This is a genomic window from Streptomyces sp. NPDC093795, assembly GCF_044764665.1.
Classification (GTDB): Bacteria; Actinomycetota; Actinomycetes; order Streptomycetales; family Streptomycetaceae; genus Streptomyces.
The window spans coordinates 1-56,834 of record NZ_JBIWIO010000015.1 but is presented as its reverse complement, the minus strand read 5'-3'; the positions used below and the strand labels follow the sequence as shown (position 1 = coordinate 56,834).

The 56,834-nt window shown below is 71.4% G+C and carries 50 protein-coding genes (1 of these 50 running past the window's edge); 19 read left to right on the top strand and 31 right to left on the bottom strand.

Features of this window, described 5'->3' with window-relative positions; translation table 11 throughout:
• From ACIRB7_RS31685 to ACIRB7_RS31670, 4 genes are all read right to left on the bottom strand, one after another.
• Nucleotides 1-112, bottom strand: the start of a protein-coding gene (locus ACIRB7_RS31685) for a bifunctional 3-phenylpropionate/cinnamic acid dioxygenase ferredoxin subunit (protein WP_030692512.1). The gene continues 206 nt to the left of window position 1, outside the view; 112 of the gene's 318 nt are visible here — the first part of the coding sequence; its start codon is at nt 110-112; the stop codon falls past the left edge of the window.
• Nucleotides 112-1,296 carry a Fe-S cluster assembly protein SufD gene (gene sufD, locus ACIRB7_RS31680; protein ID WP_403605616.1) on the bottom strand — a complete coding sequence of 395 codons (1,185 nt, stop codon included), beginning with the start codon at nt 1,294-1,296 and terminating at the stop codon, nt 112-114. The genes ACIRB7_RS31685 and sufD overlap by 1 nt, the downstream gene beginning before the upstream one ends.
• 61 nt (nt 1,297-1,357) lie before the next feature.
• Nucleotides 1,358-2,773: a Fe-S cluster assembly protein SufB gene (gene sufB, locus ACIRB7_RS31675; protein WP_403605613.1), complete on the bottom strand. Its 1,416-nt coding sequence runs from the start codon at nt 2,771-2,773 to the stop codon at nt 1,358-1,360.
• Nucleotides 2,770-3,495 (bottom strand): helix-turn-helix transcriptional regulator, encoded by a 726-nt coding sequence (locus tag ACIRB7_RS31670; protein WP_403605610.1) that lies wholly within the window; start codon nt 3,493-3,495, stop codon nt 2,770-2,772. The genes sufB and ACIRB7_RS31670 overlap by 4 nt, the downstream gene beginning before the upstream one ends.
• 180 nt (nt 3,496-3,675) lie before the next feature.
• Between ACIRB7_RS31670 and ACIRB7_RS31665 the strand changes: the two genes are divergently transcribed.
• From ACIRB7_RS31665 to ACIRB7_RS31655, 3 genes are all read left to right on the top strand, one after another.
• On the top strand, nt 3,676-4,620 hold the full coding sequence (locus ACIRB7_RS31665; RefSeq protein WP_403605607.1) for an ABC transporter ATP-binding protein: 945 nt from the start codon (nt 3,676-3,678) through the stop codon (nt 4,618-4,620).
• An 88-nt stretch (nt 4,621-4,708) separates the two neighbouring features.
• Nucleotides 4,709-5,473, top strand: a complete 765-nt coding sequence (locus ACIRB7_RS31660; RefSeq protein WP_403605604.1) for an ABC transporter permease — start codon at nt 4,709-4,711, stop codon at nt 5,471-5,473.
• Nucleotides 5,474-5,538: 65 nt separating this feature from the next.
• On the top strand, nt 5,539-6,507 hold the full coding sequence (locus ACIRB7_RS31655; RefSeq protein WP_403605946.1) for a heme A synthase: 969 nt from the start codon (nt 5,539-5,541) through the stop codon (nt 6,505-6,507).
• 52 nt (nt 6,508-6,559) lie between these two features.
• Here the strand turns inward: ACIRB7_RS31655 and ACIRB7_RS31650 are convergent, their stop codons facing one another.
• The 3 genes from ACIRB7_RS31650 to ACIRB7_RS31640 form a co-directional block, all read right to left on the bottom strand.
• Nucleotides 6,560-7,660, bottom strand: a complete 1,101-nt coding sequence (locus ACIRB7_RS31650) for an amidohydrolase family protein (RefSeq protein WP_403605601.1) — start codon at nt 7,658-7,660, stop codon at nt 6,560-6,562.
• A 75-nt stretch (nt 7,661-7,735) separates the two neighbouring features.
• Entirely contained in the window at nt 7,736-8,056 is a 321-nt protein-coding gene (locus tag ACIRB7_RS31645) for a hypothetical protein (RefSeq protein WP_351212907.1), read from the bottom strand.
• A 117-nt stretch (nt 8,057-8,173) separates the two neighbouring features.
• The gene (locus tag ACIRB7_RS31640) at nt 8,174-9,127 is read right to left on the bottom strand and encodes a heme o synthase (RefSeq protein WP_403605598.1); all 954 of its coding nucleotides are present in this window, start codon (nt 9,125-9,127) and stop codon (nt 8,174-8,176) included.
• A 307-nt stretch (nt 9,128-9,434) separates the two neighbouring features.
• Between ACIRB7_RS31640 and tkt the strand changes: the two genes are divergently transcribed.
• From tkt to pgl, 5 genes are read left to right on the top strand one after another with little or no spacing between them, the layout of a single operon-like run.
• Nucleotides 9,435-11,531, top strand: a complete 2,097-nt coding sequence (gene tkt / locus ACIRB7_RS31635; RefSeq protein WP_403605595.1) for a transketolase — start codon at nt 9,435-9,437, stop codon at nt 11,529-11,531.
• Nucleotides 11,532-11,567: 36 nt separating this feature from the next.
• The gene (gene tal / locus ACIRB7_RS31630) at nt 11,568-12,686 is read left to right on the top strand and encodes a transaldolase (RefSeq protein ID WP_403605592.1); all 1,119 of its coding nucleotides are present in this window, start codon (nt 11,568-11,570) and stop codon (nt 12,684-12,686) included.
• 6 nt (nt 12,687-12,692) lie between these two features.
• Complete coding sequence (gene zwf, locus ACIRB7_RS31625) at nt 12,693-14,225, top strand: glucose-6-phosphate dehydrogenase (protein WP_403605589.1); 1,533 nt, start codon at nt 12,693-12,695, stop codon at nt 14,223-14,225.
• Nucleotides 14,222-15,289: a glucose-6-phosphate dehydrogenase assembly protein OpcA gene (gene opcA, locus ACIRB7_RS31620; RefSeq protein ID WP_403605586.1), complete on the top strand. Its 1,068-nt coding sequence runs from the start codon at nt 14,222-14,224 to the stop codon at nt 15,287-15,289. The genes zwf and opcA overlap by 4 nt, the downstream gene beginning before the upstream one ends.
• Entirely contained in the window at nt 15,286-16,068 is a 783-nt protein-coding gene (gene pgl, locus ACIRB7_RS31615) for a 6-phosphogluconolactonase (protein ID WP_403605583.1), read from the top strand. Before opcA ends, pgl begins: the two co-directional genes overlap by 4 nt.
• Before the next feature lie 31 nt (nt 16,069-16,099).
• Here pgl and ACIRB7_RS31610 read toward each other — a convergent pair whose 3' ends face one another.
• The 15 genes from ACIRB7_RS31610 to ACIRB7_RS31540 form a co-directional block, all read right to left on the bottom strand.
• Nucleotides 16,100-17,722 carry a PH domain-containing protein gene (locus tag ACIRB7_RS31610; RefSeq protein ID WP_403605580.1) on the bottom strand — a complete coding sequence of 541 codons (1,623 nt, stop codon included), beginning with the start codon at nt 17,720-17,722 and terminating at the stop codon, nt 16,100-16,102.
• Entirely contained in the window at nt 17,719-18,219 is a 501-nt protein-coding gene (locus ACIRB7_RS31605; RefSeq protein ID WP_403605577.1) for a PH domain-containing protein, read from the bottom strand. The genes ACIRB7_RS31610 and ACIRB7_RS31605 overlap by 4 nt, the downstream gene beginning before the upstream one ends.
• 4 nt (nt 18,220-18,223) lie before the next feature.
• Nucleotides 18,224-19,876, bottom strand: coding sequence for a glucose-6-phosphate isomerase (gene pgi, locus ACIRB7_RS31600; protein WP_403605943.1), 1,653 nt, complete (start codon nt 19,874-19,876; stop codon nt 18,224-18,226).
• Between the two features lie 188 nt (nt 19,877-20,064).
• Complete coding sequence (locus ACIRB7_RS31595) at nt 20,065-20,400, bottom strand: RNA polymerase-binding protein RbpA (RefSeq protein ID WP_071891222.1); 336 nt, start codon at nt 20,398-20,400, stop codon at nt 20,065-20,067.
• Between the two features lie 77 nt (nt 20,401-20,477).
• On the bottom strand, nt 20,478-20,708 hold the full coding sequence (gene secG, locus ACIRB7_RS31590; RefSeq protein WP_024758014.1) for a preprotein translocase subunit SecG: 231 nt from the start codon (nt 20,706-20,708) through the stop codon (nt 20,478-20,480).
• A 97-nt stretch (nt 20,709-20,805) separates the two neighbouring features.
• Nucleotides 20,806-21,582 (bottom strand): triose-phosphate isomerase, encoded by a 777-nt coding sequence (gene tpiA, locus ACIRB7_RS31585; RefSeq protein ID WP_403605574.1) that lies wholly within the window; start codon nt 21,580-21,582, stop codon nt 20,806-20,808.
• Between the two features lie 8 nt (nt 21,583-21,590).
• On the bottom strand, nt 21,591-22,802 hold the full coding sequence (locus ACIRB7_RS31580) for a phosphoglycerate kinase (protein WP_403605571.1): 1,212 nt from the start codon (nt 22,800-22,802) through the stop codon (nt 21,591-21,593).
• Between the two features lie 105 nt (nt 22,803-22,907).
• Entirely contained in the window at nt 22,908-23,918 is a 1,011-nt protein-coding gene (gene gap / locus ACIRB7_RS31575; RefSeq protein ID WP_403605568.1) for a type I glyceraldehyde-3-phosphate dehydrogenase, read from the bottom strand.
• Between the two features lie 218 nt (nt 23,919-24,136).
• Nucleotides 24,137-27,091, bottom strand: coding sequence for a M14 family zinc carboxypeptidase (locus ACIRB7_RS31570; RefSeq protein WP_403605565.1), 2,955 nt, complete (start codon nt 27,089-27,091; stop codon nt 24,137-24,139).
• A 152-nt stretch (nt 27,092-27,243) separates the two neighbouring features.
• Complete coding sequence (gene whiA / locus ACIRB7_RS31565; protein ID WP_351212932.1) at nt 27,244-28,233, bottom strand: DNA-binding protein WhiA; 990 nt, start codon at nt 28,231-28,233, stop codon at nt 27,244-27,246.
• Nucleotides 28,224-29,249 carry a uridine diphosphate-N-acetylglucosamine-binding protein YvcK gene (gene yvcK, locus ACIRB7_RS31560; RefSeq protein WP_403605562.1) on the bottom strand — a complete coding sequence of 342 codons (1,026 nt, stop codon included), beginning with the start codon at nt 29,247-29,249 and terminating at the stop codon, nt 28,224-28,226. The genes whiA and yvcK overlap by 10 nt, the downstream gene beginning before the upstream one ends.
• Nucleotides 29,246-30,277, bottom strand: a complete 1,032-nt coding sequence (gene rapZ, locus ACIRB7_RS31555) for an RNase adapter RapZ (RefSeq protein WP_403605559.1) — start codon at nt 30,275-30,277, stop codon at nt 29,246-29,248. Before rapZ ends, yvcK begins: the two co-directional genes overlap by 4 nt.
• Nucleotides 30,274-32,250: an excinuclease ABC subunit UvrC gene (gene uvrC / locus ACIRB7_RS31550; RefSeq protein ID WP_403605556.1), complete on the bottom strand. Its 1,977-nt coding sequence runs from the start codon at nt 32,248-32,250 to the stop codon at nt 30,274-30,276. Before uvrC ends, rapZ begins: the two co-directional genes overlap by 4 nt.
• Nucleotides 32,251-32,323: 73 nt before the next feature.
• Nucleotides 32,324-33,085, bottom strand: a complete 762-nt coding sequence (locus ACIRB7_RS31545) for a hypothetical protein (protein ID WP_403605940.1) — start codon at nt 33,083-33,085, stop codon at nt 32,324-32,326.
• 5 nt (nt 33,086-33,090) lie between these two features.
• On the bottom strand, nt 33,091-33,678 hold the full coding sequence (locus ACIRB7_RS31540) for a papain-like cysteine protease family protein (protein ID WP_403605553.1): 588 nt from the start codon (nt 33,676-33,678) through the stop codon (nt 33,091-33,093).
• Nucleotides 33,679-33,915: 237 nt separating this feature from the next.
• Between ACIRB7_RS31540 and ACIRB7_RS31535 the strand changes: the two genes are divergently transcribed.
• Complete coding sequence (locus ACIRB7_RS31535; RefSeq protein WP_403605550.1) at nt 33,916-34,845, top strand: hypothetical protein; 930 nt, start codon at nt 33,916-33,918, stop codon at nt 34,843-34,845.
• A gap of 73 nt (nt 34,846-34,918) precedes the next feature.
• On the opposite strand, the gene ACIRB7_RS31530 is transcribed toward ACIRB7_RS31535, so the two are convergent.
• Both ACIRB7_RS31530 and uvrA read right to left on the bottom strand, forming a co-directional pair.
• Nucleotides 34,919-35,356, bottom strand: a complete 438-nt coding sequence (locus ACIRB7_RS31530) for a Rieske (2Fe-2S) protein (RefSeq protein ID WP_403605547.1) — start codon at nt 35,354-35,356, stop codon at nt 34,919-34,921.
• Between the two features lie 93 nt (nt 35,357-35,449).
• Entirely contained in the window at nt 35,450-38,494 is a 3,045-nt protein-coding gene (gene uvrA / locus ACIRB7_RS31525; RefSeq protein WP_403605544.1) for an excinuclease ABC subunit UvrA, read from the bottom strand.
• Nucleotides 38,495-38,662: 168 nt separating this feature from the next.
• Between uvrA and ACIRB7_RS31520 the strand changes: the two genes are divergently transcribed.
• From ACIRB7_RS31520 to ACIRB7_RS31510, 3 genes are all read left to right on the top strand, one after another.
• Complete coding sequence (locus tag ACIRB7_RS31520; protein WP_403605542.1) at nt 38,663-39,346, top strand: maleylpyruvate isomerase family mycothiol-dependent enzyme; 684 nt, start codon at nt 38,663-38,665, stop codon at nt 39,344-39,346.
• Between the two features lie 47 nt (nt 39,347-39,393).
• On the top strand, nt 39,394-40,050 hold the full coding sequence (locus tag ACIRB7_RS31515) for an MBL fold metallo-hydrolase (protein ID WP_403605540.1): 657 nt from the start codon (nt 39,394-39,396) through the stop codon (nt 40,048-40,050).
• A gap of 149 nt (nt 40,051-40,199) precedes the next feature.
• Complete coding sequence (locus tag ACIRB7_RS31510; RefSeq protein WP_403605937.1) at nt 40,200-41,507, top strand: MFS transporter; 1,308 nt, start codon at nt 40,200-40,202, stop codon at nt 41,505-41,507.
• A gap of 115 nt (nt 41,508-41,622) precedes the next feature.
• Here the strand turns inward: ACIRB7_RS31510 and ACIRB7_RS31505 are convergent, their stop codons facing one another.
• The 5 genes from ACIRB7_RS31505 to ACIRB7_RS31485 form a co-directional block, all read right to left on the bottom strand.
• Complete coding sequence (locus ACIRB7_RS31505; protein ID WP_403605537.1) at nt 41,623-42,630, bottom strand: TerC family protein; 1,008 nt, start codon at nt 42,628-42,630, stop codon at nt 41,623-41,625.
• A gap of 232 nt (nt 42,631-42,862) precedes the next feature.
• Nucleotides 42,863-44,782, bottom strand: a complete 1,920-nt coding sequence (locus ACIRB7_RS31500; RefSeq protein WP_403605534.1) for a TerD family protein — start codon at nt 44,780-44,782, stop codon at nt 42,863-42,865.
• 116 nt (nt 44,783-44,898) lie between these two features.
• Nucleotides 44,899-45,477, bottom strand: coding sequence for a TerD family protein (locus ACIRB7_RS31495; protein ID WP_403605531.1), 579 nt, complete (start codon nt 45,475-45,477; stop codon nt 44,899-44,901).
• A 142-nt stretch (nt 45,478-45,619) separates the two neighbouring features.
• On the bottom strand, nt 45,620-47,749 hold the full coding sequence (uvrB, locus tag ACIRB7_RS31490; protein ID WP_403605528.1) for an excinuclease ABC subunit UvrB: 2,130 nt from the start codon (nt 47,747-47,749) through the stop codon (nt 45,620-45,622).
• A 40-nt stretch (nt 47,750-47,789) separates the two neighbouring features.
• The gene (locus tag ACIRB7_RS31485) at nt 47,790-48,689 is read right to left on the bottom strand and encodes an MHYT domain-containing protein (RefSeq protein WP_403605525.1); all 900 of its coding nucleotides are present in this window, start codon (nt 48,687-48,689) and stop codon (nt 47,790-47,792) included.
• Between the two features lie 172 nt (nt 48,690-48,861).
• On the opposite strand from ACIRB7_RS31485, the gene ACIRB7_RS31480 reads away from it, so the two are divergent.
• From ACIRB7_RS31480 to ACIRB7_RS31450, 7 genes are all read left to right on the top strand, one after another.
• The gene (locus ACIRB7_RS31480) at nt 48,862-49,425 is read left to right on the top strand and encodes a methylated-DNA--[protein]-cysteine S-methyltransferase (RefSeq protein ID WP_403605521.1); all 564 of its coding nucleotides are present in this window, start codon (nt 48,862-48,864) and stop codon (nt 49,423-49,425) included.
• 64 nt (nt 49,426-49,489) lie between these two features.
• Nucleotides 49,490-50,788 carry an MFS transporter gene (locus tag ACIRB7_RS31475; protein ID WP_403605518.1) on the top strand — a complete coding sequence of 433 codons (1,299 nt, stop codon included), beginning with the start codon at nt 49,490-49,492 and terminating at the stop codon, nt 50,786-50,788.
• 141 nt (nt 50,789-50,929) lie between these two features.
• Nucleotides 50,930-51,466: an ArsR/SmtB family transcription factor gene (locus ACIRB7_RS31470; protein ID WP_403605515.1), complete on the top strand. Its 537-nt coding sequence runs from the start codon at nt 50,930-50,932 to the stop codon at nt 51,464-51,466.
• A gap of 17 nt (nt 51,467-51,483) precedes the next feature.
• Nucleotides 51,484-52,761, top strand: coding sequence for an MFS transporter (locus ACIRB7_RS31465; RefSeq protein WP_403605934.1), 1,278 nt, complete (start codon nt 51,484-51,486; stop codon nt 52,759-52,761).
• A gap of 165 nt (nt 52,762-52,926) precedes the next feature.
• Entirely contained in the window at nt 52,927-53,379 is a 453-nt protein-coding gene (locus ACIRB7_RS31460; RefSeq protein WP_403605512.1) for a DUF3995 domain-containing protein, read from the top strand.
• Nucleotides 53,369-53,881 carry an RNA polymerase sigma factor gene (locus ACIRB7_RS31455; protein WP_403605509.1) on the top strand — a complete coding sequence of 171 codons (513 nt, stop codon included), beginning with the start codon at nt 53,369-53,371 and terminating at the stop codon, nt 53,879-53,881. The genes ACIRB7_RS31460 and ACIRB7_RS31455 overlap by 11 nt, the downstream gene beginning before the upstream one ends.
• Nucleotides 53,878-54,348 (top strand): hypothetical protein, encoded by a 471-nt coding sequence (locus ACIRB7_RS31450; protein ID WP_403605506.1) that lies wholly within the window; start codon nt 53,878-53,880, stop codon nt 54,346-54,348. The genes ACIRB7_RS31455 and ACIRB7_RS31450 overlap by 4 nt, the downstream gene beginning before the upstream one ends.
• 71 nt (nt 54,349-54,419) lie before the next feature.
• On the opposite strand, the gene ACIRB7_RS31445 is transcribed toward ACIRB7_RS31450, so the two are convergent.
• Both ACIRB7_RS31445 and ACIRB7_RS31440 read right to left on the bottom strand, forming a co-directional pair.
• The gene (locus ACIRB7_RS31445) at nt 54,420-55,415 is read right to left on the bottom strand and encodes a hypothetical protein (RefSeq protein WP_403605503.1); all 996 of its coding nucleotides are present in this window, start codon (nt 55,413-55,415) and stop codon (nt 54,420-54,422) included.
• Between the two features lie 2 nt (nt 55,416-55,417).
• Nucleotides 55,418-56,641, bottom strand: a complete 1,224-nt coding sequence (locus ACIRB7_RS31440; RefSeq protein WP_403605500.1) for an MFS transporter — start codon at nt 56,639-56,641, stop codon at nt 55,418-55,420.
• Between the last annotated feature and the right edge of the window lie 193 nt (nt 56,642-56,834).

Genomic DNA, 56,834 nt, shown 5'->3' with positions numbered 1-56,834 from the left:
CGTACACCTCGCCCTCGGTGTGCACGACCGACACCGGCGTGCCGTCGACCTCGACCCGCTTCGGGGTGTCGGCCTCCAGCTCGCTCAGTGCGCAGACTCGGACGAAGGCCATCAGACGGAGGCCTCCAGCTCGGCCTCGATCTTGGCGAGGAGGCGCTCCTGGACGTCCGGCAGACCGATCTGCTGGACCAGTTCCGCGAAGAAGCCGCGGACGACGAGGCGGCGGGCCTCGATCTCCGGGATGCCGCGGGACATCAGGTAGAAGAGCTGCTCGTCGTCGAAGCGGCCGGTGGCCGAGGCGTGACCGGCGCCGGCGATCTCGCCGGTCTCGATCTCCAGGTTCGGTACGGAGTCGACCCGGGCGCCGTCCGTGAGGACCAGGTTCCGGTTGAGCTCGTACGTGTCGGTGCCCTCGGCGGCGGCCTGGATGAGCACGTCACCGATCCAGACGGCGTGCGCGCCCTGACCCTGCAGCGCGCCCTTGTAGGCCACGTTGGACTTGCAGTGCGGGGTGTTGTGGTCGACCAGGAGGCGGTGCTCCTGGTGCTGGCCGGCGTCGGTGAAGTACAGGCCGAAGAGCTCGGCCTCGCCGCCAGGGGCCGCGTACGCCACGCGCGGGTGGATGCGGACGACGTCGCCGCCGAAGGTGACGACGACCGACTTGAAGGAGGCGTCGCGGCCGACCAGCGCGTTGTGCTGGGCGACGTGGACGGCCTTCTCGTCCCAGTCCTGGACGGAGACGACGGTCAGCTTGGCGCCGTCACCGAGGACGTAGTCCACGTTGGCGGCGAACACCGCGTCGCCGGTGTGGTCGATGACCACGACGGCCTCGGCGAAGGCGCCGAGCTCGATCACCTGGTGGCCGAAGGCGACCCCGCCCTGGCCGTGCACGGCGATGCGGATCGGCTCGGTGAGGACGGTCTCCTTGGCGACGGTGACGACCGAGGCCTTCTCGAAGGAGGAGTACGCCTGGGCGGCGACGCGGTCGACGGGCGTGCCGGCCTTGCCGAGGCGCTCGTCCTCACGGCCGACGGTCTCCACGGTGACGCCCTCGGGGGCCTCGATCTCGACCTTGACGCCCTCGCCGGAGGCGACGGCGGTGCCGTCGTGGAGACCGCGGAGGCGCTCGAGCGGCGTGAACCGCCATTCCTCCTCGCGGCCGTGCGGGACGGGGAAGTCCGCGACGTCGAAGGACGGGGGCGCGCTCATGCGCGTGGCGACGGTGGAATCGGCGGCCACCGCGATCGAGCCGGCGGTGGTGGAGCCCGCCGGGATGTTCTGCTGAGCCTCAGCCATGGCTGTCGTGTTGCTCTCTTCCTGCGTACGTGGAATTCGGTCGCTGCGGGTGCGGTGGCTGCTAGCCGACCGCGCCTTCCATCTGCAGCTCGATCAGCCGGTTGAGCTCCAGCGCGTACTCCATCGGGAGTTCCTTGGCGATGGGCTCGACGAAGCCGCGGACGATCATCGCCATGGCCTCGAACTCGGTGAGGCCGCGGCTCATCAGGTAGAAGAGCTGGTCCTCGGAGACCTTGGAGACGGTGGCCTCGTGGCCCATGGAGACGTCGTCCTCGCGCACGTCCACGTAGGGGTACGTGTCGGAGCGGGAGATCGTGTCGACGAGCAGCGCGTCGCAGAGCACGTTGGACTTGGCGCCCGGGGCACCCTCGCCGATCTCGATGAGACCGCGGTAGGAGGTGCGGCCGCCGCCTCGCGCCACCGACTTGGAGACGATGTTGGAGGAGGTGTTCGGGGCCATGTGGACCATCTTGGCGCCGGCGTCCTGGTGCTGGCCCTCGCCCGCGAAGGCGATGGAGAGGGTCTCGCCCCTGGCGTGCTCGCCCATGAGGTAGACGGCCGGGTACTTCATGGTGACCTTGGAGCCGATGTTGCCGTCGACCCACTCCATGGTGGCGCCCTCGTAGGCGACGGCGCGCTTGGTCACCAGGTTGTAGACGTTGTTCGACCAGTTCTGGATGGTCGTGTAGCGGCAGCGGCCGCCCTTCTTGACGATGATCTCGACGACGGCGCTGTGCAGCGAGTCCGAGGAGTAGATCGGGGCGGTGCAGCCCTCGACGTAGTGGACGTAGGCGTCCTCGTCGACGATGATCAGCGTCCGCTCGAACTGGCCCATGTTCTCCGTGTTGATACGGAAGTAGGCCTGGAGCGGGATCTCGACGTGCACGCCCTTCGGCACGTAGATGAAGGAGCCGCCGGACCACACGGCCGTGTTCAGGGAGGCGAACTTGTTGTCGCCGACCGGGATGACCGTGCCGAAGTACTCGCGGAAGAGCTCCTCGTGCTCCTTCAGCGCGGTGTCGGTGTCGACGAAGATGACGCCCTGCTCCTCCAGGTCCTCGCGGATCTGGTGGTAGACGACCTCGGACTCGTACTGGGCGGCGACACCGGCGACGAGGCGCTGCTTCTCGGCCTCGGGGATGCCGAGCTTGTCGTACGTGTTCTTGATGTCCTCGGGCAGTTCCTCCCAGGAAGCGGCCTGCTTCTCGGTGGAGCGCACGAAGTACTTGATGTTGTCGAAGTCGATGCCGGAGAGGTCGGAGCCCCAGGTGGGCATGGGCTTCTTGCCGAAGAGCCGCAGACCCTTGAGACGCAGCTTCAGCATCCACTCGGGCTCGTTCTTCTTCGAGGAGATGTCGCGGACGACGTCCTCGTTGAGGCCACGCTTGGCGGTGGCACCGGCCGTGTCGGAGTCGGCCCAGCCGTACTCGTACCGACCCAGGCCCTCAAGCTCGGGGTGGCTGATCTCGGTGGTCATGCGGGGTTCCTCCCGGCGGTACTGGCGGATGCTGAAGGGGTGGCCTGTGGGGCGCTGTGCGGGATGAACGTGGTGCAGACGCCGTCACCATGCGCGATGGTGGCCAGACGCTGGACGTGCGTTCCCAGGAGGCGGGAGAAGTACTCCGTCTCCGCCTCGCACAGCTGGGGGTACTGCTCGGCGACGTGCGCGACCGGGCAGTGGTGCTGGCAGAGCTGCTCGCCGACCGGCGCGTTCCGCGCAGTGGCAGCGTACCCGTCCGCCGTCAGGGCCTTGGCGAGCGCCTCGGTCCGCTGCGCGGGCTCGGCCGCCTCGACGGCCTCGCGGTACGCGCTGCCCTGGGCCTCGATCCGGTCGCGGGCGAAGGCGGCGACGGCCGCCTCTCCACCGGCGTTGCGCTCGATCCAGCGGAGCGCCTCGACGGCCAGGGAGTCGTACGACTGGTCGAAGGCGTCCCTGCCGCAGTCGGTGAGCGCGAAGATCTTCGCGGGGCGGCCGCGGGCCCTGGTCCCGTAGACGCGCTTCTCACGGGCTTCGACGACCTTCTCGGCGACCAGCGAGTCGAGGTGCCTGCGGACGGCCGCCTGGGTGAGGCGGAGCCGCCCGGCCAGATCGGCGACGGTCGAGGGACCGTGGTCCAGGATCGACCGCGCGACCCGGTTGCGCGTGGAACGCTCTCGGGTCGCGAGTTCCTCCACCGGAGCCGCGCCAACGTTTTTCACAACGCCATTGTTGCGTAATTAATCTCGGACTGACAAGCGACGTCCACGGCGTGGTCGGTGCCGTGCGTCACTCAGGTAAGGCTTACCTGACCTGCGGAAATGATCATTCGTAGGACGAATGAAGGCCCTCGCGGGGCCCCGAGACCGGCGCACCCCCAGGGGCTCTCTAGACTTCCCGACATGCGAAACACGCCCGCCGACGGCCCTGACAGCGCCGTCCGCGTACGCGGCCTGGTCAAGCGGTACGGAAGCAGGACCGCCGTCGACGGCCTCGACCTCGACGTGCGCGCGGGCACCGTCACCGCCGTCCTCGGACCCAACGGGGCCGGCAAGACCACCACCATCGAGACCTGCGAGGGCTACCGCAGGCCCGACGGCGGCAGCGTCCGTGTCCTCGGCCTCGACCCGGTCGCCGACGCGGCGGCCCTCCGCCCCCGGATCGGCGTCATGCTCCAGTCCGGCGGCGTCTACTCCGGCGCCCGCGCCGACGAGATGCTCCGCCACATGGCGAAGCTCCACGCCCACCCCCTGGACGTGGACGCCCTCGTCGAGCGGCTCGGACTCGGCTCCTGCGGCCGTACGACCTACCGGCGCCTCTCCGGCGGCCAGCAGCAGCGTCTCGCGCTCGCCATGGCCGTCGTCGGCCGCCCCGAGCTCGTCTTCCTCGACGAGCCGACCGCAGGCCTCGACCCGCAGGCCCGCCGCGCCACCTGGGACCTCGTACGGGAGCTGCGCGCCGACGGGGTGACCGTGGTCCTCACCACGCACTTCATGCAGGAGGCCGAGGAGCTCGCGGACGACGTCGCCATCGTCGACGCCGGCCGGGTCGCCGCCCAGGGCAGCCCCGAGGAGCTGTGCCGGGGCGGCGCCGAGAACACCCTGCGCTTCACCGGACGCGCCGGGCTCGACCTCGGCTCCCTGCTCAAGGCCCTGCCGGACGGCTCGGCCGCCGCGGAGCCGCTCCCCGGCATGTACAGGATCACCGGCACCGTCGACCCGCAGCTGCTCGCCACGGTCACCAGCTGGTGTGCCCAGCACGGCGTCATGCCCGAGGGCATCGCCGTCGAGCGCCACACCCTGGAAGACGTCTTTCTGGAGCTGACCGGCAAGGAGCTGAGGGCATGAAGTCGGGCACCACACCGATCTGCCGGGGGTCCGGGGGTCGCCCCCCGGGCAAGCACAGCCTGGAGCTGACCGGCAAGGAGCTGAGGGCATGAAGTCGGGCACCTACTCCCCCAAGCCCGGCGCGGCCCCCGTCGGCCGCATGATCGCGGCGCAGACGGCCCTGGAGACCCGGATGCTGCTGCGCAACGGCGAGCAGCTGCTCCTGACGGTGATCATCCCCTCGCTGCTCCTGGTGCTCTTCTCGACCGTCGACGTCGTCGACACGGGTGCGGGCGAGGCCGTCGACTTCCTCACCCCCGGCGTCCTCGCGCTCGCCGTGATGTCCACCGCCTTCACCGGCCAGGCCATCGCGACCGGTTTCGAGCGGCGGTACGGGGTGCTCAAGCGCCTCGGCGCCTCGCCGCTCCCCCGCTGGGCGCTGATGACCGCGAAGACGCTGTCCGTCCTGGTCACCGAGGTCCTCCAGATCGCGCTCCTGACGGTGATCGCGCTGGGGCTCGGCTGGTCCCCGCAGGGCAACCCCGGCTCGGTCGCCCTCCTCCTGGTGCTCGGCACGGCCGCCTTCTCCGGCCTCGGCCTGCTGATGGCGGGCACCCTCAAGGCAGAGGCCACCCTCGCCGCCGCGAACCTGGTCTTCCTGCTGCTCCTGGTCGGCGGCGGGGTCATCGTCCCGCTGGAGAAGTTCGGCGCCGCGGGCGACGTCCTCGCACTGCTGCCGATCGCCGCCCTCTCGGACGGCCTGCGGGACGTCCTCCAGGGCGGCGCGTCGATGCCCTGGGGCGACGCGCTGATCCTGGCGGTCTGGGCGGTCCTGGGGCTCGGTGCCGCGGCGCGGTTCTTCCGCTGGGAGTAACCGTAAGGTTCCGTTCGGCCACATACGCCCCCCCTCGTGAAAGCGCGCACAAGCGCCGTCCTACGATAGGGCCCGTGCTGACCCCCCTCGCCTTCATCGCCAGGCGCTGGACCCCGTCCCCCGGGACGCTCCGGCGCGCCGCGCTCTCCGCCGTCGTGATGAGCGTGCTCATCATCGTCACGGGTGGCGCGGTCCGGCTGACCGGTTCCGGTCTCGGCTGCGACACCTGGCCCAAGTGCACCGACGACAGCCTGATCGTGACGCCCGAGCAGGGCTACCGCGGTGTGATCGAGTTCGGCAACCGGATGCTGACGTACGTCCTGTCGGCGGCCGTCGGCTGGGCGATCGTCGCCGCGCGGTCCACCAAGCCCTGGCGGCGCGGGCTGACCCGGCTCGGCTGGGCCCAGTTCTGGATCGTGATGAGCAACGCCGTCCTCGGTGGCATCACGGTGTGGATGGGCCTCAACCCGTGGACGGTGGCAGGACACTTCCTCGCCGCGAACGCCCTCCTCACCGTCGCCGTCATCACCTGGCACCGCACCGGCGAGGGCGACACCGCCCCCCGCCCGCGCGTGCCGCGCCCGGTGCGGAAGCTGTCCTGGGCGATCACGATCACCTCCGGTCTGCTGATCGCGCTCGGCACCGCGGTGACCGGCGCCGGCAAGCACGCCGGTGACAGCAGCGACGTCCCGCGCATGCCGTGGGACTGGACGAACGCCGCGCACGTCCACGCGATCGCCGCCTGGGTCGTCTGCGCCCTCGCGCTCGCGATGTGGCTGGTCCTGCGCGTGGTCGACGCCCCGGTCGACACCCGGGCGCGCGCCCGTGACCTGCTGATCGTGCTGCTCGCGCAGGGCGGCATCGGCTATGTCCAGTACTTCGCCGGGGTCCCCGAGATCCTGGTCGGCGCCCATATGCTCGGCTCCTCGCTGATGTGGATCGCGGTGCTGCGACTCGCCCTGAGCCTGCGCGAGCGCCCCCTGCCCACCGCCGACATCCCGGCCCAGGCCGAGCCGGTGCCGGCCACGGCCTGACCCACCGGCCACCGGCTCACCGGCCACGGCCTCACCGACCCCACCGACGGGTCTACCGGCTCCGCGCGAGCCGGTAGACCCGTCGCGCGTTGTCCCCCGCGATCATCGCGGCGACCCGCTGGGCGTCCGTACGTGACCAGGCGCCGTCCATGACCCACTCGCCGAGCACCCGTGTGACGGCGGTACGGAAGACGCTCGCGGCGACGACGTGCAGCTCGGGCAGCCCGTGGGCGCCGCTGGAGAACAGCAGCTTGCCGAACGGCGCCCGCTCCAGGACCTCGGCGAGGACGGCCGCCGCCCGCGCCCCCGTGTGGGCGAGGACGGGGCCGAGATCCGCGTACACGTGCGCGTGCGCACCGGTCAGCCGCGCGGCGGCGCGGTGGTACGGGTAGGAGTGCAGCAGCACCAGGTCGGTGCCGAGGCCCGAGGTGGCGGCGGCGAATCCGGCGACCGAAGCCGGGTCCCGGTCCCCGGTGTGCAGTTGGAGGGGGCGCCCGGCGGTGACCGCGATCCAGAGCAGATGGCGCAGCAGGACGGGGTCGGCGAGCCGGCCGCCGGCCGGGCGTCCGGCGAGCCAGCGCCCCGCCGCCCCGCGTACCTCCCCGGGCCCGGGCGGTTCCGGCGCGTACGCGAGCCCCTGGCGTACCCCCGCCACGGAGGCGAAGGCCACGGCGTTGACGGCGGCCCCGTGGACGGCCTCGGCGAGGTTGGCGAGGAAGGCCTCGACGGTGCCCGAGGTGTCGGCGACCTGTTCGGCGAGGGGTTCGAGCCGGACGATCTCGTGGGCCTCGGCCGCGCCCGTGGCGGCGATCTCGGCGGGTCCCGTCAGATCCTCGGGGAGCCCGGTGTCGACGAGGTACGTGGAGATCCCGGAGGAGCGGAGGAGACGTCGGCCCGCCTCGGCGACGCCGAGCTCGCGGCGGCGCGCGAGGTAGCGGGCGGGCGGGCAGTGCGGTTCGAGGCCGAGGAGCGGCGGGCACCAGCGGCGTACGGCGAACCCGGTCTGGGTGTCGAAGAAGGTGGTGCCCGCGGCGGGCAGGGTGGTGCTCCCGCCGAGCTGGGCTCCGAGGCGGGCCTCGAAGGTGCCGAGGCCGAGCTCGGTACGGAGCACCCCGTGGCAGTACTGGTCCACCAGGCTCGGCGTGTCGATCATCTCGGGGGGCTCCCTGTGTGGACGTGTCGCGTCTCCACACGTCCTAACGGGTGAGCCCCGCGCGAGGTTGTTGCCTCAGCCGTTGGAGGGGCCGCCGATCTGGATACCGGCCATCCGGGTCCACTCGTACGGGCCGGTGACGACCTTGGCGGCGATCTCGCCGTCGAACTCCTCGTGGAGGGTGAGGCCGGCCTTCTCTGCGGCCTGCTGCGCGATCGCGTACGTGGGCGCGACGAGGTCGCCCCAGCCGCCGTCCGTGCCGACGAGGACGATCCGGGTGCCCGCCTGGCCGATGTGCGCGAGGTGCCCCTCGGAGCCGCCGTGCGCCTTGGAGAAGGCCTGGATCTCCTTGGCGAGCTTGGCCGCCTTGCGCTCTTCGTGCTTCGTTTCTGCCATGACAACGATGCTACCGACGCGTAGATCGAGTGACGACGGCCGGGCCACGTGGCCTATCCCACGTGACCCGGCCGTCGGCCGAGCAGATCATCTGAGCGGTACGTCGTCGAAGAAGCCCTAGCGGAGGAAGGGGTCCACCGCGACCGCCACGAAGAGCAGCGACACATAGGTGATGGACCAGTGGAAGAGGCGCATCTCCTTGAGCTTCGCGCCGGAGGCGCCCGCCTTGGCGCGGTTGAGCAGGCCGTGCGCCTCCCAGAGCCACCAGCCGCCGGTGAGCAGCGCCACCGCCAGGTAGAACCAGCCGGTGTAGCCGAGCGGCGTGAGCAGCAGCGAGACGGCGACCATCACCCAGCTGTACGCGACGATCTGCTTGGCCACGACCTTGTTGGAGGCGAGCACCGGGAGCATCGGCACGCCCGCGCGTGCGTAGTCGTCCTTCACCTTCATCGACAGCGGCCAGTAGTGCGGCGGCGTCCAGAAGAAGATGACGAGGAAGAGGATGATCGCGGCCCAGGACATCGAGTTCGTGACGGCGGACCAGCCGATGAGCACCGGCAGGCAGCCGGCGATGCCGCCCCAGACGATGTTCTGCGCGGTCCTGCGCTTCAGGATCATCGTGTAGACCACGACGTAGAAGAGGAGCGCGCCGAGCGAGAGGGCGGCGGAGAGCCAGTTGACGAGCAGGCCGAACCAGAGCGTGGAGACCACGGCGAGGGTGAGGCCGAAGACCAGGCCCTCCCGCGGTGTCAGGACGCCGGTGACCAGCGGACGCTGGGACGTGCGGTCCATCAGCGCGTCGATGTCGCGGTCGATGTACATGTTCAGGGCGTTTGCGCCGCCCGCGGAGAGGTAGCCGCCGAAACAGGTGGCGAGTACCAGCCACAGGTCGGGCACGCCCTGCTCGGCGAGGAACATCACCGGGACGGTCGTGATGAGCAGCAGTTCGATGATCCGCGGCTTGGTCAGCGCCACGAATGCCTTGACGCGGGCCCCGAACGGCCGATGGCCTCCCGGGCTGGGAGTCAAGACGACCCCTGCGGGTCGGGACTCGACGGCCGTCACGCACACCCCTGACAGAGAAATTCCCAGCAAGCCCCCCGCATGAAGGCGGGGTGAAGCTTGCGCGTACCACGCCACTGTAGACGTTGCCCAGACGCCGATCTTCGCGGGGGTGGGGTCGTGTTGAGGGGGTGTGTCCCAAGGCGTGGACACGCTTCGGGAGGCGAACTCGCACGGGCGGCGGCAGTCTTGCTGTGTCCGCTCATTTGAGGGGCATGAGCACGAAAAGAGGGGGCCCCGGCGGGGGTAGGCTCGACACCGCCGGTACACCCTCAGTCACCGGCTTCAGACATGTGGAGAGGAGCCCTGACCCAGGGTGAGCACTAAGCCGACCACCACAGACCTCGAGTGGACCGAGTTGGACCAGCGGGCCGTCGACACCGCCCGCATCCTGGCCGCGGACGCCGTACAGAAGGTCGGCAACGGCCATCCTGGTACGGCGATGAGCCTGGCGCCCGCCGCGTACACCCTCTTCCAGAAGGTGATGCGGCACGACCCGGCCGACCCCGAGTGGGTCGGGCGCGACCGGTTCGTCCTCTCCGCCGGCCACTCGTCCCTGACCCTCTACACCCAGCTGTACCTGGGGGGCTTCGGGCTCGAACTGGACGACCTGAAGGCCTTCCGTACCTGGGGTTCGAAGACCCCCGGTCACCCGGAGTACGGCCACACCGCCGCCGTCGAGACGACCACCGGCCCGCTGGGCCAGGGTGTCGCCAACGCGGTGGGCATGGCGATGGCCGCCCGCTACGAGCGCGGTCTGTTCGACCCGGAGGCCGCCACCGGCGCCTCCCCGTTCGACCACCGGATCTACGCGATCGCCGGTGACGGCTGCCTCCAGGAGGGCATCTCCGCGGAGGCCTCCTCGCTCGCCGGCCACCAGAAGCTCGGCAACCTGATCCTGCTGTGGGACGACAACCACATCTCGATCGAGGGCGACACCGAGACGGCCGTGTCCGAGGACACGATGAAGCGGTACGAGGCGTACGGCTGGCACGTCCAGCGCGTCGAGCCGCAGGCCAACGGCGACCTGGACCCGGCCGCGCTGTACACGGCGATCAAGGCCGCGGAGGCCGAGACCGAGCGTCCGTCGTTCATCGCGATGCGCTCGATCATCGCCTGGCCCGCGCCGAACGCGCAGAACACCGAGGCCGCGCACGGCTCGGCGCTCGGCGACGAGGAGATCGCGGCCACCAAGCGCGTCCTGGGCTTCGACCCGGAGCAGACCTTCGAGGTCTCCGACGAGGTCATCGCGCACACCCGTTCGCTCGGCGACCGTGGCCGTGAGGCCCGCGCCGCGTGGGAGAAGTCGCTCGCCGAGTGGCGTACGGCCAACCCGGAGCGCGCCGCCGAGTTCGACCGCATCCAGGCGAACGAGCTGCCGGCCGGCTGGGCCGAGAAGCTCCCGGTCTTCGAGCCGGGCAAGGGTGTCGCCACCCGTGCCGCCTCGGGCCAGGTCCTCAAGGCGCTCGGCGCGGTCATCCCGGAGCTGTGGGGCGGCTCGGCCGACCTCGCCGGCTCGAACAACACGACGATCGACAAGGACTCGTCGTTCCTGCCCGAGGGCAACCCGCTGCCGGAGGCCGACAAGTACGGCCGCACGATCCACTTCGGCATCCGCGAGCACTCCATGGCCGCGGAGATGAACGGCATCGCGCTGCACGGCAACACGCGCGTCTACGGCGGCACCTTCCTGGTGTTCTCCGACTACATGCGCAACGCCGTGCGTCTGTCCGCGCTGATGCACCTGCCGGTGACGTACGTCTGGACCCACGACTCGATCGGTCTGGGCGAGGACGGCCCGACGCACCAGCCGGTGGAGCACCTCGCCTCGCTGCGCGCGATCCCCGGTCTGAACGTGGTCCGGCCCGCCGACGCCAACGAGACGGCGATCGCCTGGCGGGAGATCATGCAGCGCCACACCAAGGTCTTCGGCAAGGGCGCCCCGCACGGTCTGGCGCTCACCCGCCAGGGCGTTCCGACGTACGCGCCGAACGAGGACACCGTCAAGGGCGGCTACGTGCTCTTCGACGCCGAGAACGCCGAGAACGGTGAGCCGGAGGTCGTGCTGATCGCGACCGGCTCCGAGGTGCACCTGGCCGTCGAGGCCCGCGAGCAGCTCCAGGCCGCCGGTGTCCCGACCCGCGTGGTCTCGATGCCGTCCGTGGAGTGGTTCGAGGAGCAGGACCAGGCGTACAAGGACTCCGTCCTGCCGCCGTCGGTGAAGGCCCGTGTCGCGGTCGAGGCCGGTATCGGTCTCACCTGGCACCGGTACGTCGGGGACGCCGGCCGGATCGTCTCCCTGGAGCACTTCGGTGCCTCGGCGGACGCGAAGGTCCTGTTCCGCGAGTTCGGGTTCACGCCGGAGGCGATCGTCGCCGCCGCACGGGAATCGATCGACGCCGCCGCGCGCTGACCCGCATACGTACGACTTAATGGAGATGCAATTCTCATGACAGACGCTCTCAAGCGCCTCTCCGACGAAGGCGTCGCGATCTGGCTGGACGACCTCTCGCGTCAGCGGATCACCTCCGGCAACCTGGCCGAGCTGCTCGACCAGAGCCATGTGGTCGGTGTGACCACGAACCCGTCGATCTTCCAGAAGGCGATCTCCGAGGGGCACGGCTACGACCAGCAGCTGGCCGACCTCGCCGCCCGCAAGGTGACCGTCGACGAGGCCATCCGCATGATCACGACGGCGGACGTCCGTGACGCCGCCGATATCCTGCGGCCGGTCTTCGACGCGACCGACGGCCAGGACGGCCGGGTGTCCATCGAGGTCGACCCGCGTCTCGCCCACGAGACGACCGCGACCATCGCGGAGGCCAAGCAGCTGGCCTGGCTGGTGGACCGGCCCAACACGCTCATCAAGATCCCGGCCACCCAGGCGGGTCTGCCGGCGATCACCGAGGTCATCGGCCTCGGCATCAGCGTCAACGTCACGCTGATCTTCTCCCTCGAGCGCTACCGCGCAGTCATGGACGCCTACCTGGCGGGTCTGGAGAAGGCCCGCGAGCGCGGCCTGGACCTCTCCAAGATCCACTCGGTGGCGTCCTTCTTCGTGTCCCGGGTGGACTCGGAGATCGACAAGCGCCTGGACGGCATCGGCACGGACGAGGCCAAGGCCCTCAAGGGCAAGGCCGCCCTGGCCAACGCGCGTCTGGCGTACGAGGCGTACGAGGAGGTCTTCTCCTCGGAGCGCTGGGCCGCCCTCGACAAGGCGCAGGCCAACAAGCAGCGTCCGCTGTGGGCCTCGACCGGCGTCAAGGACCCGGCGTACAAGGACACCCTGTACGTGGTGGACCTGGTCGCCCCCGGCACGGTCAACACCATGCCGGAAGCCACCCTGGAGGCCACCGCCGACCACGGCGAGGTCACCGGTGACACCGTGCGCGGCACGTACGACCGGTCGCGCGCCGAGCTGGCGGCCGTCGAGAAGCTGGGCATCGGCTACGACGAGGTCGTCCAGCTCCTGGAGGACGAGGGCGTCGAGAAGTTCGAGGCGTCCTGGAACGACCTGCTCAAGTCCACCGAGGCAGAGCTGAAGCGCCTCGCACCTTCGGAGGCGTAAGCAACTGTGAGCGCAGTCCACGGAGCCAACCCGCTCCGTGACGCCGCAGACCGACGGCTCCCGCGCATCGCGGGGCCGTCGGGCCTGGTGATCTTCGGCGTCACGGGCGATTTGTCCCGTAAGAAGCTGATGCCTGCCGTCTACGACCTGGCCAACCGCGGCCTGCTGCCGCCGGGCTTCTCGCTCATCGGCTTCGCCCGCCGCGAGTGGCAGAACGAGGACTTCGCGCAGGAGGTCCACGACGCCGTCGAGCAGCACGCGCGCACCCCGTTCCGCGAGGAGGTGTGGCAGCAGCTGATCCAGGGGATGCGTTTCGTCCAGGGCGACTTCGACGACGACGACGCCTTCGAGCAGCTGAAGTCCACCATCGAGGAGCTGGACAAGGCGCAGGGCACCGGAGGCAACTTCGCCTTCTACCTGTCCGTGCCGCCGAAGTTCTTCCCGCTCGTCGTCCAGCAGCTGAAGAAGCACGGCCTGGCCGACCAGAAGGACGGCTCCTGGCGCCGCGCGGTCATCGAGAAGCCCTTCGGCCACGACCTGGTCTCCGCCAAGGAGCTCAACGAGGTCGTCCACGAGGTCTTCCCGCCCGAGGCGGTCTTCCGGATCGACCACTACCTCGGCAAGGAGACCGTCCAGAACATCCTGGCGCTCCGCTTCGCCAACACCCTCTTCGAGCCGATCTGGAACCGGTCGTACGTCGACCACGTGCAGATCACCATGGCCGAGGACATCGGCATCGGCGGCCGCGCCGGCTACTACGACGGCATCGGCGCCGCCCGTGACGTCATCCAGAACCACCTGCTCCAGCTGCTCGCGCTGACCGCGATGGAGGAGCCCGCCTCCTTCGACGCCGACGCGCTGGCCGCCGAGAAGACCAAGGTCCTCGGCGCGGTGAAGCGCCCCACGGACCTGGGCAGGACCACGGTCCGCGGTCAGTACGCGGCCGGGTGGCAGGGCGGCGCGAAGGCCGTCGGCTACCTGGAGGAAGACGGCATCGACCCCCAGTCGAAGACCGACACCTACGCGGCCGTGAAGCTGGAGATCGACAACCGCCGCTGGGCGGGCGTCCCCTTCTACCTGCGGACCGGCAAGCGGCTCGGCCGCCGCGTCACCGAGATCGCCGTCGTCTTCCAGCGCGCCCCGCACTCCCCCTTCGACCACACCGCGACCGAGGAACTCGGCCGCAACGCCATCGTCATCCGGGTCCAGCCGGACGAGGGCGTGACGGTGCGGTTCGGCTCCAAGGTGCCCGGCACCCAGATGGAGATCCGGGACGTGTCGATGGACTTCGCGTACGGCGAGTCCTTCACGGAGTCCAGCCCCGAGGCGTACGAGCGGCTCATCCTCGACGTCCTGCTCGGCGACTCGAACCTCTTCCCGCGCGTCGAGGAGGTCGAGCTGTCCTGGAAGATCCTCGACCCGATCGAGCAGTTCTGGGACAAGCACGGCAAGCCCGCGCAGTACCAGTCCGGGACCTGGGGTCCGGTCGAGGCGGACGAGATGCTCGCACGAGACGGACGGAGCTGGCGCCGGCCATGAAGACCGACCTGACGGACACCACGTCCTCCAAGATCAACAAGGCGCTGGTGCTCGGGCGGCGGGCGATCGGTACGCCGGCCGTCGGCATGGTGCTCACCCTTGTCATCGTCACCGACGAGGAGAACGCCTACGACGCGCTGAGGGCGGCGAACGAGGCGTCCCGCGAGCACCCCTCGCGGACCCTCGTCGTCATCAAGCGGGTCTCGCGCTCACCGCGGGACCGCGCCAAGGCACGGCTCGACGCCGAGGTCCGCCTCGGCGCCGACGCCAGCACCGGCGAGACGGTGGTGCTCCGGCTGTACGGCGAGGTCGGCGACCACGCCCAGTCGGTGGTGCTCCCGCTGCTCCTGCCGGACGCCCCCGTCGTCGTCTGGTGGCCGGTGAACGCGCCGACCGACCCGGCGAACGACCCGCTGGGCGCCCTCGCCCAGCGCCGGGTGACCGACACGTACGCCGCCGAGCAGCCCATCCACGAGCTGGCCGCGCGTGCGGACCGGTACACCCCGGGCGACACGGACCTCTCGTGGACCCGGATCACCCCGTGGCGCTCGATGCTCGCCGCCGCGCTCGACCAGGTCGTGTGCGAGGTCACCTCCGCCGAGGTGGAGGGCGAGGAGTTCAACCCGAGCGTCGAACTGCTCGCGATGTGGCTGGCCGAGCGGCTGAAGGTGCCGGTGCGGCGCTCCAAGTCGACGGGTCCCGGTCTCACCTCCGTACGGATGGAGACCAGCTCGGGTCCGATCGTGCTCGACCGGCCGGACGGCTCGCTCGCGACGCTCTCCATCCAGGGGCAGCCGGACCGCGCCGTGGCGCTCAAGCGCCGTGAGACGGCCGAGCTGATCGCCGAGGAGCTGCGCCGGCTCGACCCGGACGACACCTACGCGACGGCGCTGAAGTTCGGCCTCGAGCGGCTGGACGAGAAGGCGGCCGTCACGGCTCCCGAGCCGGAGGCCGTCATAGCGGCCCCGGCCGAGGCTGAGGCCGAACCCGCGGCTGAGGCCGAACCCGCGGCGAAGCCCGCCGCGAAGAAGGCTCCGGCGGCCAAGAAGGCGGCGGCCAAGTGAGTACCCCTCAGCTGGTCGTCCACCGCGACAAGGAGCTGATGGCCGAGGCCGCGGCGGCCCGGCTGATCACGAAGATCGTGGACGCCCAGGCCTCCCGCGGCTCGGCGTCGGTGGTGCTGACCGGCGGCCGCAACGGCAACGGCCTGCTCGCGGCGCTCGGTTCGGCGCCCGCGCGGGACGCGATCGACTGGTCGCGGCTCGACCTGTGGTGGGGCGACGAGCGTTTCCTGCCCGAGGGAGACCCCGAGCGGAACGTCACCCAGGCCCGGGAGGCGCTGCTCGACCGGGTGCCGCTCGACCCGGCGCGGGTGCACGCCATGCCGGCCTCCGACGGCCCGTACGGCAGCGATGTCGACGCCGCCGCGGCCGCCTACGCGGCGGAGCTGGCCGCCGCCACGGACCCCGGCGACCACGGTGGGGTGCCGACCTTCGACGTGCTGATGCTGGGCGTCGGCCCTGACACTCATGTGGCCTCGCTCTTCCCCGAGCTGCCGGCGGTCCGCGAGACCGAGCGGACGGTGGTCGGCGTGCACGGCGCGCCCAAGCCGCCGCCGCTGCGGGTCTCGCTGACGCTTCCGGCGATCAGGGCGGCGAAGGAGGTCTGGCTGCTCGCGGCCGGTGAGGACAAGGCGAAGGCGGCGGCGATCGCGCTGTCGGGCGCGGGCGAGGTCCAGGCCCCGGCGGCGGGTGCCTACGGCCGCTCGCGGACCCTGTGGCTGCTCGACGCGGCGGCGGCCTCGGAGCTGCCGCGGAGTCTGTATCCGCCGGCTTCGGCCTGATTCCGCGACGCGTACGCCCCGGAGGCCCGGTTCACCTGTCGGTGGACCGGGCCTCCGGCGTCGGTACGGGCTCGATGAAGGGCGCGAGGAGGTCCGGTACGGCCTCGGCGGCGAAGGTCAGGCCCTGGCTCTCGCCCGCGTCGTAGATGGCGTACGCGCCCTCGCCGGCCGCCGTCGTCGCGGTCAGGGTGAGGACGCCCGCGCGGCGCTGGAAGTACGACTGCTTGACGGTCCAGCCGATGACGCCGGAGCGCTGGAGGGCGACCGTGGCGCGCCGGACCGTGCCCGAACGGGTCACCAGATAGGCGCCGCTGACACCGTGTCCGAGACCGCGGTACGCGTCGAGGGCGAGGAGCACGGCGAGCGGGGTCAGGACGACGGCGCAGCCCGCCGCCACGTACAGCAGGACCGGGGTGAGGAGGAGCCCGAGAAGGGCGAGGAGGGCGACCGGGGCGGCGACGGACCACAGGGCCCAGCGCAGCCGGCGGGTGCGGGCGGCGCGGGGGTGGGCGGCGAGCCGCACCCCGGTGGGCGGTTCCGGCTCGCGCAGGACCTGGGCGGCGACGCGGTCGGCGATCTCCCGGGGCACGGCCGGCAGCAAGGTCTTGAGGTCGGCGTGCTTGTCGCCGTCGTCCTTGGCGAGGCCGGTGGCGACGGCGTCGACACGGGCGGCCCCGAACAGGCGTACTCCCAGCGGCTCGACGACCTCGATCCCGCGCAGCCGGCGCTCCTCGAAGGAGACCGAGCGGGCGGTGAGGAGCCCGCGGCGGACGCGCAGGGTGCCGCCGGGCTCGCGCTCCAGGCGGTAGTTCCACCACATCTCGACCCAGAGGCCGAGGGCTCCGACGGCTCCCACGGCGGTGGCGACGAGGACCAGGTCGACGATCATCCAGGTGACGGAGACGTCCCGGAAGCGGTCCCCTATCCAGTCGATGACCTCCCCCTGGGCGCCGAACCACTCGCTGACCTGCATGACGGCTCCGGCCGCCGCGCCGCCGAGGGCCGGGGCGACGAAGGAGACCGGGGCGTAGCGGATCCAGCGGGGGTCGGCGACGGCGAGGGCGCCCTCGTCGGGGAGGCCGGCGGGGCCGGTGGCGGTGCGGGCGAGGAGTTCGTGGCGGAGGAGTTCGCCCTCGGCGCGGGTGACCAGGTGGAGTTCGAGCGTGGACTCGCTGCCGCCGGTGCTCTCGCCGGTGCCGATGCGGACCTTGACGAGGCCGAGGAGACGCTGGAGGGGGTTGGCGGTGAGGTCGACGCTGCGGATGCGCTCGCGGGCCAGGGAGCGGCGCTTGATCAGCAGGAGCCCGGTGTGGAGGTCGATCCGCTCGCTGCCGATCCGGTAGCGGGTGCGGCGCCAGCGGACGTAGTCGACGAGGGTGCCGCCGAGGACGAGGAGGAACGCTCCGGCGAGGACCCAGGAGAGGGCCTGCCCCAGCGGCCTGGATCCGACGAGGCCCAGGGTCGTGGGCAGGCCGGCTCCGCCGGCGACGCCGCACAGGACGGCGGCGGTGGCCAGGAGCACGCGCCGGTCGAGGCGCCGCCACGCCTCGCCGGGGGCATCGCCGGGACTGTCGCCGGGGCCGTCGTCGCGCGGCCCTTCGGCGCCGCCTATGCCGCCGTCGCGCGGGTCCTCGCCGTGCCCGGCCTCGTTCATGTGGCGTCCCCGGGGGTGGCCTGGGTGAGGGCCGTGAGCCGCTCGCCGAGCTCGGCGGCGAGCGCGTGGTCGAGGCCCTCGATCCGGATCGCGCCCTTGGAGGAGGCGGTGGTCACCGTGACGGTGGCGAGCCTGAAGTACTGCTCAAGGGGGCCGCGTACGGTGTCGACGGTCTGGATCCGGGACATCGGCGCGATCCGCCACTCCTGCCAGAGGGCCCCCGTACGGACGTAGACGGCGTCCTCGGTGACCTCCCAGCGGTGCACCCGGAACCACCAGGCGGGGAAGAACGCGGTGCAGGCGAGGCCCAGGGCCGCGACGGCCCCGGCCGCGAGCAGCAGCCAGAACCGGGCGGGCCCGATGAGCGCGCCGAGGACGCCGAGGACCGCCACCGGTACGGCGGTGGTCACCAGGAGTTGGCTGCGCCACCAGGCGACGGCCCGCTCGGCCACGGCGTTCCTGGGCGGCCGCAGCCGCACCGCGTTCTCCCCCGTCATGCCTCTACCGTCCGCGCAGCGAGCGGTAGGTGTTCACGAGGGCGGCGGTGGAGCTGTCGAGCTGCTCGCCGCCCTCCCCGTCGGTCAGGACCGGTTCGATCCGCTTGGCGAGGACCTTGCCGAGCTCGACGCCCCACTGGTCGAAGGAGTCGATGTTCCAGACGGCGCCCTGGACGAAGACCTTGTGCTCGTAGAGCGCGATCAGCTGGCCGAGGACGGACGGGGTGAGCTTCTCGGCGAGGATCGTGGTGGTGGGGTGGTTCCCCTGGAAGGTCTTGTGCGGGACGAGCTCCTCGGGGACGCCCTCGGCCCGTACCTCCTCGGGCGTCTTGCCGAAGGCCAGCGCCTGGGTCTGGGCGAAGAAGTTGGCCATGAGCAGGTCGTGCTGGGCGACGAGGCCGGGCAGCAGGTCGGCGACGGGCCGGGCGAAGCCGATGAAGTCGGCCGGGATGACCTTGGTGCCCTGGTGGATCAACTGGTAGTACGCGTGCTGTCCGTTGGTGCCCGGGGTGCCCCAGACGACGGGCCCGGTCTGCCAGTCGACCGGGTTGCCCTCGCGGTCCACCGACTTGCCGTTGGACTCCATGTCGAGCTGCTGGAGGTAGGCGGTGAACTTGGACAGGTAGTGGCTGTACGGCAGGACGGCGTGCGACTGGGCGTCGAAGAAGGCGCCGTACCAGACGCCGAGGAGGCCGAGGAGCAGCGGCGCGTTCTCCTCGGGCGGAGCCGTACGGAAGTGCTCGTCGACGAGGTGGAAGCCGTCGAGCATCTCGCGGAAGCGCTCGGGGCCGACGGCGATCATCAGGGAGAGGCCGATGGCGGAGTCGTACGAGTAGCGGCCGCCGACCCAGTCCCAGAACTCGAACATGTTCGTGGTGTCGATGCCGAACTCCTCGACCTTCTCGGCATTGGTCGAGAGGGCCACGAAGTGCTTGGCGACGGCCTCCTGGCCGGCCCGGAGCTCGGTGAGGAGCCAGTCGCGGGCCGAGGTGGCGTTGGTGATCGTCTCGATGGTGGTGAAGGTCTTCGAGGCGACGATGAACAGCGTCTCGGCGGCGTCGAGGTCGCGGACGGCCTCGTGGAGGTCGGCCCCGTCCACGTTGGAGACGAAACGGAACGTCAGGTCCCGCTGGGTGTAGGAGCGCAGGACCTCGTAGGCCATGGCGGGGCCGAGGTCGGAGCCGCCGATGCCGATGTTGACGATGTTCTTGATCGGCTTGCCGGTGTGGCCGGTCCACCCGCCCGCGCGGACCGTGTCGGCGAAGGTCGCCATCTGGTCGAGGACGGCGTGGACGCCGGGGACGACGTTCTCCCCGTCGACCTCGATCACGGCCTCGCGGGGGGCCCGCAGCGCGGTGTGGAGCACCGCCCGGTCCTCGGTGGTGTTGATCTTCTCGCCGCGGAACATGGCGTCGCGCAGCTCGGCCACGCCGGTGACGGCGGCCAGTTCGCGCAGCAGCGTCAGCGTCTCCTCGGTGACGAGGTGCTTGGAGTAGTCCAGGTGGAGGTCGCCGACCCGCAGGGTGTAGCCGGTGCCCCGCTCGGGGTCGGCGGCGAACAGGTCGCGCAGATGGGTCTCGCCCAGCTGCTCACGGTGCTTGCCGAGGGCCGCCCACTCGGGCAGCCGGTTGAGCCTGGTGCGGCCTTCGTTGTTCATCTCGGACATCGCCCACTTCTTCTCGTACTGCTTGTCTGCCCCGCTGCGTCTCCAACCTAATTGATCAGAGGGGCCGACGACGCGACGGCGAGCGGCCGTGACGGAGGCGAGCGGGAGAACGCGGAACGGGCCTTGCCCGCGAATCCAGTTCGCGGGCAAGGCCCGTTCGTCACACCGTCACACCACGTTCAGATCTCGCCGCGCAGTTTGGCGAGCGCCTCGGCGAGGATCGCCTCGCCGTCCGCGTCGCTGCGTCGCTCACGCACATAGGCGAGGTGGGTCTTGTACGGCTCCGTGCGCGGCGGGTCCGGCGGATTGTCCCGGTCCTGACCTGCCGGGAAGCCGCAGCGTGGGCAGTCCCAGGTCTCCGGGATCGCCGCGTCGCTGGCGAAGCTCGGCTGGGTCTCGTGCCCGTTCGAGCACCAGAACGAGATGCGGGCGCGCGGCGCCGATTCGCCGCGCTCGGCCTCGCCCATCGGCCCCGCTCCGACCCGGCTTCCCCGGATCGCGTTGCCACTTGCCACGGTCGTAACTCCCTGCGTGATGGTGCTCGAAGATGCCCCAGTCTACGTAAGGCCCAACGCGCGTCCAGTGATTGGAGTTACCCGTCCAACTTCATCAGCAGACCAAGTACCACAATGCAGGCGAACCAGAGCAGACCGACCACGACGGTGATGCGGTCCAGGTTGCGCTCGGCGACCGAGGAGCCGCCGACGGAGGACTGCATACCGCCACCGAACATGTCGGAGAGGCCGCCGCCCTTTCCCTTGTGCATCAGCACGAGCAGCATGAGCAGCCCGCTGAAGACGAGCAGGGCGATCGAGAACCCCATAACCACGGCTGGACCAACTTCCTCGGACGAATACGGACGGGGGCCGGGCACCTGCCCGACCCCCGCAAGGGTACGACGTAACTCCGCTACCGCATACTCACTGGTCGCGGAAGCGCACGATCTTGACGAACTCGTCGGCGTCGAGCGCGGCGCCGCCCACCAGCGCTCCGTCGACGTCCGGCTGCGCCATGATCGCGGCGACGTTGCCGGACTTGACCGAGCCGCCGTACTGGATGCGGACCTTGTCGGCCAGCTCCTGCGAGTACAGCTCCGCGAGGCGGCCGCGGATGGCCCCGCAGACCTCCTGCGCGTCCTCGGGGGTGGCGACCTCGCCGGTGCCGATGGCCCACACCGGCTCGTACGCGATCACGATGGACTCGGCCTGCTCGGCCGGGACGTCCTTCAGACCGCCGTCGAGCTGGGCGAGGGTGTACTCGACCTGCTGGCCGGCCTTGCGGATGTCCAGGCCCTCGCCGACGCAGAGGATCGGGGTCACGCCGTGCGTGAAGGCGGCCTTCACCTTGGCGTTGCAGATCTCGTCGTTCTCGGCGTGGTACTGGCGGCGCTCGGAGTGGCCGACGGCCACGTAGGCGCACTTCAGCTTGGACAGCATCAGGCCCGAGATCTCGCCGGTGTAGGCACCGGAGTCGTGCGCCGAGATGTCCTGGGCGCCGTACTTGATCTTGAGCTTGTCGCCGTCGATCAGGGTCTGTACGGACCGCAGGTCGGTGAAGGGGACCAGGACCGCGACCTCACAGGCGTCGTGGTCCTTGTCGGTCAGGGCGAAGGCGAGCTTCTGGACGTGGGCGATGGCCTCAAGGTGGTTGAGGTTCATCTTCCAGTTGCCCGCCATCAGCGGGGTGCGGGTGCTCATGGAAAGGATCAGTCCTCCAGTGCGGCGAGGCCGGGCAGCGTCTTGCCCTCGAGGTATTCGAGGGAGGCGCCGCCGCCGGTCGAGATGTGGCCGAATGCCGTCTCGTCGAAGCCCAGGATGCGGACGGAGGCGGCGGAGTCGCCACCGCCGACCACCGTGAAGGCCGGAGAGTCGACGAGCGCCTGGGCGACAGCCCGGGTGCCCTCGGCGTAGTCGGGGTGCTCGAAGACGCCCATCGGACCGTTCCAGAAGACGGTGCCGGCGTCGGCGAGCTTCGAGGCGTAGAGCTTACGGGTCTCCGGACCGATGTCCAGGCCCTCCTCGTCCGCCGGGATGGCGTCCGCGGCGACCGTGGTGGGGTTGGCCGGAGCCTTGGTCTTCAGGTCGGGGAACTCCGCCGAGACGAGGACGTCGACGGGGAGGACGAACTCCACGCCGCGCGCCTTGGCTCGCTCCAGGTAGTCCAGGACCGCCGGGATCTGGTCCTCCTGGAGCAGCGAGATGCCGACCTCGTGGCCCTGGGCCTTGAGGAAGGTGTACGCCATGCCGCCGCCGATGAGGATGCGGTCGGCCTTCTCCAGGAGGTGGTCGATCACGCCGAGCTTGTCGGAGACCTTGGCGCCGCCGAGCGCGACCACGTACGGCCGCCGGACGTCGTCCGTGAGCTTCTTCAGGACGCCGACCTCGGTGGCGATGAGGTAGCCCGCGGCGTGCGGGAGGCGCGCCGGGAGGTCGAAGACCGAGGCGTGCTTGCGGTGCACGGCGCCGAAGCCGTCGCCGACGTAGACGTCGGCGAGGGCGGCGAGCCGGTCCGCGAACGCGCCGCGCTCGGCGTCGTCCTTGGAGGTCTCGCCGGCGTTGAAGCGGAGGTTCTCGAGGACGGCCACCTGGCCGTCGGCGAGGCCGGCGACGGTGGCGGTGGCGGAGTCGCCGACCGTGTCCGTCGCGAAGGCCACCTCGGCGCCGAGCAGTTCACCGAGGCGCGCGGCGGCCGGGGCGAGCGAGAACGCCGGGTCCGGGGCGCCCTTGGGCCGGCCCAGGTGCGAGGCGACCACGACCCGGGCGCCCGCGTCGGCGAGCGCCTTGACCGTGGGGACGACGGCGCGGATACGGCCGTCGTCGGTGATGGTGGTGCCGTCGAGCGGCACGTTGAGGTCGGCGCGGACGAACACGCGCTTGCCTTCGACGCCCTCGTGGAGAAGCTCGTCGATCGTCTTCATCTGTTAACTGACTCCTTGGTACGCGGTGGAGCACACAAACAGGGCTCGCACAGCGCGGCGTTGCGCTGCCCGAGCCCTGCTCACATCGAAAGCCCGCCCTGAAGCTTAGAGCTGGCCGCCGACGAAGACGGTGAGGTCGACGAGACGGTTGGAGTAACCCCACTCGTTGTCGTACCAGCCGAGGATCTTGACCGTGCTGCCTTCCTGGACCATGGTCAGGGAGGCGTCGAAGGTGCAGGACGCCGGGTCGCCGACGATGTCCGAGGAGACGATCGGGTCCTCGGTGTAGACCAGGACGCCCTTGAGGTCGCCGTCCTCGGAGGCCTTCTTGAACGCGGCGTTGACCTCGTCCTTGGTGACCTCGCGGTCGAGGGTGACGACCAGGTCGGTGGCGGAACCGGTCGGGACCGGGACGCGCATGGCGATGCCGTCCAGCTTGCCCTTGAGCTGCGGGAGGACCAGGGCGGTGGCCTTGGCGGCGCCCGTCGTGGTCGGGATGATGTTCTCCGCGGCGGCGCGGGCGCGGCGCAGGTCCTTGTGCGGGAAGTCCAGGATGCGCTGGTCGTTGGTGTACGCGTGGACCGTGGTCATCAGGCCCTTGACGATGCCGAAGTTCTCGTCGAGAACCTTGGCCATCGGCGCGACACAGTTGGTGGTGCAGGACGCGTTCGAGATGACGTGGTGCTTCGTCGGCTCGTACTTGTCCTGGTTGACGCCCATGACGATGGTGATGTCCTCGTCGGAGGCCGGAGCCGAGATGAGGACCTTCTTGGCGCCGCCGGCGATGTGCTTCTCGGCGTCGGCCTTCTTGGTGAAGATGCCGGTCGACTCGATGACGATGTCGACGCCCAGCTCACCCCAGGGGATGTCGGCCGGGTTGCGCTCGGAGAGCACCTTGATGGTGCGGCCGTCGACCGTGATGGTGTCGGCGGTGTGGGTGACCTCTGCCTTGAGGCGGCCCAGGATGGTGTCGTACTTCAGCAGGTGGGCCGTGGTCGCGGTGTCGCCCAGGTCGTTGACAGCCACGATCTCGATGTCCGCACCCTGCTCAAGGAGTGCGCGGAAGTAGTTCCGGCCGATGCGGCCAAAGCCGTTGATGCCTACGCGGATCGTCACGAACCGATCTCCTCGTTAGGTACGCCGGAGTGCTCGACGCCGGCGAGATTTTTGTTTTTTGGGATGTCCCCGACCGCTTACGACCCTACCCCCACCGGCGCCCGGGAGTGACATCGGCCGCATCCGCATGTGCCCGGAAAGTGAGGGAAAACGGCCGACGGCCCGTACCTACCGGCGGGTACGGGCCGTCGTGGGACCTTTGTCCCCACTACTCTCCGTCAGCGGCGGAGCACCCCGAGGGCGCGGCCGACGAGACGTGCCCGGTCGGTGGCTCCGGGCACGTGCTCGAGTCCGTAGCCGAGGAGGACGGTGTCACGGGTGGTGACGGCCGCCTGGGAGTGGAAGAGCGCGGCGGAGCGCGTCCAGTCGGCGCCGTTGCCGGGGCTGCCGGCCGGGGCGCCCGGTACGGTCCACGCGCCGAGGGCGGTCTCGAAGCCCTCCGCCTCGGTGGTGGTGCCGGTGACGAGACGGGTGTCGTCGACGAAGGCGCCCATCTCTCCGGTGCCGGGGTCGGAGACGTACGAGATCGACAGCTCGACCTGCTTGCCGGCCCAGGCGCTCAGGTCGACGGAGGCCTGCCGCCAGCCGTTGGAGGGGCCGGTGAAGGCGTTCCAGGAGCCGGTGGTGCCGGTGGCCGTGCAGCCGTCCTCGCCGACGGTGAGGTAGTGGGCGAGGAAGGGGTGGCCCCGGACGTAGTAGCCCTCGCCGCAGTCGGCGGGCGGCTCGGCGGAGGTGCCGCCGTTGGCGTCGGGCAGGGTGGTCCAGTCGTCCTGGCCGACGGTGTGGGCCTCGACGACGAGGTTGTCGTAGCCGGGCTCGGTGTCGTAGCTGACCTGGAAGTCCAGGCGCGGCGCGGCTCCGGCCGCGACGCCGGTGAGGTCGACGGTCCTGCTGAGCCGGGCCCAGGTGTTGTCGGCGTGCTCGACGGCCACGAAGGACGCGCCTTCGGCGGGCTCGAAGGGGGTGCGGACGCCCGGGTAGTCACCGGCGGAGGCGCTGCTCGCGAACTGCGGGAACTCCTTCGGCCGCAGCGTGTCCGAGGTGACGGTGTACGCGCCCGCGTTGTCGAGCGGGTTGTCGGCGGCGGCGCCGAGGCCCGCGCCGATGCCCGCGAAGGCGCCGGTGCCGGCGAAGGCCGGCGGGTTCCCCAGGCCCGCGCGGTGATAGGCGCCGAGGTAGTACTGGGCGAAGTCGTTGGACTCGGCCCGGCCGATCTGCGTGAGGCCGCCGGACTTCTCACCGGCGTTGATCAGCTTGCCGCCCTCGTTGAGGTAGGCGCGCACGGCGAGCTGGGTGGTGCCGGAGGGCCGCTCCGCGCCGGTGTACCAGACGACGGTACGGAAGTGGGAGAGGACGCCGAGGGCGTCCGGGGTCCCCTGGGTGGCGACGTCCCAGACGGCGGACCCGCGCTTGTTGTCGGCGAGCGCCTTCACATAGGCGGCGGTGTGCCGGCCGGCCGTGGTGCCGCCCTCGTCGGCGAGGACGAGCACGTCTCCGCGGGGGCGCTCGGCCACCTTGTAGGTGAAGGGGGCGGAGGAGGTGGCGCGGCCCTCGCGGGTGCGGGCGGTGAACCACACCTCGACGGAGTCACCGGGGCGGGCGTCCTCGACCTCGGCGCGGTACTCGTCGAAGTAGAGGTTGTCCTCGCCGCCGAAGGTCTCGCCGCCCTTCCAGGCGTCGAGCTCCTCGCTGTGGGTGCGGCCGCCGTTGATCCGGTACTTCAGGGTCTTGCCGCGCAGGGACTTGCGGGCGGTGACGGCGACCTCCTGCTCCTCGCCGCGGGCGTAGGAGGTGGTGAAGGTCTTCGGGGTGAGGTCGGGGGCGTCGATGCCGACGGGCGAGACGGGCCGGTCCGGGTGGGCGGCGGTCTCGGCGACGGCGAGCGCGAAGGGGATGTTCTTGGCGAACTCGGCCTGGATCAGCTTCTCGTCGTCGGGGAAGGTGAAGACGGAGGCGCAGTCTGCGGGATTCCAGGCGTCGTTCGGGTCGACCCGGGAGGCGGTGGCGCAGGTCGACATCTCCGGGGTGAACATCTGCGTCCCGTTGACGTTGGCGGCGTGTCCGTCCGCTTCGCCGTTGGTGATGTACAGCTCGGAGGAGACCTGCGGCCGGTAGCCGGGCACGGCGGGCTTCTGCGGGGTGCCGGCGAGGGCCTTGAGGGCCACGTCGTCGGGGGTGTCGGTGGCGACCTGCCAGCCGACGCCGTAGAGGATGAGCTGGGCGGCCGAGTGGTAGTTGATGCCGTACGCGAAGCCGATGCGCTTCTGGAAGGCGTCGATGGCCTTGGTCTCGGGCTCCGACATGGGGCCCTTGCCGCGGAAGGTCTCGTCGGCCGGGTCGGGCGACGAGCCCTCGTTGTCGTAGCCCCACTTGTAGGCGAAGTTGCGGTTGAGGTCGACGCCGTCGCCGGGCGCGATCCTGCCGTCGCCGTCGTTGTCGCGGAGGTTCTTGCGCCACTGCCGGTTGTCGGGGTCGGCGTGCGTGTGGTCGTAACCGTCCGGGTTGGCGGAGAGCACGAACCACAGCTCGGTGGAGTCGACGATCCGGGTGATCCGCTCGTCCTTGCCGTAGCCGTCGAGGTAGTGGTGGAGCAGCCGCCGGGTCATCTCCGGCGTGATCCACTCGCGCGCGTGCTGGTTGGACATGTACAGCGTCGCGGGCTTCGAGCCGTCCTTGACGCGCTCGGCGCCCTTGCTGACCTTGACGGCGAGGATGTCCTGGCCCCCCAGGGTCTTGCCGATGGAGACCACCTTGGTGATCCCGGGGTTCGCCCGGGCGGTGTCCAGGATCTCCTGCTTGAGGCCGTTCGGGCCGCTGTACGGCCGGAAGACGCCGTCCCCCGCGGCGGCCACCCGCTTCTCGGCCTGGGTGGACAGCTGGTGCTCGGCGAGCTCGACGCCCTGGCCGCGCAGCTGTCCGGCCTGCCGTCCGGTGAGGAAGAGCTCGACCGTCGCGGACCCCTTGTCGGGGACCTGCTCGGTCATCTCATGGGCGTCGGCACCGGCTTCGAGGAGCAGCGGGACCTGCTCCTTGGTGACCTCGGCGCGCCATACGGAGAGGTGTTCGAAGTCTCCCTCGGTGGGCCTGGGTTGCGCTCCGGCGACGGGTGCCGCCGCCATTCCGGCAATCAGCAGTGAAGCCGCGGCGAGGATCGATCTCGCTCTGCGTCTCATGAGCCCCCCTTGTTGTCGTCTGCCACGAAGGTGAACAGACGCCAGGCTCATGGGCGCCCATGGGCCTGTCAAGGGTGCCTCGCGGGCGTACGGAAAAGCTGCCGGTGCCTCAGAAAGGCACCGGCAGCCCGGAGTTCACGCTTCCGTACGGGTCAGCCGACGAGGCTGTCGTCGAGCTCCTCCGTCAGGTTGGACTCGGTCCCGGGAATCCCCAGGTCCTGCGCCCGCTTGTCCGCCATCGCGAGCAGGCGGCGGATCCGGCCCGCCACCGCGTCCTTCGTCAGCGGCGGGTCGGCGAGCGCGCCCAGCTCCTCGAGGGAGGCCTGCTTGTGCTCCATGCGGAGCCGGCCGGCCGCCGCGAGGTGCTCGGGCACCTCCTCGGCGAGGATCTCCAGGGCGCGCTGCACCCGGGCCCCGGCGGCGACCGCGGCGCGGGCCGAGCGGCGCAGGTTGGCGTCGTCGAAGTTGGCCAGGCGGTTGGCGGTGGCGCGGACCTCGCGCCGCATCCGCCGCTCCTCCCAGGCGAGTACCGACTCGTGCGCGCCGAGCCGGGTGAGGAGGGCGCCGATCGCGTCGCCGTCGCGGACGACGACCCGGTCCACGCCCCGCACCTCGCGGGCCTTCGCCCCGATGGAGAGTCGGCGCGCCGCGCCGACCAGGGCGAGCGCCGCCTCAGGACCCGGGCAGGTCACCTCGAGGGAGGAGGACCGGCCGGGCTCGGTCAGCGAACCGTGCGCGAGGAACGCGCCCCGCCAGGCCGCCTCCGCGTCACAGGTCGCCCCGGAGACCACCTGCGGGGGGAGGCCCCTGATGGGGCGGCCCCGGCCGTCCACGAGACCCGTCTGCCGGGCCAGCTGGTCGCCTCCGGCCACCACCCGCACCACGAAACGCGAGCCGCGCCGCAGTCCGCCGGGGGCCATCACGATGAGCTCCGAGCTGTGCCCGAAGATCTCCAGGATGTCCCGCTTGAGGCGGCGGGCCGCCATCGCGGTGTCGAGCTCCGCCTCGATCACGATGCGGCCGCTCACCAGGTGCAGCCCGCCCGCGAACCGCAGGATCGACGAGACCTCTGCCTTCCTGCAGCAGGTCCGGGTGACGGGAAGCCGGGAGATCTCGTCCTTCACCGCTGCCGTCATCGCCATGGGCCGATCCTTCCATGCATCCGAAAAATACGGTCGTACGCGGCGGCCAACAGCTCCGGGTCATGCTTCGCGGAGCCGTCGGGCCCGGCCACCGGCGCCAGCTCGACCGCGGCACCGAGCCGCTTGGCGGCATCGGCGAGGGACTCGCGATCGGGCACGGCGGCCTCGTCGGCCAGCACCACGTCCAGGGCGAGTTTAGGGGCGTGTCGTCCCAAAACCTCCAAATGACGCTGCGGGGAGAAGCCCTCGGTTTCTCCGGGTTGCGGCGCGAGGTTCAGCGAGAGCACCTTCCGGGCCTTCGTCTCGGCCAGGGCGTCGAGCAGCTCGGGGACGAGAAGGTGCGGGATCACCGAGGAGAACCAGGACCCCGGACCGAGGACCACCCAGTCCGCGTCCAGGACCGCCGCGACCGCCTCCGGCACCGCCGGCGGGTCGTTCGGCACGAGGTGCACGGACTGCACCTCGCCGGGGGTGAGCGCCACCGTCGCCTGACCGCGCACGGTGTCCACGTCGTCCGGCCGCTCCGGGTCGTGGCCCCTGACCAGGGCCTGGAGCTCCAGGGGCACGGCGGACATCGGCAGCACCCGGCCGTGGGCGCCGAGCAGCCGGCCCACCAGGTCCAGGGCCTGCACGGGGTCACCGAGCTGCTCCCAGAGGGCGACGATCAGTAGATTGCCCACGGCGTGGCCGTGCATCTCGCCCTTGGACTGGAAGCGGTGCTGGATCACCCTGGCCCAGGTCTGGCCCCAGTCGTCGTCGCCGCAGAGCGCGGCGAGCGCCTTGCGGAGGTCTCCCGGGGGCAGCACGCCAAGCTCCTCCCGGAGCCGGCCGCTGGAACCGCCGTCGTCGGCGACGGTGACGACCGCGGTGAGGTCGCCGGTGATCCGGCGGAGCGCGGCGAGCGAGGCCGAGAGGCCCATGCCGCCGCCCAGGGCGACCACCTTGGGCTGGGCGCCGCGTCTGCGGAGCGTGCGCCGCGCCGTGAGGGTGGAGGCACGCCGGCGGTACGGCTTCACTCGCGCCCCATGTCCCGGTGCACGACGACGGTCTCGACCCCTTCGGCGGCGATGCGGGCGGCGAGCCGCTCGGCGGTGGCCACGGAGCGGTGCTTGCCGCCGGTGCAGCCCACGGCGATGGTCACGTACCGCTTGCCCTCGCGGCGGTAGCCCGCGGCGATCAGCTGGAGCAGCTCGGTGTAGCGGTCGAGGAACTCCTTGGCGCCGGGCTGGTTGTAGACGTAGTTCGACACCTCCTCGTTGAGGCCGGTGAAGGGGCGCAGCTCGGGGACCCAGTGGGGGTTCGGCAGGAAGCGCATGTCGACGACGAGGTCGGCGTCGACCGGCAGGCCGTACTTGAACCCGAAGGACATCACGGTGGCCCGCAGCTCGGGCTCCTCGTCGCCGGCGAACTGGGCGTCCATCTTGGCGCGCAACTCGTGGACGTTGAGGCTGGAGGTGTCGATCACCAGGTCGGCGTCGCCGCGCAGCTCGCGCAGCAGATCACGCTCGGCGGCGATGCCGTCGGTGATCCGGCCGTCGCCCTGGAGCGGGTGCGGCCTGCGGACCGACTCGAAGCGCCGGACCAGGGCGTCGTCGGACGACTCCAGGAAGACGATCCGGCGGGTGACCTGCTTGCCGTCGAGGTCGGCGAGGGACTCCCTGAGGTTGTCGAAGAACTGCCGGCCGCGGACGTCCACGACGACGGCGATCCGGGCGACGTTGCCCTGGGAGCGGGCGCCGAGCTCCACCATGGTGGGGATCAGCGCGGGCGGCAGATTGTCCACGACGAACCAGCCGAGGTCCTCCAGGCACTTCGCCGCGGTGGACCGGCCGGCCCCGGACATGCCGGAGATGATCACCAGCTCGGGAATGGCCGCCTCGGCGCCGTTGTCGCCGGGGGTCTCCTTCGTGCCCGTACTCACGTGTCCTGCTCCGTCTTCTCGGTCGTGCTGGTCTTGCTCTTCGTTCCGGTTCTGCGCTTCGTTCCGGTCCTGATCTTCGTTCCGGTCCTGATCTTCGTTCCGGTCCTGCTCGTGCGCGGTCATGCCGTGCCGCCCCCGTCGTCTTCCATGATCTCTCCTGTGGCCATGTTCACGGCGGGCGCCGCCGGGGCCGCCTGGGCGAGTGCCACGGCGACCGCCTCCGCGGTCTTGCGCCCCATGCCGGGAACCTCGCAGATCTGCTCGATTGTCGCCTGCCGGAGCCGCTTCACCGAGCCGAAATGCTTGATCAACGCGCGTTTCCGGGTGTCGCCGAGGCCGGGGACCACGTCGAGAGGGCTGGTCCGGATACGTTTCGTCCGCTTGGACCGCTGGTAGCGGATGGCGAAGTCGTGAGCCGTGTCACGCACCCGCTGGAGGAGGTACAGACCCTCGCTGGAGCGGGGCAGCACCACCGGGTCGTCGTCGCCGGGCAGCCACACCTCCTCCAGACGCTTGGCGAGCCCGCAGACCGCGATGTCGTCGATGCCGAGCTCGTCGAGGGCGCGCCGGGCCGCGGCGACCTGGGGCTGTCCGCCGTCGACCACGACGAGCTGCGGCGGGTACGCGAACCGCTTGGGCCGGCCGCTCTCGTCCGGGTCCTCGACGACGCCCTCGGGGTCCCACTCCCCCGTCTTCTCCTTCTCGGCGAGATAACGCCGGAAGCGGCGCCCGATCACCTCGTGCATGGACCGGACGTCGTCCTGGCCCTCGAAGCTCTTGATCTGGAAGCGGCGGTACTCGCTCTTGCGGGGCAGCCCGTCCTCGAAGACCACCATCGAGGCGACCACGTCCTCGCCCTGGAGGTGGGAGATGTCGAAGCACTCGATCCGCAGCGGGGCCGAGTCCAGGTCCAGGGCCTCGGCGATCTCCTCCAGGGCCCGGGAGCGGGTGGTCAGGTCGCTGGCGCGCTTCGTCTTGTGCAGCACGAGCGCCTGCTGGGCGTTGCGCGCGACGGTCGTCATCAGGTCCTTCTTGTCGCCGCGCTGCGGGATGCGCAGCGAGACGTTGGACCCGCGGCGGCCGGAGAGCCAGGCGGTGACGGCCTCCGCGTCGTCGGGCAGCGCCGGGACCAGGACCTCCTTGGGGACCGTGTCGCCGCTCTCCTCGCCGTACAGCTGCTGGATCGCGTGCTCGACGAGGCCGGCGGTGTCGACGGCCTCGACCTTGTCGGTGACCCAGCCGCGCTGGCCGCGGACGCGTCCGCCGCGCACGTGGAAGATCTGCACGGCGGCCTCCAGCTCGTCCTCGGCGAGGGCGATCAGGTCGGCGTCGGTGGCGTCGGCGAGCACGACCGCGCTCTTCTCCATGGCCCGGCGCAGCGCCTCTATGTCGTCGCGGAGCCGGCCGGCTCTCTCGTACTCCATGTCCTCGGCCGCCAGCATCATCTGCTTCTCGAGACGGCGGATGTACGTGCCGGTACGGCCGGCCATGAAGTCGCTGAACTCCTCGGCGAGTTCACGGTGCTCCTCGGGGGTGACCCGGCCGACGCAGGGTGCCGAGCACTTGCCGATGTAGCCGAGGAGGCAGGGGCGGCCGGCCGACGCCGCGTTCCGGAACACCCCCGCCGAGCAGGTCCGCACCGGGAAGACCCGCAGCATCAGGTCGACGGTCTCGCGGATCGCCCACGCGTGCGCGTACGGCCCGAAGTAGCGCACGCCCTTCTTCTTGTGGCCGCGCATGACCTGGACGCGCGGGAACTCCTCGTTCATGGTCACCGCGAGGTACGGGTAGCTCTTGTCGTCCCGGTACTTCACGTTGAACCGGGGGTCGTACTCCTTGATCCAGGAGTACTCCAGCTGGAGCGCCTCGACCTCGGTCGACACGACCGTCCACTCCACGGAGGCGGCGGTGGTCACCATGGTGGCCGTGCGCGGGTGCAGGCTCGTGATCGGCTGGAAGTAGTTGGCGAGCCGCTGGCGCAGGGACTTCGCCTTGCCCACGTAGATCACCCGGCGGTGCTCGTCGCGGAACTTGTAGACCCCCGGGGAGTCGGGGATCTGACCCGGCTTGGGGCGGTAGCTGGAGGGGTCTGCCATGCTCCCCACCCTACTGTCGACGACCGACAGTCCCACCGCCCGCACACGTTGCCAGACCCCCGCCCCCGGGGGGTCAGGTCCTCTCGGCTCCTCGGCGGCGGCGTATCGCTGTCGTGGCCGTCAGGGCGAGTGCCAGCACCGCCCCCAGACCCGCCGCCGTGGTGCCCGCGGACCGCTTCTCCTCGGGCGCCGCCGCGCCGTAGCCGCCCGCCGCCCCCTTCTTCGCGTAGGCGGAGCCGGGGAGCTTGTCGCCGTACGCGCGGGCGACCCGGTCCCGGTACGCGGTGAGGCTGGTCCCGTTCCGGCCGACGGCCCGTACCGCGTCCTCGTCCAGCGGAAGCACCTTCGTGCCCTTCTGGACGTACCAGGCGTCGATCTGCGGCTCGCGGAAGACGAGGCCGCCGGGCAGGACGCGCCCGCCCTGTTCCGCGTAACGGATCTCGTCGTCGCCGGTGGCGATGTTGACCACCTGCCAGCCGCCCGCCCGCTTCACCGTCCACAGCGAGGCCTTCTGGCCGTCCGACGAGACGGCCCGGCTGGCTCGGAACTCGACCTCGGCGACCGGCACCCCGGCCTTCCCGGCGACGAAGTCCGGGGAGAGGATCCGTACCGGCACGGACCCGCCCTCGACGCGCGGCGCGGCCGCCGAGCGGGCGACGGCGCCGTCCCGGGCGAAGAACCGGGACAGGGTGTCCAGGGTCCCCGGCGCGGAGGCGGCCCGCTCGGGGGTGGGCGCGGGCGGCGGGCCCTCGGCGGCGGCCGCCTCCGGGAGCGCGCCGAGAACGACGAGGGCCGTGACGGTGAGGAGTCCGGCTGCCGTGGCACGTACGGTCATCGTCGTCACGCCCCGATCCGGTAGAGCGAGTGGGTCCAGGAGAAGGTGTCGTTGTCGACGTACCAGGCGTGGGAGGCCCAGTTGTAGCGGTTGCTGGAGGGCCAGGGGTCGCCCCAGTAGACCCAGCTGTTCGCGTCGTCGTAGCCGTGGATCACGTGCATGTGGCCGCCGCCGCTCGACCACTGGATGCGGGTCTCGACGGGCCGGTCGGCGTTGATCTCGGCCTGGACGGTCGAGTAGCGCAGCCAGCCGTCGACGTACGAGCCGGGCCTGATGCCGGCCCAGGAGAGACCGGTCTGGACGTTGCCGAGGGTGGCCTGCCAGTTGGGGCAGTCGTAGCCCTGCTGCCGGTTGAAGGCGGCGTTGCAGAACTGGTTCTGGCTGTAGCTCCGGCCGAACCAGGTGGCGATCGTGTTGCCGCCCGCCGCCCAGCACCAGTTGGTCTTCTGCTGGGCCTGCATGGTGATGTTCAGCCGCTTGGAGCCGAGGGCGGCGGCGTCCTCGGTGGCGGGCGCGGCGGACGCCGAGGTGGTGGGGACGAGGAAGAGGGCGGCAGCGGCGAGTGCCGCGAGGTTCAGCTTTCTTCTGCGCATCGCGTTCCTCCCTGAGGCGGGGGGTGTGGGGATGTGGGGGTGGAGGAGCGCGTCCGGACGCTGGTCAGGAGCATCTGCCGTTGTCGGGAGCAGGTCAACACGCTTCAATGCGGGGTGACATCGGACTGTGAACGGTGTGACCCGGGTGTGAACGGACGCCCTCGGCCCACCAGTCCGCCCACCCCTCGCGGCGCGACGGTCCGCATCCCCGTCGTGAATGTTCACCGAGGAGTCCTCGTGAGCCACACCGAGGCCGATCTGATGCAGTTGCTGCGGACCGGCCCCTTCCATCTGGCGCTGCGCACCGCGCTCGCCGTGCGCGGGCTGCCGCTCCAGCGGGTCCAGCACCATCTCGCGCACCGGGGCGTCAAGGTCGGGGTGACGAGCCTGAGTTACTGGCAGCAGGGCGCCCGCCGTCCGCAGCGACCCGAGTCGTTGAAGGCCGTCCGCGCCTTGGAGGAGGTGCTTCAGCTGCCCGGGAACTCGCTGCTCCGGCTGCTCGCGGGGGACGCGGCCGCGCGGTCCGACGTGGAGCGCCCGGCGGCCCGTTCGTACCGCTCACTGGTGGAGGTCTCGGGCTCGGTGGAGGAGCTGCTCGCGGACCTGGAGTCGCCGACGGACGGCGGGCTGCACACGGTGGGCCACCACGAACGGGTGCGGATCGGGGCGGGGCGGGAGCTGGTGGGGCGCGAGTCGCAGCACCTGGTGCGGGCGCACCGGGACGGCGTGGACCGCTATCTCGCCATCCACCACGGCGATCCCGGCTGCGATCCGTCGCGGGTGGCGGTGCGGGCGGTGGAGAACTGCCGGACCGGGCGGGTGCGGTGGCACGCGGCGACGGGGGTGCTGATCGCGGAGCTGCTCTTCGACGCGCGGCTGCGGGCCGGCGACACGTACCTCTTCTCGTACGGCTTCGAGGACGGTACGGCGGGGCCGAGCGGGGAGTACGTGCGCGGGTTCAGCTTCGCGGGCGGGCAGTACGTGCTTCAGGTGCGCTTCGACGAGGCGGCGCTCCCGGTGCGGTGCCGGAGGTTCGCGCAGGCCTCGGCGGGGGCGCCGCGCGGGGGCCGTGCGGAGCTGACCCTGAGCGGGCGGCACCGCACGGTGCACACCGTGGAGCAGGGGGTGCGCCCGGGGATCCTGGGGATCGACTGGGACTGGGAGTGAGGCGAGTACGGGGCGGGGGGCCGGGGGTCGGCCTCAGGCCTCGGGGCCCGGCGTCAGGCCTTGGGGCCCGGCGTCAGGCCTTGGGCGTGGCCTCGGGGCCCGCGACCAGCTTGCCGTTCTCGACGCAGACCGGGACCTCGGGGAGCGGCACGGTGGCCGGGCCCTTGAGTGCCTTGCCGGTCGTCACGTCGAAGCGGCTGCCGTGGCAGGGGCAGTTGCCCTCGTTGTTCTCGATCTTGTCGAGGACGCAGCCGGCGTGGGTGCACTGGGCGCTGAACGCCTTGTACTGGCCCTTGGCCGGGCAGCTCACCAGGACCCGCTGCTCGCGGTAGAGCTTGGCACCGCCGACCGGGATCTCGTCCGGGGCGCCGAGGGCGACCGGGGCGGTCGGGGTCGGGACCTCGGCGTGGCCGAGCTTGGACTCGGTGGAGCAGGCGGCGACTCCCAGCCCGGCGGCACCGGCGAGGGCGGCGCCTTTCAGGACGGTGCGGCGGCTGGACTGGCCGGACATGAGCGCTCCACGGTGGATCGGGGCAAGGCGTGACCGAACCGACGATACCGGCGGCGAGGCAGGGCCCCCGGGGTGGGGGCCCTGCCTCGGACGTCAGGCCTTGCGGGCCCGGGTCGTCGCCTTCTTGGCGGCGGCCTTCGTGGCGGTCGCCTTCGTGGCCGTCGCCTTCGTGGCGGTCTTCTTCGCCGGAGCGGCGGCCTTGGTGGTGGTCGCCTTCCTGGCCGGGGCCTTCTTCGCCGCCGCCTTCTTCGCCCCGCGGGCCGCCGGGACGGTCCCGCCCGCGTCGCTGACCCGGTCCGCGCCGAGGATCTCGCGGAGGAACTTGCCGGTGTGGCTGGTGGACACCGAGGCGACCTCCTCGGGGGTGCCCTCGGCGACGACGATGCCGCCGCCGCTGCCGCCCTCGGGGCCCATGTCGATGAGCCAGTCCGCGGTCTTGATCACATCCATGTTGTGCTCGATGACGATCACCGAGTTGCCCTTGTCGACCAGTCCGGACAGGACCGTGATCAGCTTCGAGATGTCCTCGAAGTGCAGACCCGTGGTCGGCTCGTCCAGGACGTAGACCGTGCGGCCGGTCGAGCGCTTCTGGAGCTCGGAGGCGAGCTTCACGCGCTGCGCCTCGCCGCCGGAGAGCGTCGGCGCCGACTGCCCGAGCCTGACGTACCCGAGTCCGACCTCGTTGAGCGTCCGCAGATGGCGCGCGATGGTCGGGACGGCCTCGAAGAAGTCGAGGGCCTCCTCGATCGGCATGTTCAGGACTTCGGCGATGGACTTGCCCTTGTAGTGGACCTCCAGGGTCTCCCGGTTGTACCGGTCGCCGTGGCAGACCTCGCACGGGACGTAGACGTCCGGGAGGAAGTTCATCTCGATCTTGATCGTGCCGTCGCCGGAGCAGTTCTCGCAGCGGCCGCCCTTGACGTTGAAGGAGAACCGGCCGGGCAGGTAGCCCCGGACCTTGGCCTCCATCGTCTCGGCGAAGAGCTTGCGGACGTGGTCGAAGACGCCGGTGTACGTCGCCGGGTTCGACCGCGGGGTGCGGCCGATCGGGGACTGGTCGACGTGCACGACCTTGTCGACGAGGTCGTCGCCGTCCACGCGCGTGTGCCGTCCGGGCACCGACTTGGCGCCGTTCAGCTCGCGCGCCAGGTGGGTGTAGAGGATGTCGTTGACCAGGGTCGACTTGCCGGAGCCCGAGACACCGGTCACGGCCGTGAGGACGCCCAGCGGGAAGGAGACGTCGATGTCCCGCAGGTTGTTCTCACGGGCCCCGTGCACGGTGAGCCGGCGCCCCGGGTCGACCGGGCGGCGGATGTCCGGGGTGGGGATCGCCCGGCGGCCGGACAGGTACTGCCCGGTCATCGACTCCTCGTTGGCGAGGAGCTCCTTCAAGGGGCCGGAGTGGACGACCTTGCCGCCGTGCTCACCGGCGCCGGGGCCGATGTCGACGACCCAGTCCGCGACCTTGATGGTGTCCTCGTCGTGCTCGACGACGATGAGCGTGTTGCCCATGTCCCGGAGCCGTACGAGGGTCTCGATGAGCCGGTGGTTGTCGCGCTGGTGGAGGCCGATGGACGGCTCGTCGAGCACGTAGAGCACGCCGACCAGGCCCGAGCCGATCTGGGTGGCGAGCCGGATGCGCTGGGCCTCGCCGCCGGAGAGGGTGCCCGCGGCCCGGTTGAGCGAGAGGTAGTCGAGGCCGACGTCGACGAGGAAGCGCAGCCGCTCGTTGACCTCCTTGAGGACCCGCTCGGCGATCTTCTTGTCGCGCGCGTTGAGCGTCAGCCGGCCGAGGAACTCGGCGCAGTCGCTGATCGACATCGCGGACACCTCGGCGATGGACTTCTCCATGACCGTGACCGCGAGGACGATCGGCTTCAGGCGGGTTCCCTCGCAGGTGGGGCAGGGCACCTCGCGCATGTAGCCCTCGAAGCGCTCCCGGCTGGAGTCGCTCTCGGCCTCGGTGTGGCGCCGCTTGACGAAGGAGACGGCGCCCTCGAAGGCCGGGGTGGTGTACGCCCGCTCCCGCCCGTAGCGGTTGCGGTAGCGGACCTCGACCTGGGTCTTGTGGCCGTGCATCAGCGCCTTCTTGGCGCGCTGCGGCAGCGCCGCGTACGGCAGGTCCGTGCGGAAGCCGAGGGCCTGTGCGAGGCCGCCGATGAGCCGGCCGAAGTACTCCTTGGTGTGGCCGTGCGACCAGGGGTGGATGGCGCCCTCGTCGAGGGACTTGTCCTCGTCGGGGACGATCAGCTCGGGGTCGACCTCCATGCGGGTGCCGATGCCGGTGCAGTCGGGGCAGGCGCCGAAGGGCGAGTTGAAGGAGAAGGAGCGCGGCTCCAGCTCCTCGAAGGACAGGTCGTCGTACGGGCAGTAGAGGTGCTCCGAGTACATCCGCTCGCGCTCGGGGTCGTCCTCCGCGAGGTCGACGAAGTCGAGCACGACCATGCCGCCGGAGAGTCCGAGCGCGGTCTCGACCGAGTCGGTGAGGCGGCGCTTGGCGCTGTCCTTCACGGTGAGGCGGTCGACGACTACCTCGATCGTGTGTTTTTCCTGCTTCTTCAGCGTCGGCGGTTCGCTCAGCTGTACGGTCTCGCCGTCGACCCGGGCGCGGCTGTAGCCCTTGGTCTGGAGGTCGGCGAAGAGGTCGACGAACTCGCCCTTGCGCTCACGGACGAGCGGCGAGAGCACCTGGAAGCGGCTGCCCTCGGGCAGCTCCAGGACCCTGTCGACGATGGCCTGCGGCGACTGCCGGGAGATGGGCCGCCGGCACTCGGGACAGTGCGGCTTGCCGATGCGGGCGAAGAGCAGCCGGAGGTAGTCGTAGACCTCCGTGATGGTGCCGACCGTCGAGCGCGGGTTGCGCGAGGTCGACTTCTGGTCGATGGAGACGGCGGGCGACAGACCTTCGATGAAGTCGACGTCCGGCTTGTCCATCTGACCGAGGAACTGCCGGGCGTAGGAGGAGAGCGACTCGACGTAGCGGCGCTGCCCCTCGGCGAAGATCGTGTCGAACGCGAGGGAGGACTTGCCCGACCCCGAGAGCCCGGTGAAGACGATCAGGGAGTCGCGCGGGAGGTCGAGCGAGACGTTCTTGAGGTTGTGCTCACGAGCGCCACGGACGATGAGACGGTCGGCCACGCCGGTCCGCACCTTTCTTCAGAGAGCGGATGTGCCTGAAAGACCCAACAACCAAGGATGCCGGATGCTTCCTCCGAGCGTATAGCACGCACATTCGATTTCCGGCCTCGCCGAGACCTCTTCACCCGAACGAGTGGCCGCACCCCGGCTGGCACTAGGGTCGGCGCCATGATCGACCACGAACGCGACCTCGCTCACGTCCGCGAAGCGACCGAAAGGCTGCTGACCGCGGCCGCCTCCCTGGACAACGCGGCGACGGCCGGGCCGTCACGGCTGCCCGGCTGGAGCCGGGGCCATGTGCTCGCCCACGTAGCCCGTAACGCCGACGCTCTGGTGAACGTCCTCCAGGGCCGCCCCATGTACCCCGACGCCGCGACCCGGGACGCCGACATCGAGCGCGACTCCGGCCGCCCGCCGGCCGTCCACCTCTCCGACCTGCGCGAGACCGCCGACCGCTTCCAGGCCGTGGGCGCCGAGCCCGCCGACTGGAGCCGGGCGGTCGAGCTCCGCAACGGCATCATGGACAGTGCGTCCCGGATCCCCTTCCGCCGCTGGGTGGAGGTGGATCTGCACCACGTCGACCTGGGCGTCGGCTACGAGCTCGAAGATCTGTCCGAGGAGTTCACGACCCGCGAGATCGAGTTCCTCACCGAGCGCTTCACCGGCCTGGAGAGCGTGCCCGCGACGGTCCTCAGGTCCGACGACGGCCGGACGTGGACCACCGGCGGCCCGACCGGCGCCGTCACCGTCACGGGCCCGGCCCCCGACCTCCTCGGCTGGCTCGCCGGCCGCCGCGACGGCTCGGCCCTGAAGACCGACGGCGGCCCGCTGCCGGAGCTCCCGGCGCTCTAGGACGGAGTCCGCCCGCCGCTGTCGGTGGGCGGAGCTAGGCTGAGCGCATGACGTACAGCGGAGTGGTGAAGGTCGGCGGACCCGCGGACGTGCACGAGCTGACGGACCTGATGATCTCGAAGGTCGCGGTCGGCCCGATGGACAACAACGCGTATCTGCTGCGCTGCCGGGCCACCGACGAGCAGCTCCTGATCGACGCGGCCAACGACGCCGGCACGCTCCTCACGCTGATCGGTGACGACGGCGTCAAGGCCGTCGTCACCACCCACCGCCACGGCGACCACTGGCAGGCGCTCGCCGAGGTGGTCGCCGCGACCGGCGCCGTGACGTACGCGGGCGCGTACGACGTGGAGGGCATCCCGGTCGCGACCGACGTGCCCGTCGAGGACGGCGACACGATCCGGGTCGGGCGGGTGGAGCTGACCGCGCGCCACCTGGTCGGGCACACCCCGGGCTCCATCGCCCTGGTCTACGACGACCCGCACGGCCACCCGCACGTCTTCACCGGCGACTGCCTCTTCCCCGGCGGCGTGGGCAACACGCGGAAGGACCCCGAGGCCTTCGCGAGCCTCCTCCACGACGTGGAGACCAAGCTGTTCGCGGTCCTCCCCGACGAGTCCTGGATCTACCCGGGCCATGGCAAGGACACCACGCTCGGTGACGAGCGCCCGTCCCTCCCTAAGTGGCGCGAGCGCGGCTGGTGACCCAGGGCGGGCCGAGAGCGCGCGGTCGAGCAGCGGCGCGCTCCCGCACGCCCCCGTAACCGGGACGTACGCCGGGTAGTTGGCGCCACATGCGCCTCAGTCACTCTCCGTCGCCACCCACTCCCCCGGCCGCCCCCGCCGCGCCGTCGATGGGCCGGATCGCCGCCGCCTCGCTCGTCGGCACCGCCATCGAGTTCTTCGACTTCTTCGTGTACGGGACCGCCGCCGCCCTCGTCCTGGGGCCGCTCTTCTTCCCGACCTTCTCCCCGCTCGCCGGGACCCTGGCCGCCTTCGGCACCTTCGCCGTCGGCTTCGTGGCCCGTCCGCTCGGCTCGGTCCTCTTCGGCCATGTCGGCGACCGGTACGGCCGGCGTCCGGTCCTCATGGTCTCGCTGCTCCTGACCGGCTGCGCCACGGTCGCGGTCGGCTGCGTCCCCACGTACGCGACGCTCGGCATCGCCGCCCCCGTGCTGCTTCTCGTCCTGCGCTTCCTCCAGGGCCTGGGGCTCGGCGGCGAGTGGGGCGGGGCCGTGCTGCTCACGGCCGAGCACGCCCCGGCGCACCGGCGCGCGCTCTGGTCGAGCTTCCCCCAGATCGGCCCGGCGATCGGCTTCCTCCTGGCGAACGGGGTGATGCTGGTGCTCTCGGCGGGCCTCAGCGAGGCGGAGTTCCGGTCCTGGGGCTGGCGGGTGCCGTTCTGGGCGGCGGGCCTGCTTGCGGCGGTCGGGCTGCTGCTGCGCTCCTCGCTGAGGGAGACCCCGCAGTTCGAGGAGATGTCGGCGGCCGGGAAGCGCTCGGGCGCCCCGCTCGCCGAGGTCGCCCGCGACCACTGGCGGCTCGTCCTGCTGACGGCCGGTGCCCTCGCGGTCGGGTACGCCACCTTCTACACGGTGTCCACCTGGGCCCTGGCCTACGGCACCAAGCACCTCGGGGTGAGCAGCACCGTGATGCTGACCTGTGTCATGGCGGCGGTGGCGATCAAGGGCGCGGCCACCCCGTTCGTGGCCCTCCTCGCCGATCGCTGGGGCCGCCGGCCGCTCTGTCTCGCGGGGTGCGCGGCCTCCGCGCTCTGGATGTTCCCGCTGGTGGCCCTGCTGCACACGGCGCGGCCGTTCCTGATGTTCCTCGGATTCCTGGGCGCGCTGCTCGCCTTCATCACCATGTTCGCGGTGGTCGCCGCGTACCTCCCGGAGCTGTACGAGCCCCGGGTGCGCTGCACCGGTGCCGCCGTCGGCTACAACCTCGCCGGGGTCCTCGGCGGCGCCCTCACCCCGCTGGTGGCCACCGCCCTCTCCGACGGCGGTTCCGGCCCGCCCTGGGGCGTCGCCGCGTATCTGACCGTGGTCGCTCTCGTCAGCCTGGGCTGCTTCGCCCTCCTCCCGGAGACCCTGCCGACCAGGACCGTCCCCGAGGACGAGGACAAGGACGAGGCCGTGGCCGATCTGGACCCCGTGTAGAGGGCCGCGGACACGGCGACGGCCGGCCGGGGTAGCCCCGGCCGGCCGTCGCCGTACGTACTGCTGTACCGCTGTACCGCTGTACTGCTCTGTACCGCTGTACCGCTGTGGCGCGTCAGGCGCCGATGCTGTCCTTCTCGGTCTCGCCGGCGTCGGCCACGCTCTCGGCGGCCTCACGCTCCGCCTGCCTCTTGGAGGCGATCAGGCTGGTGATCGTGGTGATGACCAGGACACCGCAGATGACCGCGAGCGAGAACGGGATGGAGATCTCCGGGACGTGCACCCCGGACTCGTGCAGGGCGTGCAGCACGAGCTTGACGCCGATGAAGCCGAGGATCACCGACAGGCCGTAGCTGAGGTGGACCAGCTTCTTGAGCAGGCCGCCGATCAGGAAGTACAGCTGCCGCAGACCCATCAGGGCGAAGGCGTTGGCGGTGAAGACGATGTACGGGTCCTGGGTGAGGCCGAAGATCGCCGGGATCGAGTCGAGGGCGAAGAGGATGTCCGTGGTGCCGATGGCGAGCATGACGACCATCAGCGGGGTCAGGACCCGCTTGCCGTTGCTCCGGATGAACAGCTTGGTGCCGTGGTACCGGTCGGCGACGCCGAACCTCTTCTCGACGGCCTTGAGGAGACGGTTCTCCTCCCAGTCGTCCTCGTCCTCGTCGGCACGCGCCTCCTGGATGAGCTTCCAGGCGGTGTAGATCAGGAACGCGCCGAAGATGTAGAAGACCCACGAGAAGCTCGCGATGATCGTGGCGCCTGCGGCGATGAAGATCGTACGGAGCACCAGGGCTATCACCACACCCACGAGCAGCACGCGCTGCTGGAGGTGGGAGGGCACCGCGAACTTCGCCATGATCAGGACGAAGACGAAGAGGTTGTCGACGCTGAGCGACTTCTCGGTGATGTATCCGGCGAAGAACTCGCCGGAGGCCTGGCTGTTCCCGAAGAACAGCAGGCCGAGTCCGAAGAGCCCGGCGAGGACGATCCAGACGATCGTCCAGATTCCGGCTTCCTTGACCGAGACGTCATGGGGCTTGCGCCCGATGAAGAAGTCGGCACCGATCAGGGCACCCAGACCGAGAATGGTGAGTACCCAAAGGGTCATTGAAACGTCCACTGCGCCTCCGGCGTCGTACGGCTACTGATCAGCGTCGTCGCTGCCGGAGGTCTCTTCCACCCGGGCGACGGACGATCGCCGCCGGGCCGACGCCCCGGGATCGGATCCATGATGATCCGTCCGTACTGACGGGCACGCCGCGCTTGGGGAGTACTCCCCTCCGCACCGAGAAGACTACCCGAATGACCAAGAAAAGGTAAAGGGCAGGGTAAAGAGCTCTCAAAAGAGCAGGTCAGGGCCGCTTTCCATGGCGAGCTTCCGCGACCTGCGCGAGCACCTGGCGGAGCACTCCGCTGCCCGGCGGAAGGAGCGGCGGCTCGTACGACCAGGCATGGCCGACCCAGGGATCGGCGAGGTGGTCGTCCGGGACGGGGGTGAGCCGCAGCAGCGAACGCCACAGCGGGTCGAGCAGCGGCCCGTACGCCGACGCGTCCTCCCGGTCCGCGACCATCAGCAGATGGACGCCGACCGAGGGGCCCTCGTCGGCGAGGTACCGGAGCCGGGTGACCGCCCGGTCGTCGAAGCCGTGCGGGAAGTCGTGCACGAGCAGAAGCTGCCGGGCCGCGTCCAGACCGGGCGGCAGGGCGTCGGCGGCGCCGCCCCGCACCGCCATCTGCAGCAGGTCGACCCGCTCGGTGAGCTGCTCCAGGACCGCCGAGACACCGGCGGCGCCCCGGGCCGGCGGCGCCGCGAGGACACCCGACTCCACGAGCGGGGCGAGCGGGGCGGCGCCCGCCCCGGCCGGGTCGACGACATGGACGGTGAAGGCGCCTGCCGGGTGCGCCGCGAGCAGCCGGGCCGCGTGCGCGACCGCGCAGTCCAGGGCCAGCCGCCGCAGTTCGGTCTCGTCGAGCAGACCGGCCGCCTCCGAGCGGCCACGGCCGCTGTCCACCCAGAGCCCGCGCTCGAGGGGCAGCCGGACGAGCATGGGGATCCGCAGCTCCGACCGCTCGGGGAGGTGGAGGTCGCCCAGACGGACGGCCATCGGCTCCTCGGCCGGGACCCGGTAGGCCCCCCAGACGGGGTTGTCCCAGCGGGCGAACGCGGCGGGCAGGGCCGGTTCGACGACCTCGGACTCGGCCGCGAGCTGTGCGAGGTCCCGGTCCAGGACCACCTGGGCCCGCTCCACCAGCTCGTCGTGCCGGGCCCGTGCGGCCGCGCGCGCGGCGTCGTTGGCGCCGTCGGCCCTGGCCCGGTAGTCGGAGAGCGTCTGGTCGAGCTCCCGGTCGAGCCGGGACTCCGCGAAGTCGCAGGCGCTGCGGTAGGCGGCGGCGGTACGGGCCAGGTCCTCGAACATGCCCCACACCTGGTTGTACAGGCGCTCGTCCATGGACCAGCCCGACGCGTCCCCGGCGACCGGCGCGGGCGACGCCTGCCGGGGCTCGGACGCGGGGGCCGCCGACTGGCGGCTGGGGTGGGCGTAGTCGATGGGACCGCCGGTGCGGGTGCCTGTCGGGGGCGTGGGCGTGCCCGGGGGCGTGGCGGGCTGGGGCGACGGCGGTGGCGGTGTCACCGGGGTGGTCGGGGCCGGGTCCGCGGCCGGCACCTGCGCCGTGTGGCGTACGCGCTCCGCCTCGGGGGCGTGCTGCGGCGGAGCGGCCACCGGGGCGGGGCGGGGCGCGACCGTCTCCAGGATCGACGCGGCCAGATCGGCGGGGCGCTCCAGGCCCTGGTCGCCGAGGAGGGCGGCGAGCCCGCCCTCGTACCCCTGGCCCATGGCGCGGACCTTCCAGGCGCCCTGGCGCCGGTACAGCTCCAGGGCGACGACGGCGGACTCGCTGTCGAGGCCGGTGATCGTGTAGCTGGCGATCTCGGCGCCGTCGGCGCCCGCGACGGTGACGAAGGGGGCGGCGACGGCTCCGAACCGGGCGGCTCCCCCGGGGAGCGCCAGGAGGACCGAGACGCGGTGGACGGCTTCGGGGACCGCCGCCAGGTCGACGGCGAGCCGGTGGTCGGCGGCGGCCTGCGCGGGGACGTCGACGCCGGGGAGGGAGGGCGAGCCGGGGTGGGCGATCCACTCCACGCCGGGGACCCTGCCCCGCTCGTCGCCGAGGGTGGCTCCGGCGAGGACGGGGTGCCCGGCCGACACCCGGATCTCAAGGCGGGTGTCGGGCAGGGGGTGGTTCTGCCCCCGGACCAGCTCGGCCGTCATCGACTCTGTCCCCTCAGCGTTACCGGGCTCGGTGTGAAGCGCTCGTGTGTTCATGCGGGACAGCTCCCGGTGGCCTGCATGCCTCCGGGAGCTGTGGTGTGTGCCGCGCGGGCCGCCTACAGGTGCGGCAGGATCGCGGGCATCAGGTCCTGGAAGGTGCGCCCGTTGGCCGGGTTGCCCAGGGCGGTCATCTGCCAGCCGGTGCCGACCCGGTGGACCTTCGCCATGATCTGCGCGGTGTAGTTGCCGCCGCCGTCGAGGGTGTAGCGCGCGAGCTCCTGCCCGTTCGTCTCGTCGACGATGCGGCAGAACGCGTTCTGCACCTCCTGGAACGTCTGGCCGGTGAAGGAGTTCACCGTGAAGACGATCTGGTCGATGTGGACCGGGACCCGCTCCAGGTCGACGAGGACGGCCTCGTCGTCGCCGCCCTGGCCCGCGCCGCCCACGAGGTTGTCACCGGTGTGCTTGACGGAGCCGTCGTCGCTGACCAGGTGACGGAAGAAGACCACGTCGACCGGCTGCTTGTCGGCGAAGAGGACGGCCGAGGCGTCCAGGTCGATCTCCTGCGTGCGCTTGCCGAAGAGACCGCGGCGCGGCGCGGCCTGCCAGCCGAGGCCCATCCGCACCTGGGTGAGGTTGCCCCCGCCCTTCTTCTCCAGGCTGATGGCCTGACCCTTGGTCATGTTGACCGACACGCCTATGCCCCTCTCGTTAGCGTTCCCCGCGCCCGCTGTTCCGGTGCGTGCGGTTGTCCGTCACCCTACGCAGCGCCACTGACACCGAGGAGGCGCGGTCCGGTTTTGTGTCGGTCTTGCAACACACCGGACCGCCGCCCGGTCAGGCGAGTCCGGCCTCCTTCATCTGGCGCAACTCCTTCTTCAGCTCTCCCACTTCGTCGCGGAGCCGGGCGGCCACCTCGAACTGCAGCTCGGCCGCGGCGGCGCGCATCCGGTCGGTCATCTCCTCGATGATCGCGGCCAGTTGCGTGGCGGGCCGGTCGCCGAGCTCCACGGTGGAGCCGGACTTGCCCTTGCCCTTGACGCCGTGCGCGGCGAGTGAGGGGACGGGGGCCTTGGCGCCCTTGCCCTCCTTCGCCTGGCGGTAGCCGCTGCCGAGCAGTTCCTCGGTGTCGACCTCCTCGCGCGCGATGGTCGCGACGATGTCGTTGATCTTCTTGCGGAGCGGCTGCGGGTCGATGCCGTGCTCCGTGTTGTACGCGACCTGCTTCTCGCGGCGGCGGTTGGTCTCGTCGATGGCCTGCTCCATCGCCGGGGTGATCCGGTCCGCGTACATGTGGACCTGGCCCGAGACGTTTCGCGCGGCGCGGCCGATCGTCTGGATCAGGGAGGTCCCTGAACGCAGGAAGCCCTGCTTGTCCGCGTCGAGGATCGCCACGAGGGACACCTCGGGCAGGTCGAGGCCCTCGCGGAGGAGGTTGATGCCGACGAGGACGTCGTACTCGCCGGCGCGCAGCTCACGGAGGAGTTCGATGCGGCGCAGGGTGTCGACGTCGCTGTGGAGGTAGCGGACCTGGATTCCGAGCTCCAGGAAGTAGTCGGTGAGGTCCTCGGCCATCTTCTTGGTGAGGGTGGTGACGAGGACCCGCTCGTCGCGCTCGGTGCGCAGCCGGATCTCGTGGACCAGGTCGTCGATCTGGCCCTCGGTGGGCTTGACGACGACCTCGGGGTCGACGAGTCCGGTGGGGCGGATGATCTGCTCGACGAAGCCGTCGCCCCGGGAGAGCTCGTACGTCCCGGGGGTCGCGGAGAGGTAGACGGTCTGGCCGATCCGCTCCTGGAACTCCTCCCACTTCAGCGGGCGGTTGTCGAGGGCGGACGGCAGCCGGAAGCCGTGGTCGACGAGGGTCCGCTTGCGGGAGGCGTCGCCCTCGTACATGGCGCCGATCTGCGGCACGGTGACGTGCGACTCGTCGATGACGAGCAGGAAGTCCTCGGGGAAGTAGTCCAGGAGGGTGTTGGGCGCGGTGCCGGGGCCGCGTCCGTCGAAGTGCATCGAGTAGTTCTCGATGCCGGAGCAGGAGCCGATCTGGCGCATCATCTCGATGTCGTACGTGGTGCGCATGCGCAGCCGCTGGGACTCCAGGTGCTTGCCCTGCTTGTCGAGCTCGGCGAGACGGCCCTCCAGCTCGCGCTCGATGTCGTTGACCGCGCGCTCCATGCGCTCGGGGCCCGCGACGTAGTGGCTGGCGGGGAACACGTACAGCTCGCGGTCCTCGCTGATGATCTCGCCGGTGAGCGGGTGGAGGGTGGAGAGGGCCTCGATCTCGTCACCGAACATCTCGATGCGGACGGCCAGCTCCTCGTACACCGGGAAGATCTCGATGGTGTCGCCGCGGACCCGGAAGGTGCCGCGGGTGAACGCCAGGTCGTTCCGCGTGTACTGGATGTCGACGAAGCGGCGGAGCAGCTGGTCGCGGTCGACCTCCTCGCCGACCTTGAGCGGGACCATCCGGTCCACGTACTCCTGGGGCGTGCCGAGGCCGTAGATGCAGGAGACGGAGGCGACCACGATGACGTCCCTGCGGGTGAGCAGGGAGTTCGTCGCGGAGTGGCGGAGCCGCTCCACCTCCTCGTTGATCGAGGAGTCCTTCTCGATGTACGTGTCCGACTGCGGCACGTACGCCTCGGGCTGGTAGTAGTCGTAGTACGAGACGAAGTACTCCACCGCGTTGTTCGGCAGGAGCTCGCGGAACTCGTTCGCCAGCTGGGCGGCCAGCGTCTTGTTCGGCGCCATCACCAGGGTGGGGCGCTGGAGCTTCTCGATCATCCACGCGGTGGTGGCCGACTTTCCGGTGCCGGTGGCACCGAGGAGCACGATGTCCTTCTCACCCGCGCGGACGCGCCGCTCGAGGTCGGCGATGGCCGTGGGCTGGTCGCCGCTGGGCTGGTAGGAGCTGACGACCTCGAAGGGCGCCACCGAACGTTCGATCTTGGAAACGGGCCGCATGCAACCACCGTACGACCCGGCACTGACAGTCGGGCGGTGATCACCAGTCCTGGGAGCGGTGGCCGCCCCTGGCGACGGTCCTGCGGGCGGTGCGGCCGGCGGGCCGGGACGTCCAGTTGGCGGGCTCGCCGTAGGACGGGACGTGGCGGGGTGCGGGCACGCCGGGACGGTGCGGGGCCCGGGCCGCGGGCCCCTGCCAGTCCGGGTCGCCCATCACGAGCAGCGGGTCGAACATGACGACGACGGCGGCGAGGATCAGGAAGACCGCCGGGCCGAGCAGCATCGGCAGCAGGAGCGAGGTGGCGGCGTCACCGGTGTCGGTGGCGGGCTCGGTGCCGTGCAGATGGACGCTGACCGCGGCCATGGCGGTGTAGTGCATACCACTGACGGCGACGCCCATCACCAGGCTGGCGCCGAGGCTGGCCAGAAATCCACGTACGGAGACGGCCGCCCAGAGGGCCACGGTGGCCGCCACGACGGCGATGACCACGGACAGGGCGACGGTGGGCGTGTCGTACTCGATACGCCCCTGGAGGCGCATCCCGGCCATGCCCAGGTAGTGCATGGTGGCCACGCCGAGACCGGTGATGGTGCCGCCGGTGACCAGGGTGAGGGCGGTGGCCCCGCGGTATCCCACGATGAAGATGCCGATCCCGACCATGAGGACGGCGACGCCCAGGCTGGCGAAGGTGATCGGGCGGTCGTAGTCGATCGGCGCCTGGTGGACGGAGAAGCCCATCATGGCGATGAAGTGCATGGTCCAGATGCCGGTGCCGATCGAGGTGGCGCCGAGGGCGAGCCAGCCCGCCTTGAAGCTGTCGCGGTTGCGGAGCGATCTCGTGGTGCACCTGAGGCCGAGGGCTCCGCCCAGGCACGCCATGAGAAAGGAGGCCACCGGCGTGACGAGGCCGTAACTGAATCCGTCGACCGTGCCCTGCATGAGCGTGAGTCCTCCACCCCTGGTGCCACGTCGTCCGAAAACAGTCGGTACCGCTGGGTACTACCGGGGCGAGATTATGGCGTGGGAGTGGCGGCGGCGGGAAGTCGCGCCTTTTCGACCGGTCCGGTCGTTCCCCACGTGGCTGTCAGTGGCGGGTCGTACCGTGGGCGGCATGGACATCGAAGCGGGGCCGACGGGCGGCGGGCGGGCCGTGCCGGCGGAGTGGACGGTCATGGAGAGCGCCATCGGGCCGCTCTTCCTCGCCGCGACCGGGCGGGGGCTCGTGCGGGTGGAGTTCCACGCCGACGCGGCGCGCAGGGAGCGGATGCTCACCCGGCTGGCGGGGCAGCTCGGCGCGGAGCCGGTGGAGCGCGCCTCGGGGCTGCTCGCGGGCGCGATACGGCGGCTCGACCGGTACTTCGCGGGTGAGCCGGGCGATCTCGTGCTGCCTCTGGACTGGAGCCTGACGACCGGGTTCAACCGGCAGGTGCTGCGTGAGCTGACGACCGTCCCGTACGGCACGGTCGTCGGGTACGGGGAGCTGGCGCGTCGCGTGGGGCAGCCGGGGGCCGCGCAGGCGGTCGGGGTGGCGATGGGCTCCAATCCGCTGCCGGTGGTGGTGCCGTGCCACCGTGTGGTGGAGAGCGACGGGGGGCTCGGCGGCTTCGGGGGCGGTCTGGAGACCAAGAGACAGCTGCTCGCTCTGGAGGGTGTGCTGCCCGCGCCGCTGTTCTGAGCGGGGGCGATCCGGCCCGTCGGCGGCGTTTCCCCCGGATGGGGCGGCTGGCACACTCGTGTCAGTGACCAGCACCCCCGACGCCCCTGACGCGCCTGACGCCGTCCTGCCCGAGCACCCCTCCGTCACCGGCGCCGGGCTGCCCGCCCTCCGCCGCCGGATCCAGGCCGTGCTCATCGCCACCCAGATCCTCGGGGGCCTCGGCATCGCCACCGGCATCGCCCTGTCCGCCGTCCTGGCCAAGGACGTCAGCGGCTCCGAGGCCCTCTCCGGTCTGGCGTCGACGGCGACCGTGGCCGGTCCCGCACTGCTCGCGATGCCGCTGGCCGCTCTGATGGCCTCGCGGGGCCGCAGGGCCGGGCTCGTCCTCGCGTACCTCATCGGCGCGCTCGGGGCCGGGGTGACGGTGCTCGGTGCGGTCGTCGGCAGCTTCCCCCTGCTGCTCGTGGGGCTCGTCGGCTTCGGCGCCGGATCCTCGGCGAACCTGGCGGCCCGCTTCGCCGCCGCCGACCTCGCCGAACCGGACCGCAGGGCGCGAGCGATCTCCACGGTGGTGTGGGCGACCACGATCGGGGCGGTGCTCGGCCCGAACATCGCCGCGCCCGCCGGGAAGAGCGTCTCGGGCCTGGGCATACCGGCCACCGCCGGGCCCTTCGTCTGGGCCGCCGGCATCTTCGTGGTCGCGGCGGCCGTGGTGGCACTGCTGCTGCGCCCGGATCCGCTCCTCACCGCCCGCGCGCTGACCGAGACCGGGACGGGCAAGGGTGGTGCGGAGGGGCGCTCGCTCCGGGCCGGTATGCGGGTGGTGCGGGAATCTCCGCGGGCCCGCCTCGCCCTGGTCACCGTCGCCGGCTCGCACACCGCGATGGTGTCGATCATGTCGATGACCCCGGTGGCGCTCACCCACCACGGTGCGGACATCCAGCTGGTCGGCCTCGTGATCAGCGGGCACATCGCCGGCATGTACGCCTTCTCGCCCCTGATGGGCTGGCTGTCCGACCGGCTCGGAAGCCTGTCGGTGATCGGGCTCGCGTTCGGGCTGATCGCCGTGGCGGCGCTCGTCGCGGGCACGGCGGGACCGAGCCACGGCCGGACCGCCGTGGGGCTCTTCGTCCTCGGTCTGGGGTGGTCGGCCGGTCTGGTGGCGGGCTCTGCGCTGCTCACGGACTCGGTGCCGGAGGCCGCGCGGCCTGCGGTCCAGGGACTCTCCGACTTCATCATGAACACCTCCGCCGGTGTCGGCGGTCTGGCGGCGGGTCTGATCGTCGCGAAGGCGGGCTACGGGCCGCTGAACGCGATCGCCGCGTGTCTGCTGCTGCCGATGGCGGCGCTGGCGCTCCGCGGCTCGCTGCGGAAGGCCTGATCCCGGGAGTGGGACCGGTAGTCCCGCGGGCAGGGGTCCGCTTGGCCGGCCCGCATGTGGAGGTCCGCTTGGTAGGCCCGCATGTGGGGGTCCACGCGAAAACACTTGCGCAATGGTCAAGAAGTGTTGACCATTGCCCGCATGCCAACCGATGATCTTCCCGAGACGTTCCACGTCACCACGGACGAGCAACTGCGCGCCGTCTCCAATCTCACCCGCCACCGGATCATGGCCGTGCTCCGCTTCGAGCCCGCGACGATCACGCAGGTCGCCGAGCGGGTGGGCCTCGCGAAGGGGAGTTCCAGCTATCACGTGCGGCTGCTCGAACGGGCCGGCCTGGTGAAGGTGGTGCGGACGCGGAAGGTGCGGGGTGTCACCGAGCGGTACTACGCGATGGCCGCGCGGGCGATCGAGCTGCCGGATCCGGGCGAGGGAGGGCCGGATGTCCTGATGCGCCATGCGGTGGCGGACCTGGAGGCGTCGCCGGTGGATGAGCGGCACGTACGGATGGCGCATCTGCGGCTCACCGAGGAGCAGTTCGCGCAGCTGGGGGCGCGGTTGCAGGCTCTGGCGGACGAGTACCGGGAGCTGTCCGATCCGTCGCTGCCGGACGCGTCACTCGTCTTCGCGCTGTTCCACCCGGCACCGCGCGCGCAGGCCGAAGGAGACGCCAAGTGACCTCGGACATACGGAAGATGCCGGCCGGGTTCGGACGGCTGTGGACCGCGCAGACGGTGTCCTCGCTCGGTGACGGCGTGTCGCACGCCGCGCTGCCGCTGCTCGCGTTGACGTTGACCCGGGATCCGATGGCGCTCGCCGTCGTCACGGCCGCCGGGACGCTGCCATGGCTGCTCTTCGGGGTGCTCGGCGGTGCGTTGGTGGACCGCTGGGACCGCCGGCGCACGATGTGGGTCATGGACGCGGCGCGTGCGGTGGTGCTCGCGATACCGGTGGCAGCGGCCGCGCTCGACGGCTTGAGCATTCCGCTGCTCGCGGCCGTCGCCTTCCTGCTCAGCCTCGGCGGACTCTTCTTCGACACGGCCGCCACGGCCTATCTGCCGGATCTGCTCGGCCGCGACCCCGCACTCCTGGAGCGAGCCAACTCGCGCCTGCGCGGGGCCCAGACCGCCATGTCCGGCTTCGCGGGGCCGCCCGCGGGCAGTGCGCTGCTCGTGCTCGGGCGGGCGGTTCCGCTGCTCGCCGACGCGGTGTCGTTCATGCTCTCCGCACTGCTCGTACGGTCGCTTCCCGCCGTACCCCGGCCTGTGCCGGAGATCCGCGAGTCGCTGCTTCGGCAGGCGCGGGCCGGGGCCTCGTACGTCTTCCGGGACCGGCTGCTGCTCGGGCTCGCGCTCCGCCCGGCGGTCGGGAACGTCGCCTTCCTCGCTGTGGAGACCGTCCTCGCCCTCTTCGCGCACGACCGCCTCGGCATCGACACCTACGGCTTCGGCCTGCTCCTCGCGGCCGAGGCCGCCGGCGGTCTGCTCGGTGCGGGCATCGCCTCCTCCCTCGGCCGACGACTCGGGACCGGCACCGCGCTGACCTGCACGGCCGCCGTCGAAGGGCTCGCCATCCTGGGCCTCGCCGCTGCCCCGAACCCGTACGTGGCCGGGCTGGCGCTCGCCGTCTGCGGGGCCGGCATGGGCGCCACGATGGTGCTCGCGCCCTCCCTCCGGCAGGCGATCGTCCCGGCCCACCTCATGGGCCGGGTCGCCTCCACCTCCCGCATGCTGGCCATGTGCGCCGCTCCCATCGGGGCCTTCCTCGGCGGCTGGCTGGCCACCACCTACGACATCCGCACCCCGCTCTACGCCGCCGCCGTCCTCCTCCTGGCGATGACGGCCGTCACCGCGTCCATGACCAGCAACCGCCGGGTCGAAGCGGCGCTGCGTGCCGCCGCCGCGGCACCCGGCGGTCCGGATCACCCGGCATCCAAGGATGCCGCCCAGGAGAGTGCACCCGACATGTCGTGACGCCTGCCGCGAAGGCTCCACCACACGTCGGGGACGCCGGCCGTCAGCCCTCGGCGGGGTCCGGGCCCGCAAGCCTCCGAAGAATTCAGGAACTCCGAGGGAACGTTTCGCGCGGAGAGCTCCTCAACAGGGCGACGGAATCCCCGCACCGACGTAGGAGGCCCCATGCTGTACCGAACCCACACCGCCGCCCCCACCCGCGCCGCCGCGCTCGTCGCCTCGGTGCTCACCGCGGACGCTGCGCTCCACCTGTACTGGGCGACGGGAGCCACCTGGCCCACGGCCGACGACAGAAGCCTGTCCTACGCGGTTCTCGGTACGGACGTGCCGTTCACACCACCGATCCTGCTCCCTCTCGTCGCCCTGCTCCTCGCGGCCGCCGCTTTCGTCCTCGCCCATGCCCGCCGACCCGGCAACCCGCTCCTCCGCGTCGGCACCCTGGCCGTGGCCGCGGGCCTCTCGCTGCGCGCTCTGGCGGGAATCTACTGGCTGTTCGCCAAGGAGACCGGCACGGCCTTCCACTGGCTCAACCTCGTGCTGTACACGCCCCTGTGCGCCGTCCTGGCCGTCGCCGCACTGCGCGTGGCCCGGTGGAAGGACGCGGCCCGTGCCCGCTGAACGATCCGGTGACCGGACCGTCCGGCTCGTGCGATCCGCCCAGCGTGGCGACACCCTCGCCATGGCCGAACTCCTGGACATCCTCGCCCCGTACGTGGGGCGCGTCTGCGCGCCCATCGCCCTGAGCCAGGGGGCGGACGCGGCGCAGGAGACCCTGGTGGCGGTCTTCAAGTCGCTCCGCACCCTCAAGGACCCTGCCGCGCTGCACGGCTGGGTACGTGCCATCGCCGTACGGGAGGCGATCCGTACCGCCCATCGCGCCGCCCGCACCGTACCGGCCGATCTCAGCACGCTCCCCGCCCTCGGCGACCCCCAACTCTCCGCCGACATCAGGGACGTACTGGACCGGCTCTCCCCCGAGCACCGCGCGGTGCTGATGCTGCGTGACGTCGAGGGCCTGGACGAGCGCACCGCCGCCGCCCTGCTGGGCGTCCGCACGGGCACCGTCAAGTCGCGGCTGCACCGGGCCCGCGGCATCTTCCGGAAGGCGTGGACGTCATGAACGAGCCCTGGCCCATCACCGACCTCGACCCCGTACGCCGCCTGCACGCCCTGGCCGGCGGCATTCGCGGCGCCCACGTGACCGAGGCGTACATCGACGCCCCCTTCGAACAGGTCTGGGCCCTGCTGGGCGACCTGGAGGGCGGCTTCGGGCAGGTCGTGCCCGACATGGAGCGGCTGCGCGTCCGCCTTCGGCAGGGCGAACGCGTAGAGGCACTGGCACGCAGCAGGTACGGGATGCGGGCACGACTGCGCGGGGTGCAGCGGCCCGGCTGGTGCTGGCTGCAGAGCCGGTTCCTGCTGCTCGGCGTGGCCGCGACCCCGGAAGGCCCGGGCACCCGGGTGGCATTCACCGGGGGCGTGCGCCTGCCGGCCCACGCCGCCCTGATCCCCCTGGGCGTACGTCGCGAGGGCGGCCGCAGCGTTCAGCGCCTGACCGCCCTGCTGCGCCCGGGAGGAGGGCACTGACCGGAGGCGTCTCCGGCCTTGCAAGGGCCTGCCCCCAGCAGACGAGATCCGGCGGCCGCTTCTCCGTGCGGTCAGCGCGGCACCGTCGGGGAGGAGGCCGCGCGGGCGATGCGGCGCGGGGTTCCCGTACCGTCGGCGGGTACCGTCCAGACCTCTCCCCCGTATCCGTACGCGAGGGTGCCGCGGTCCGTCCACAGCGCCTGGTCGTCGATGCCACGCCGCTCGGCGGTCGCGTGTTCGCGGCCGGTGGCCGGCTCGTACACGTACAGCCGCCACGGCTCGCGCGGGCCGTCGGAGACCCGCTTCTTGAAGGCGATCCGGGTGCCGTCGGGGGAGAGTGACGGGCATTCGACGTTCTCCCGCAGGGCCCGCGCCGACCAGTTCCGCAGGTCCCCCTCGACGAGGTGGGTCCGGTCGGCCGTCGACACGGTGGCGTAGAAGCGGTTGTCGTCCGCCGCGAAGCTGACGCCCCAGTAGTTGACGTCGGGGGCGTGGTAGCGGCGGCCTTCGAGGGTGAGGGGGATCTGCTCCATGTTCTTCACCAGGTAGCCGGTGCGCAGGTCGAGGATCGAGGTGCGGGTGGAGAAGGACGAGCGCGCGTAGGAGTCGCCGGTCGCGAACATCGTCCAGGAGAGCAGGTTCCCCGAGGCCGAGACCCGGGCCCGGCTGGGGATGCCGGGCAGGCCGACGCGGCGCACCTCGCGCAGTTGGCGGTCGAGCACGAGGGCGTACGAACGGGCCGGCATGCCCGACCTCCGCTGGAGGCAGAGGGCGGTCCCGCCGGCCGCGTGGAAACGGTCGCAGGAGGGTCCGCCCACGACCCTGCCGCCGGGCGCGGACGGGTCCACGCGCGCGACGCGCCCGCTCGCGGTGTCCCGGGCGTAGAGCGCGCCGGTGCCCGCGTCGAGGGTGAAGCCGGGGTCGGCGGTCCCGGTGGCCACGGCCTCCCGTCCCGATGCCGCCCGCAGGGTATAGGCGGTGGCTCCGCCGCCGAGCAGCAGGAGGGCGAGTACGAGGATCCACACGCGCGTGCGGGTGGTCGGGCGGACGCCGGTCGGGGCAGGCATGGTCAGTCGGTCCTCTCGGCGGGGGCGGCGGGGGTTGCGGAGGTGGCCGGCTCGGCTGGGGTGCCCGACTCGGCGGGGGTGGCGCCCTCTCCCGCGGCCGTTGTGGGCAGCAGGCGCGCGGCGCAGCAGAGGGCCGCCGTGAGGGCGAGGACGGCCGTGACGAGGGCGGTCTCCGGCCCGCTCGCGGTCCAGACGGCGCCGAAGCCGACGGCGGCCGCCAGCCGGGCGAGCGCCTGGGCGGTCTGGACGAGCGCGAGGCCTCCCGCCTGTCGCCCCTCGGTCAGGAAGGGGCCGGTCAGGGCCATCAGGACGCCGTCGGTGGCGGCGTAGAAGACCCCGAGCAGGCCGAGGACGCCGAGGAGGACCGCGGTGTCGGGCAGCGGGGTCAGGAGCAGTCCGTAGGCGAGGAGCAGGGCCCCGTGCCCGTACAGGAGCGGTCCGCGCCGTCCGATCCGGTCCGCGAGGCGTCCGGCGGGGACCGCGAGCAGCAGGTAGACGGCGGCGGCGCCGAGCGGCAGGAACGGGAACCAGGTGGCGTCGAAGGCCAGCCGCCGCTGGAGCAGCAGGTACAGGAAGGCGTCTCCGACGGTGGCGGCGCCGAGGAGTGCGGCGCAGAGCACGATCCGCCGGTAGGCGGGCGAGCGCAGCCCGGCGAAGAGGCTTCCACGCGCGCGTGGCGCCGCCGGGGCGGTCGGCCGCGCCGCGTTCGCGTTCGCATCCGTCTTCCGTCGCCCGGGGACGAGCAGCAGCCACAGCAGGACGCCGAACGCCCCGACGCAGAAGCTGACGGCGAACACGGCGTCGTACGCGTCGGCCGTCGCCCACAGCAGGGCGAAGGCGGCCAGGGGCCCGAGGAGGGCGCCGGTGGTGTCCATGGCGCGATGCGTGCCGAAGGCGCGGCCCAGGTCCTCGGGTGGGCTGTGCAGGGTGATGAGGGCGTCGCGCGGAGCGGTCCTGACGCCCTTGCCGAGCCGGTCGGCGGCGAGGGCGGCGGCGATCCAGCCGGTCGCGCCGCCCGCGAGGAGGAGGCCGAGCCGGGAGCAGGCGGAGAGGGCGTAGCCGAGTCCGCCGACCTGTTTGTGGCGGCCGCCGCGGTCGGCGGCGGCGCCGCCGAGGAGCCGTACGAGCGCGGTGGCGCCGGTGGAGAGACCGTCGAGCAGGCCGAACTGGAGCGGGGAGAGGCCGAGTCCGAGGACCAGGTAGAGCGGCAGGACCGCGGTCACCATCTCCGAGGAGACGTCGGTGACCAGGCTGACCGCGCCCAGGGCGAGGACGGTGCCGGGGACGCGGCGCCCGCCCCCCCCGGGGGGCGGGGGGGGGGGGGCGGGGCCCCGGGGGGGGGGGGTCAAAACTTAGACGGGTTTTTGGGGGGGGGGTTCGGTAGCATGGTTTTGTACGCCGCCGAAGAGAAGGGGTTTG

What these genes read in the sequence shown, in the direction of transcription:
- sufD (WP_403605616.1), bottom strand. Translation starts at nt 1,296, where the DNA reads ATGGCTGAGGCTCAGCAGAACATCCCGGCGGGCTCCACCACCGCCGGC.
- sufB (WP_403605613.1), bottom strand. Translation starts at nt 2,773, where the DNA reads ATGACCACCGAGATCAGCCACCCCGAGCTTGAGGGCCTGGGTCGGTAC.
- ACIRB7_RS31665 (WP_403605607.1), top strand. Translation starts at nt 3,676, where the DNA reads ATGCGAAACACGCCCGCCGACGGCCCTGACAGCGCCGTCCGCGTACGC.
- ACIRB7_RS31660 (WP_403605604.1), top strand. Translation starts at nt 4,709, where the DNA reads ATGAAGTCGGGCACCTACTCCCCCAAGCCCGGCGCGGCCCCCGTCGGC.
- ACIRB7_RS31650 (WP_403605601.1), bottom strand. Translation starts at nt 7,660, where the DNA reads ATGATCGACACGCCGAGCCTGGTGGACCAGTACTGCCACGGGGTGCTC.
- ACIRB7_RS31645 (WP_351212907.1), bottom strand. Translation starts at nt 8,056, where the DNA reads ATGGCAGAAACGAAGCACGAAGAGCGCAAGGCGGCCAAGCTCGCCAAG.
- tal (WP_403605592.1), top strand. Translation starts at nt 11,568, where the DNA reads ATGACAGACGCTCTCAAGCGCCTCTCCGACGAAGGCGTCGCGATCTGG.
- opcA (WP_403605586.1), top strand. Translation starts at nt 14,222, where the DNA reads ATGAAGACCGACCTGACGGACACCACGTCCTCCAAGATCAACAAGGCG.
- ACIRB7_RS31610 (WP_403605580.1), bottom strand. Translation starts at nt 17,722, where the DNA reads ATGAACGAGGCCGGGCACGGCGAGGACCCGCGCGACGGCGGCATAGGC.
- ACIRB7_RS31605 (WP_403605577.1), bottom strand. Translation starts at nt 18,219, where the DNA reads ATGACGGGGGAGAACGCGGTGCGGCTGCGGCCGCCCAGGAACGCCGTG.
- pgi (WP_403605943.1), bottom strand. Translation starts at nt 19,876, where the DNA reads ATGAACAACGAAGGCCGCACCAGGCTCAACCGGCTGCCCGAGTGGGCG.
- secG (WP_024758014.1), bottom strand. Translation starts at nt 20,708, where the DNA reads ATGGGGTTCTCGATCGCCCTGCTCGTCTTCAGCGGGCTGCTCATGCTG.
- tpiA (WP_403605574.1), bottom strand. Translation starts at nt 21,582, where the DNA reads ATGAGCACCCGCACCCCGCTGATGGCGGGCAACTGGAAGATGAACCTC.
- ACIRB7_RS31580 (WP_403605571.1), bottom strand. Translation starts at nt 22,802, where the DNA reads ATGAAGACGATCGACGAGCTTCTCCACGAGGGCGTCGAAGGCAAGCGC.
- ACIRB7_RS31570 (WP_403605565.1), bottom strand. Translation starts at nt 27,091, where the DNA reads ATGAGACGCAGAGCGAGATCGATCCTCGCCGCGGCTTCACTGCTGATT.
- whiA (WP_351212932.1), bottom strand. Translation starts at nt 28,233, where the DNA reads ATGGCGATGACGGCAGCGGTGAAGGACGAGATCTCCCGGCTTCCCGTC.
- rapZ (WP_403605559.1), bottom strand. Translation starts at nt 30,277, where the DNA reads ATGACCGCGCACGAGCAGGACCGGAACGAAGATCAGGACCGGAACGAA.
- uvrC (WP_403605556.1), bottom strand. Translation starts at nt 32,250, where the DNA reads ATGGCAGACCCCTCCAGCTACCGCCCCAAGCCGGGTCAGATCCCCGAC.
- ACIRB7_RS31545 (WP_403605940.1), bottom strand. Translation starts at nt 33,085, where the DNA reads ATGACCGTACGTGCCACGGCAGCCGGACTCCTCACCGTCACGGCCCTC.
- ACIRB7_RS31540 (WP_403605553.1), bottom strand. Translation starts at nt 33,678, where the DNA reads ATGCGCAGAAGAAAGCTGAACCTCGCGGCACTCGCCGCTGCCGCCCTC.
- ACIRB7_RS31530 (WP_403605547.1), bottom strand. Translation starts at nt 35,356, where the DNA reads ATGTCCGGCCAGTCCAGCCGCCGCACCGTCCTGAAAGGCGCCGCCCTC.
- ACIRB7_RS31520 (WP_403605542.1), top strand. Translation starts at nt 38,663, where the DNA reads ATGATCGACCACGAACGCGACCTCGCTCACGTCCGCGAAGCGACCGAA.
- ACIRB7_RS31515 (WP_403605540.1), top strand. Translation starts at nt 39,394, where the DNA reads ATGACGTACAGCGGAGTGGTGAAGGTCGGCGGACCCGCGGACGTGCAC.
- ACIRB7_RS31510 (WP_403605937.1), top strand. Translation starts at nt 40,200, where the DNA reads ATGGGCCGGATCGCCGCCGCCTCGCTCGTCGGCACCGCCATCGAGTTC.
- ACIRB7_RS31500 (WP_403605534.1), bottom strand. Translation starts at nt 44,782, where the DNA reads ATGACGGCCGAGCTGGTCCGGGGGCAGAACCACCCCCTGCCCGACACC.
- uvrB (WP_403605528.1), bottom strand. Translation starts at nt 47,749, where the DNA reads ATGCGGCCCGTTTCCAAGATCGAACGTTCGGTGGCGCCCTTCGAGGTC.
- ACIRB7_RS31485 (WP_403605525.1), bottom strand. Translation starts at nt 48,689, where the DNA reads ATGCAGGGCACGGTCGACGGATTCAGTTACGGCCTCGTCACGCCGGTG.
- ACIRB7_RS31480 (WP_403605521.1), top strand. Translation starts at nt 48,862, where the DNA reads ATGGACATCGAAGCGGGGCCGACGGGCGGCGGGCGGGCCGTGCCGGCG.
- ACIRB7_RS31470 (WP_403605515.1), top strand. Translation starts at nt 50,930, where the DNA reads ATGCCAACCGATGATCTTCCCGAGACGTTCCACGTCACCACGGACGAG.
- ACIRB7_RS31465 (WP_403605934.1), top strand. Translation starts at nt 51,484, where the DNA reads ATGCCGGCCGGGTTCGGACGGCTGTGGACCGCGCAGACGGTGTCCTCG.
- ACIRB7_RS31460 (WP_403605512.1), top strand. Translation starts at nt 52,927, where the DNA reads ATGCTGTACCGAACCCACACCGCCGCCCCCACCCGCGCCGCCGCGCTC.
- ACIRB7_RS31450 (WP_403605506.1), top strand. Translation starts at nt 53,878, where the DNA reads ATGAACGAGCCCTGGCCCATCACCGACCTCGACCCCGTACGCCGCCTG.
- ACIRB7_RS31445 (WP_403605503.1), bottom strand. Translation starts at nt 55,415, where the DNA reads ATGCCTGCCCCGACCGGCGTCCGCCCGACCACCCGCACGCGCGTGTGG.
- ACIRB7_RS31440 (WP_403605500.1), bottom strand. Translation starts at nt 56,641, where the DNA reads ATGGTGACCGCGGTCCTGCCGCTCTACCTGGTCCTCGGACTCGGCCTC.